Source organism: Desulfovibrio sp., assembly GCF_019422935.1.
Taxonomy (GTDB): domain Bacteria; phylum Desulfobacterota; class Desulfovibrionia; order Desulfovibrionales; family Desulfovibrionaceae; genus Desulfovibrio.
The window spans coordinates 114,156-171,826 of the sequence record NZ_JAHZCJ010000007.1 but is presented as its reverse complement, the minus strand read 5'-3'; the positions used below and the strand labels follow the sequence as shown (position 1 = coordinate 171,826).

At 59.3% G+C, this 57,671-nt stretch carries 44 protein-coding genes (2 of these 44 cut by a window edge); 23 read left to right on the top strand and 21 right to left on the bottom strand.

Annotated elements, in window-relative coordinates:
• A protein-coding gene (locus QZ383_RS10525) for an FAD-linked oxidase C-terminal domain-containing protein (protein WP_291445283.1) crosses the window boundary here: on the bottom strand, positions 1 to 828 show its 5' portion. The gene continues 564 nt to the left of window position 1, outside the view; the window shows 828 of its 1,392 coding nt (coding positions 1–828); the start codon lies at positions 826 to 828; the stop codon falls past the left edge of the window.
• 354 nt (positions 829 to 1,182) lie between these two features.
• Between QZ383_RS10525 and QZ383_RS10520 the strand changes: the two genes are divergently transcribed.
• The 9 genes from QZ383_RS10520 (at position 1,183) to QZ383_RS10480 (ending at position 9,317) form a co-directional block, all read left to right on the top strand.
• On the top strand, positions 1,183 to 1,347 hold the full coding sequence (locus tag QZ383_RS10520; protein WP_291445281.1) for a hypothetical protein: 165 nt from the start codon (positions 1,183 to 1,185) through the stop codon (positions 1,345 to 1,347).
• A gap of 366 nt (positions 1,348 to 1,713) precedes the next feature.
• Positions 1,714 to 2,625 carry a serine O-acetyltransferase EpsC gene (gene epsC, locus QZ383_RS10515; RefSeq protein WP_291445279.1) on the top strand — a complete coding sequence of 304 codons (912 nt, stop codon included), beginning with the start codon at positions 1,714 to 1,716 and terminating at the stop codon, positions 2,623 to 2,625.
• Complete coding sequence (locus tag QZ383_RS10510) at positions 2,618 to 2,764, top strand: hypothetical protein (RefSeq protein WP_291445278.1); 147 nt, start codon at positions 2,618 to 2,620, stop codon at positions 2,762 to 2,764. Before epsC ends, QZ383_RS10510 begins: the two co-directional genes overlap by 8 nt.
• Before the next feature lie 477 nt (positions 2,765 to 3,241).
• Positions 3,242 to 3,841: a MarC family protein gene (locus tag QZ383_RS10505; RefSeq protein WP_240825209.1), complete on the top strand. Its 600-nt coding sequence runs from the start codon at positions 3,242 to 3,244 to the stop codon at positions 3,839 to 3,841.
• 283 nt (positions 3,842 to 4,124) lie between these two features.
• Positions 4,125 to 5,435, top strand: a complete 1,311-nt coding sequence (locus tag QZ383_RS10500) for an NCS2 family permease (RefSeq protein WP_291445276.1) — start codon at positions 4,125 to 4,127, stop codon at positions 5,433 to 5,435.
• A gap of 263 nt (positions 5,436 to 5,698) precedes the next feature.
• Positions 5,699 to 6,319, top strand: coding sequence for a signal peptidase I (lepB, locus tag QZ383_RS10495; RefSeq protein WP_291445273.1), 621 nt, complete (start codon positions 5,699 to 5,701; stop codon positions 6,317 to 6,319).
• A 129-nt stretch (positions 6,320 to 6,448) separates the two neighbouring features.
• Positions 6,449 to 7,972 (top strand): YifB family Mg chelatase-like AAA ATPase, encoded by a 1,524-nt coding sequence (locus tag QZ383_RS10490; protein ID WP_291445270.1) that lies wholly within the window; start codon positions 6,449 to 6,451, stop codon positions 7,970 to 7,972.
• Positions 7,973 to 8,138: 166 nt separating this feature from the next.
• Positions 8,139 to 8,564 (top strand): MarR family transcriptional regulator, encoded by a 426-nt coding sequence (locus QZ383_RS10485; protein WP_291445269.1) that lies wholly within the window; start codon positions 8,139 to 8,141, stop codon positions 8,562 to 8,564.
• 3 nt (positions 8,565 to 8,567) lie between these two features.
• On the top strand, positions 8,568 to 9,317 hold the full coding sequence (locus QZ383_RS10480) for an SDR family NAD(P)-dependent oxidoreductase (RefSeq protein ID WP_291445267.1): 750 nt from the start codon (positions 8,568 to 8,570) through the stop codon (positions 9,315 to 9,317).
• Positions 9,318 to 9,412: 95 nt separating this feature from the next.
• On the opposite strand, the gene QZ383_RS10475 is transcribed toward QZ383_RS10480, so the two are convergent.
• Positions 9,413 to 10,555, bottom strand: a complete 1,143-nt coding sequence (locus QZ383_RS10475) for a D-alanyl-D-alanine carboxypeptidase family protein (RefSeq protein ID WP_291445265.1) — start codon at positions 10,553 to 10,555, stop codon at positions 9,413 to 9,415.
• 557 nt (positions 10,556 to 11,112) lie between these two features.
• Between QZ383_RS10475 and QZ383_RS10470 the strand changes: the two genes are divergently transcribed.
• The gene (locus QZ383_RS10470) at positions 11,113 to 11,859 is read left to right on the top strand and encodes a methyltransferase domain-containing protein (protein ID WP_291445326.1); all 747 of its coding nucleotides are present in this window, start codon (positions 11,113 to 11,115) and stop codon (positions 11,857 to 11,859) included.
• Between the two features lie 81 nt (positions 11,860 to 11,940).
• Here the strand turns inward: QZ383_RS10470 and QZ383_RS10465 are convergent, their stop codons facing one another.
• From QZ383_RS10465 to recA, 6 genes are all read right to left on the bottom strand, one after another.
• A complete protein-coding gene (locus QZ383_RS10465) occupies positions 11,941 to 12,447 on the bottom strand; it encodes an AsnC family transcriptional regulator (RefSeq protein WP_291445263.1) in 507 nt (168 codons plus the stop codon).
• A gap of 17 nt (positions 12,448 to 12,464) precedes the next feature.
• Positions 12,465 to 13,670 (bottom strand): heme b synthase, encoded by a 1,206-nt coding sequence (ahbD, locus tag QZ383_RS10460; protein WP_291445261.1) that lies wholly within the window; start codon positions 13,668 to 13,670, stop codon positions 12,465 to 12,467.
• The gene (hemB, locus tag QZ383_RS10455) at positions 13,670 to 14,656 is read right to left on the bottom strand and encodes a porphobilinogen synthase (RefSeq protein WP_291445259.1); all 987 of its coding nucleotides are present in this window, start codon (positions 14,654 to 14,656) and stop codon (positions 13,670 to 13,672) included. The genes ahbD and hemB overlap by 1 nt, the downstream gene beginning before the upstream one ends.
• A gap of 275 nt (positions 14,657 to 14,931) precedes the next feature.
• Complete coding sequence (gene ahbC, locus QZ383_RS10450; RefSeq protein ID WP_215648306.1) at positions 14,932 to 16,116, bottom strand: 12,18-didecarboxysiroheme deacetylase; 1,185 nt, start codon at positions 16,114 to 16,116, stop codon at positions 14,932 to 14,934.
• Positions 16,117 to 16,126: 10 nt separating this feature from the next.
• A complete protein-coding gene (gene alaS / locus QZ383_RS10445) occupies positions 16,127 to 18,802 on the bottom strand; it encodes an alanine--tRNA ligase (RefSeq protein WP_291445257.1) in 2,676 nt (891 codons plus the stop codon).
• Positions 18,803 to 18,881: 79 nt separating this feature from the next.
• Positions 18,882 to 19,964 (bottom strand): recombinase RecA, encoded by a 1,083-nt coding sequence (gene recA, locus QZ383_RS10440; RefSeq protein WP_291445255.1) that lies wholly within the window; start codon positions 19,962 to 19,964, stop codon positions 18,882 to 18,884.
• A gap of 210 nt (positions 19,965 to 20,174) precedes the next feature.
• Here recA and QZ383_RS10435 point away from each other — a divergent pair, with 210 nt between their 5' ends.
• The 5 genes from QZ383_RS10435 (at position 20,175) to QZ383_RS10415 (ending at position 26,665) form a co-directional block, all read left to right on the top strand.
• On the top strand, positions 20,175 to 21,326 hold the full coding sequence (locus tag QZ383_RS10435) for a tRNA(5-methylaminomethyl-2-thiouridylate) methyltransferase (protein WP_291445253.1): 1,152 nt from the start codon (positions 20,175 to 20,177) through the stop codon (positions 21,324 to 21,326).
• Positions 21,327 to 21,659: 333 nt separating this feature from the next.
• Positions 21,660 to 22,022, top strand: coding sequence for an RNA polymerase-binding protein DksA (gene dksA / locus QZ383_RS10430; RefSeq protein ID WP_022659715.1), 363 nt, complete (start codon positions 21,660 to 21,662; stop codon positions 22,020 to 22,022).
• A gap of 426 nt (positions 22,023 to 22,448) precedes the next feature.
• Entirely contained in the window at positions 22,449 to 24,131 is a 1,683-nt protein-coding gene (locus QZ383_RS10425) for an NFACT RNA binding domain-containing protein (protein ID WP_291445252.1), read from the top strand.
• Between the two features lie 42 nt (positions 24,132 to 24,173).
• A complete protein-coding gene (locus QZ383_RS10420) occupies positions 24,174 to 24,878 on the top strand; it encodes a hypothetical protein (protein ID WP_291445250.1) in 705 nt (234 codons plus the stop codon).
• A 410-nt stretch (positions 24,879 to 25,288) separates the two neighbouring features.
• Positions 25,289 to 26,665, top strand: a complete 1,377-nt coding sequence (locus QZ383_RS10415) for a hypothetical protein (RefSeq protein ID WP_291445248.1) — start codon at positions 25,289 to 25,291, stop codon at positions 26,663 to 26,665.
• 178 nt (positions 26,666 to 26,843) lie between these two features.
• Here the strand turns inward: QZ383_RS10415 and QZ383_RS10410 are convergent, their stop codons facing one another.
• The 10 genes from QZ383_RS10410 to QZ383_RS10365 form a co-directional block, all read right to left on the bottom strand.
• Positions 26,844 to 28,055 carry an acetate kinase gene (locus QZ383_RS10410; RefSeq protein ID WP_192112697.1) on the bottom strand — a complete coding sequence of 404 codons (1,212 nt, stop codon included), beginning with the start codon at positions 28,053 to 28,055 and terminating at the stop codon, positions 26,844 to 26,846.
• A gap of 163 nt (positions 28,056 to 28,218) precedes the next feature.
• Complete coding sequence (gene pta / locus QZ383_RS10405) at positions 28,219 to 30,327, bottom strand: phosphate acetyltransferase (protein WP_291445246.1); 2,109 nt, start codon at positions 30,325 to 30,327, stop codon at positions 28,219 to 28,221.
• A 188-nt stretch (positions 30,328 to 30,515) separates the two neighbouring features.
• Complete coding sequence (nifJ, locus tag QZ383_RS10400) at positions 30,516 to 34,049, bottom strand: pyruvate:ferredoxin (flavodoxin) oxidoreductase (RefSeq protein ID WP_291445244.1); 3,534 nt, start codon at positions 34,047 to 34,049, stop codon at positions 30,516 to 30,518.
• Positions 34,050 to 34,759: 710 nt separating this feature from the next.
• Positions 34,760 to 36,469 (bottom strand): FAD-dependent oxidoreductase, encoded by a 1,710-nt coding sequence (locus QZ383_RS10395; RefSeq protein WP_291445242.1) that lies wholly within the window; start codon positions 36,467 to 36,469, stop codon positions 34,760 to 34,762.
• A 101-nt stretch (positions 36,470 to 36,570) separates the two neighbouring features.
• Positions 36,571 to 38,544, bottom strand: coding sequence for a selenocysteine-specific translation elongation factor (selB, locus tag QZ383_RS10390; RefSeq protein WP_291445240.1), 1,974 nt, complete (start codon positions 38,542 to 38,544; stop codon positions 36,571 to 36,573).
• A gap of 135 nt (positions 38,545 to 38,679) precedes the next feature.
• Positions 38,680 to 39,684, bottom strand: coding sequence for a chemotaxis protein (locus QZ383_RS10385; RefSeq protein WP_192112702.1), 1,005 nt, complete (start codon positions 39,682 to 39,684; stop codon positions 38,680 to 38,682).
• A gap of 39 nt (positions 39,685 to 39,723) precedes the next feature.
• On the bottom strand, positions 39,724 to 40,581 hold the full coding sequence (gene ispH / locus QZ383_RS10380; RefSeq protein ID WP_192112703.1) for a 4-hydroxy-3-methylbut-2-enyl diphosphate reductase: 858 nt from the start codon (positions 40,579 to 40,581) through the stop codon (positions 39,724 to 39,726).
• Positions 40,582 to 40,735: 154 nt separating this feature from the next.
• On the bottom strand, positions 40,736 to 41,737 hold the full coding sequence (locus tag QZ383_RS10375; RefSeq protein ID WP_291445238.1) for a tRNA-dihydrouridine synthase family protein: 1,002 nt from the start codon (positions 41,735 to 41,737) through the stop codon (positions 40,736 to 40,738).
• Entirely contained in the window at positions 41,734 to 43,641 is a 1,908-nt protein-coding gene (locus QZ383_RS10370; RefSeq protein WP_291445237.1) for a SulP family inorganic anion transporter, read from the bottom strand. Before QZ383_RS10370 ends, QZ383_RS10375 begins: the two co-directional genes overlap by 4 nt.
• Positions 43,642 to 43,643: 2 nt before the next feature.
• The gene (locus QZ383_RS10365; RefSeq protein WP_240825402.1) at positions 43,644 to 44,765 is read right to left on the bottom strand and encodes a hypothetical protein; all 1,122 of its coding nucleotides are present in this window, start codon (positions 44,763 to 44,765) and stop codon (positions 43,644 to 43,646) included.
• Positions 44,766 to 45,151: 386 nt separating this feature from the next.
• On the opposite strand from QZ383_RS10365, the gene QZ383_RS10360 reads away from it, so the two are divergent.
• From QZ383_RS10360 to QZ383_RS10350, 3 genes are all read left to right on the top strand, one after another.
• Positions 45,152 to 46,438, top strand: a complete 1,287-nt coding sequence (locus QZ383_RS10360) for a transglycosylase SLT domain-containing protein (protein ID WP_291445234.1) — start codon at positions 45,152 to 45,154, stop codon at positions 46,436 to 46,438.
• A gap of 154 nt (positions 46,439 to 46,592) precedes the next feature.
• Positions 46,593 to 47,159: an OmpH family outer membrane protein gene (locus tag QZ383_RS10355; protein ID WP_291445233.1), complete on the top strand. Its 567-nt coding sequence runs from the start codon at positions 46,593 to 46,595 to the stop codon at positions 47,157 to 47,159.
• 324 nt (positions 47,160 to 47,483) lie between these two features.
• The gene (locus QZ383_RS10350; RefSeq protein WP_291445232.1) at positions 47,484 to 48,467 is read left to right on the top strand and encodes an AEC family transporter; all 984 of its coding nucleotides are present in this window, start codon (positions 47,484 to 47,486) and stop codon (positions 48,465 to 48,467) included.
• A 127-nt stretch (positions 48,468 to 48,594) separates the two neighbouring features.
• Here the strand turns inward: QZ383_RS10350 and lipA are convergent, their stop codons facing one another.
• The 3 genes from lipA to QZ383_RS10335 form a co-directional block, all read right to left on the bottom strand.
• The gene (gene lipA / locus QZ383_RS10345; RefSeq protein ID WP_291445231.1) at positions 48,595 to 49,476 is read right to left on the bottom strand and encodes a lipoyl synthase; all 882 of its coding nucleotides are present in this window, start codon (positions 49,474 to 49,476) and stop codon (positions 48,595 to 48,597) included.
• Between the two features lie 95 nt (positions 49,477 to 49,571).
• Positions 49,572 to 50,255 carry a lipoyl(octanoyl) transferase LipB gene (gene lipB, locus QZ383_RS10340; RefSeq protein ID WP_291445218.1) on the bottom strand — a complete coding sequence of 228 codons (684 nt, stop codon included), beginning with the start codon at positions 50,253 to 50,255 and terminating at the stop codon, positions 49,572 to 49,574.
• Between the two features lie 122 nt (positions 50,256 to 50,377).
• Positions 50,378 to 51,832: a BPL-N domain-containing protein gene (locus tag QZ383_RS10335; protein WP_365861714.1), complete on the bottom strand. Its 1,455-nt coding sequence runs from the start codon at positions 51,830 to 51,832 to the stop codon at positions 50,378 to 50,380.
• Positions 51,833 to 51,860: 28 nt separating this feature from the next.
• Between QZ383_RS10335 and QZ383_RS10330 the strand changes: the two genes are divergently transcribed.
• From QZ383_RS10330 to fusA, 5 genes are all read left to right on the top strand, one after another.
• On the top strand, positions 51,861 to 54,524 hold the full coding sequence (locus tag QZ383_RS10330) for a valine--tRNA ligase (RefSeq protein WP_291445215.1): 2,664 nt from the start codon (positions 51,861 to 51,863) through the stop codon (positions 54,522 to 54,524).
• Positions 54,525 to 54,645: 121 nt separating this feature from the next.
• The gene (locus tag QZ383_RS10325) at positions 54,646 to 54,990 is read left to right on the top strand and encodes an SMR family transporter (protein ID WP_291445203.1); all 345 of its coding nucleotides are present in this window, start codon (positions 54,646 to 54,648) and stop codon (positions 54,988 to 54,990) included.
• A gap of 184 nt (positions 54,991 to 55,174) precedes the next feature.
• On the top strand, positions 55,175 to 55,546 hold the full coding sequence (rpsL, locus tag QZ383_RS10320) for a 30S ribosomal protein S12 (RefSeq protein WP_008683436.1): 372 nt from the start codon (positions 55,175 to 55,177) through the stop codon (positions 55,544 to 55,546).
• Positions 55,547 to 55,656: 110 nt separating this feature from the next.
• On the top strand, positions 55,657 to 56,127 hold the full coding sequence (gene rpsG / locus QZ383_RS10315; RefSeq protein ID WP_192112713.1) for a 30S ribosomal protein S7: 471 nt from the start codon (positions 55,657 to 55,659) through the stop codon (positions 56,125 to 56,127).
• A gap of 102 nt (positions 56,128 to 56,229) precedes the next feature.
• Positions 56,230 to 57,671 carry the 5' portion of an elongation factor G gene (gene fusA, locus QZ383_RS10310; RefSeq protein ID WP_291445199.1) on the top strand. It continues 637 nt past the right edge of the window, so the window shows 1,442 of its 2,079 coding nt (coding positions 1–1,442); the start codon lies at positions 56,230 to 56,232; its stop codon lies beyond the right edge, outside the window.

The window sequence follows — 57,671 nt, the reverse complement described above, 5'->3', positions numbered from 1 at the left end:
CGCATCCACGGGCAGGCCCGCATGGGTGTAGTCTTCAACAGCGCGGATCAGGGTCTGTTCCTGAAATTCCATGATGGAGGGCACAACGCCGCTGGTCATGATTGCAGAAACAGCCTTGGCGGCGTTTTCAATGTTGTTGAAGGCAACGCGCATGGCGCGTTTTGCCTGCGGCAGGGGAATGAGCTTGAGGGTGATTTCTGTTATGACGCCAAGAGTGCCCTCGGAACCCGTGAACAGCTGGGTGAGGTTGTAGCCGGTCACGTCCTTGATGCATTTGCCGCCAGCGCGGATAATCTCGCCCGAAGCCAGCACTACCTGCATGCCCGTAACGTAGCTCTTGGTGGTGCCGTACTTGACGCACTGCAGGCCGCCTGCATCGGTCGCCACGTTGCCGCCGATGGAAGAAAAAGTGAAGCTGGCGGGATCCGGCGGATACATGAGGCTGTGCGCGGCGGCGGCTTTTTTGATGTCAGCGGTGATTGCGCCGGGGCCAACAACAGCCATCAGGATTTCCGGCTCCACAGTGATGGAATTCATGCGTTGCAGCGAAATGATGATGGAATAGTCGCTTTCTGTAATGGCGTTGACGCTGAGGCCGCTTCCCTGCGAACGGGTGACCACGCTGATTTTGTGTTCATTGCAGAAGCCGACGATCTTGGAAACTTCTTCGGCGGTGATGGGCAGTGCAACCAGAATGGGCAGAAAGGCCGATGGGGCCGCCCCGCCCGCGTTGTAGGTGTAGCAAACGAGGTCTTCCTGCTTGGTGAGCATGTTTTTTTCACCGATAAATGCAGCGATATGTGTGCGAATATCCTCTTTTGTCAGCATTTTTTCTCCTCGCTAACCGCATTGGCGCGGTGTGCAAAATTTTTTGTCCTTCCAAACGCCTGCCGATGGTATGTGCGTCCAGCAAGACAGCGACAACATATTCAATAAAATCGCGGACACTCCGCGCGAAATTTATCCTTTTTGACGTAACCTGAGCCGTCATTTGCCTGGAGCTTGGGGCACTTGTTACGAATTGTTCATAATTAAGCAGCAATCATGCCACATAATATATGGTTATGTTTTTTAGATAGTTATGTATATTTTTCTAAAATACGGAGGCTTGAAATCCCCACTAGCTGTTTATATTGCGTACGTGATGGTTGCAAAAATTAACAGCGGGAATGGAAACGAGTAATGGCTCGAGGCGTTGCGCATGGCTTTGTTTGCCAGTATGGCGGTCTGTGGCGGGATTGTTCCTGTGCGTGGCAGTTGGCACCCAATCTGGGGGATGGCGGCGGCACGTCTGCCAGCCGTTCGCCTGCCATCTGCCAACTTGCCGGATTCGGGCAGGCAAAATAGCCGGAATAAACGCTGAAAACTGTTTTATGGATTTAAGCTGCGGCTGCGCCCTTGCTTATGCCAGGAGCGTGCTTACTGAATAACAACGGGGCAGTATGTTTTTCTGACCGTGCGGTGTGCGGGATATCCTCTGAATGCAGCGCTTTTGGGAAAGAATTTAAGGTCGTTTCAGGTGTGGCGCGCCTGCTTGCGTTAAAAGTTTTAACGAAGGGCGTGATTTATTGTGTATTTTCTGTAGCGGCGCTGGCTGCCCATTGCGGCAGCGGGCAACTCCATGTAGGCTGATAAGAATTACCGGGACGCCCGCAGCCGGCCTGAGCCGCCCACGGGTTCAAGCGTAACCGAATATTTCCGCAGGATTTTGCCATGAACAAAAAGCAGGACATCACCACGATCGGCATGCCCCTCATAGACAGCGTTGTTGAACGCCTTTGCCGGGAAGATTCGCTCAGCACCGTGTGGCACCGCTCGGGGCAGGGCGCGCCCATGCCATCTTTGCCGGTGCTTTCCGAAATACTGGAGCGTCTACGCGCCGCTATCTTTCCAGGCTATTTTGGCGCGGCCACTGTGCGGCGCGAATCCATGCGCTATCACCTTGCCGCCAACCTGGACAGCATACACCGCCTGTTGGGCGAGCAGATCGTGCGCGGCTTCTGCTTCAGTTGCGAGGGGCTGGGCATCCCCTGCACCTCGTGCGAAACAGAGGGCCAGCAGGCCGCTCTGGCATTTATGGACAGCTTGCCGGAAATACGCCGTCTGCTCGCTGGCGATGCCAAGGCCGCCTATGAGGGCGACCCTGCGGCCACCAGCCCAGGCGAAACCATTTTCTGCTATCCTTCGCTGCGGGCCATGTTTCACCACCGCATTGCCCACGAGCTCTACAAGCTCAAGGTGCCGGTCATTCCGCGCATCATCTCTGAAATGGCCCACGGCACAACGGGTATCGACATCCACCCCGGCGCGGCCATTGGCGAGGAATTTTTCATCGACCACGGCACAGGCGTGGTTATTGGTGAAACCTGCATCATCGGGCGTAATTGCCGCCTGTATCAGGGCGTGACCCTGGGCGCGCTTTCCTTTCCCAAAAATGCGGATGGAACCCTCACCAAGGGCAACCCCCGGCATCCCATACTGTGCGACAACGTCACTGTTTACGCCGGGGCCACGATTCTTGGCCGCGTGACAGTGGGCAAGGGGGCCGTTATCGGCGGCAATGTGTGGATTACACAGGATGTGCAGGCTGGCGCACGCATCACGCAGGAGAAACCCCGTGACTAAAGGCCGCAGGTTGTTGCGCCCCACGGTGCTGCTCCTGCTAAGCGTGGCCTTGTGCGCCGCCTTGGTAAGCCTTGGAGGCTGCGGCCTCAATGTGCAACCCAAGGGTCAGGTGGTGACAGACGTCAGCGTGGGGCACTAACGCGGCTTGTGGCCCTGCCTCAAATTGACAAGCCCTGTCGTTCTTGCGCGCCCAGAGGTGTGCAGGAACGGCAGGGTCTGTTGTTTGCATTTGAAACCGTGGTCAATGTTGCTGGCATACAGGCAGCGATTGCCGTTTTTGCGGGCACCATGCCGTGCAGGGCGCGCCAGTGCAGGAATTTTCAGGTTCAGGTGGGCTGACGCTATGGACATGACGCCCCTTGCATGACATACTCCCGCCTTCATAAATTCTGGCCTTTCGCGGCGTATGTTCCTTGGCGTGTTTTTCTTTTGAGATGTTTGCCTGTCAGCAAGGCCTCCAAGCTGTCTTCAGGGGCTACTCCCTGTAGGACAACGATTGGGGCAACAGGCAGACATCGTGCTTTGCAGGCATTTCATGGCGCGGATTTTTGCAACAATTCGTGCAGGGCAGGCAGTTGCTCAAACGCCAGGCTTCCGCCCAGGAAGGGGAGTTCGCATGGAATTTTTTACTGAAGTTGTGGGCACGAGCATCAAAATTTATGCGCTCATGACGCCCCCCGCCGTGCTGAGCGCTTTTATCAGCGGCACCAAGGGCTTTGATAAAAAACAGAAATCCATGGTGGCCGCCAAAACCTCTGCGGCCATCTTTCTTATCGGCGTAACGCTGTTCCTGTTTGGCCCACACCTGTTTTCGCTTTTCGGCTTCACGCTTGATGCCTTCCGTATCGGCGCGGGCGTGTTGCTTTTTCTTACGGCAGTCTCCCTCATGAACGATGATGGCAAGGATGCGCTTTCCGGCAAGGAGGGCGACATCAGCGTTGTGCCGCTGGCCATACCGCTTGGCATGGGGCCTGCCTCCATCGGCGCGGTGATGGTCATGGGCGCGTCCGCCACAGAGATGCATCAGGTGCTGGTGGGCGTGTTTTCACTGCTTGCCGCTGCCTTTGGCATGTTTGTGCTGCTGCGTATGGCCGATGGCGTGGTACGCGCCCTGCACCGCACGGGCATTGCCGTGCTGTCCAAGCTGACAGGGCTTTTGCTGGCAGCCATAGCGGCGCAGGTGATTTTTACCGGTATACGGGCCTTTCTGGGGTAGAGTATTTGTCCCGCTGCACGGCTGGCGGGCCAACAATACGAACAGACGGCGAAAATTACGGATTTCGCCGTATTTTCTATAAGATGAACAGAATTTGGCGGTAGAGGGGTAGGACGCCCCGGCTGTGGTTCAGGTTCGATCTTGGCACAGGCAAGGGGCGAGGCCCGGAAGCGGCGGCGCTGCAAAGGGCAAACCAAAGAGATTAACGGCATGGGGGCTGCTGCCCCGGCGCAAAACAACTTGATATATTGGGCGCGCGGTGCGGCAACAAGAGGAGGATGTCATGGGCATACTGGAAAAAATGTTTAATCCTGCGGCCAGAGGCAGCACGGTTCGGCGCGAGTTACGGGCTGGCCTTACCAGCTTTATGGCCATGTGCTACCTCATTTTTGTGGTTCCCAGCATGCTTGCTGACGCCGGTATGCCCAAGGATTCCGCCGTGGCGGCCACCATCTGGATTACCGTCATCGCAACGCTGCTCATGGGCCTGTGGGCCAAGTTCCCCGTGGGCGTAGCGCCCGGCCTCGGCATCACGGCCTTTTTTGCCTACTACGTTTGCGGCCCTGCGGGCTATACATGGCAGACCGGCCTTGGCGCGGTGTTCATTTCTGGTGTGGTCTTTCTGCTGCTCACCGTCACCAAGGTGCGCCAGCTTATCATCAACGCCGTTCCCATGGATCTCAAGTACGCCATCGTGGTGGGTATTGGCGCGTTCATCGCCTTTATCGGCATGAAGAGCTGCGGCCTCGTGGTGGCCAGCCCGGCCACCTTTGTGACCCTCGGTAACCTGGGCGACCCCAAGACCCTGCTTTCGGTGGTGGGCATTTTTCTCATCAGCGCGTTGCTTGCACTGCGCGTGCCGGGAGCCATGATCATCGGCATCGTGGCCATTGCGGCGGCGGACATGGTGCTGAACGGGCCGCATATGCCGCAGGGCAGCATCATCAACACATCCCTGCTCCTGCCCACAGAGACCTTTATGGCGATGGACCTCAAGGGCGCGCTGCACCACGGCCTGATCTCCATCATTTTTACCCTGACCATGGTTGATCTGTTCGACAACATGGGCGTGCTCATCGGCCTTTCGCAGAAAGCCGGGTTCATTCGTGAAGACGGGCACATTGAAAATCTGGACAAGGCCCTGATTTCCGACTCAATCGCCACCATGGCCAGCGCCGTCATGGGCGCGACCACATCCACCAGCTATCTTGAAAGCGCGGCGGGCGTGGTCGAGGGCGGGCGCACTGGGCTGACCGCCGTGACCATTGCGGTGCTCTTTTTCCTCACCCTGTTTTTTGCGCCTGTGATTGGTATGGCTCCGGCCTATGCCACGGCCCCGGTGCTGATCATTGTGGGCGCCATGATGATGCAGGAAGTGGGGCGCATCAAGTTCAAGGACTTTACCGTTGCCTTGCCCGCCTTTTTGACCATCATCAGCATGCCGCTTACCTTCAACATCGCCACGGGTTTTGGCTTTGGCTTTGTGAGCTGGGTCGGCATCAAGGTTCTTTCTGGCCGTATCAAGGATCTTAATGTGGTGATGGTGGTCATTGCCCTGTGCTTTGTAGTCAACTTTGCCCTGCGCCTCCACTAGAGTATTTTAAGGCGCGGATTTTTCAAAATCTGCGCGGAGCAGCCGAATCTTGCAAGGTAGCCTGCTCCAGGCCCCATAGCGGCAACGCACTGTGATTGCTGAACAGGCCCCTGTTCCGGTTGATGCCGGGCGGGGGTTTGTTTTTTGCTGAACCGCAGGGAGAAGAAGCACAGCTCCTTGCCTTTACTTTCGCATCAGGGCATACTTTGCGACCGAAAATGTAACGCTCACCAGCCCCAAAGGCACATGAGGAATATTCGCACATGGCAATGCTTCTGCAATCACAGCGCCCCCCAAAACCCCTGTGGCGGGAATATGGCGAAGCTCTGTTCGTCGCGCTTATTTTGGCTCTGGTCATCCGCACCTTTGTGGTGCAGGCATTCAAGATTCCTTCGGAATCCATGGTTAAAACCCTGCTTGTGGGCGATCATTTGCTGGCAAGCAAGTTTTCCTATGGCATCAAGGTTCCCTTTACCCACTCCTACATTTACAAGGGGAGCGACCCGGTCAAGGGTGACATTATCATTTTTGAATACCCCAATGATCCCAGCGTGGACTACATCAAGCGCATCATCGGTACGCCCGGCGATACCATTGAGGTGCGCAACAAGCAGCTGTTCCGCAACGGCGAGCCGGTAAAGGAATCCTACATCCGCTTTACCGAGCCTGACCGCATCCAGCCGGTGCGCGACAATTTCGGCCCGATCACCGTGCCTGAGGGCAAGTATTTTGTCATGGGCGACAATCGCGACAACTCAATGGATTCGCGCTTCTGGGGCCTTGTGGACCGCAGCGCCATACGCGCCAAAGCCTGGCGCATCTATTGGTCGTGGGGCGGTCTGGGCGATATCCGCTGGGATCGCATCGGCAAGGCCGTGCAATAGCATCTGGCGGTACATTCTGCTTGCAGGCGCGAATGGGATTTGCCCGGTGCGTCTGACGGCAAGATTTTTGCGGCGTGGGTAGATGCAATAATCCGCGCCGCTTATCATTTGCAGGCTCAAGGAGAACGCATGGTTGTCCGTTTGAACAGCGGCGGGGTTGAAGGTGTGGATGCCTACCCCGTGGAACTGGAAGTGGACTTCGTGCGGCAGGGCCTGCCCGGCTTCACCATGGTGGGGCTGGCGGAAACAGCGGTGCGCGAGGCCAAGGACAGGGTCTTTGCCGCCTTGCGCGCCTGCGGCTTCAAGCTGCCTCCGGCGCGGATTACGGTAAATCTTGCCCCGGCGTGGCGGCGCAAGAGCGGCGCAAGCTATGACCTGCCGCTGGCCGTTGGGCTGCTGGCCGCTGCGGGCATTATACCTGCGGAGCCTTTGCAGGGCATGTATCTGGCGGGCGAGCTTTCGCTCAATGGCGCGCTGCGCCCGGTGAGCGGCGTGCTGCCCTTGGCCCTGCTGGCGCGCCAGCAGGGGGCTGCAGGCTTGGTGATTCCCCCCGGCAACGGCGCGGAAGCTGCGGTGGTGCGCGGGCTCAAGGTGTTCGCGCCCGAGGGCCTTGGCCGCTGCGCTGCCTTTCTGGCTGGCGCAGAACCGCTGGAGCCGCTGTGCGAACCCGTGGCCGATATGCTTGAGGCACCGGCCTACAGGCAGGATTATGCCGAGGTCAAAGGGCAGGAGGCCGCCAAACGCGCTCTGGAAGTGGCTGCGGCAGGCGGCCATAACGTGCTGCTCATCGGCCCGCCCGGCAGCGGCAAAACCATGCTGGCCCAGCGCCTGCTCACTATTCTGCCCCCTCTGGACTTTGAAGAATCCCTGGAAGTCACCAAAATTTACAGCGTGTCGGGCAAGCTGCCGCCGGAGGCCGGGCTTATGCGTGTGCGGCCCTTTCGCGCGCCGCACCACACCATATCCGACGTGGCGCTGGTGGGTGGCGGGGGGTATCCACGCCCCGGCGAGGTGAGTCTTGCCCACCGAGGGGTATTGTTTCTGGACGAACTGCCGGAATTTCGCAAAACGGCCCTTGAGGCGTTGCGTCAGCCCCTGGAAGGCGGCGTGGCGGCCATTGCGCGTGCCGCGCACAGCGTGAACTTTCCCGCTGCCTGCATGCTGGTGGCGGCCATGAATCCCTGCCCCTGCGGCTATTACGGCGACCCCACGCACCAGTGCACCTGCCGTGAGGAACAACGGGTACGCTATCAGTCGCGGCTTTCCGGCCCCATGCTTGACCGCATTGACGTGCATGTGGAAGTCCCGGCCGTGGCCTATTCGGATTTTCGCGGCACAGGCCGCGGCGCTTCGTCCGCACAGATGCGCGAGCGCGTGCTCAAGGCCCGGGCAACCCAAAGGGCGCGTTACGGCAGCGATGGCCCGCGCTGCAACGCGGAACTTTCCGGCGCGCTGCTCGATCAGCATTGCGCGCTGGATGCCGAAGGCCATGCCTTGATGGAGGCTGCGGTCAACCGTCTTTCCCTCTCCGCGCGGGCATGCGCCAGAGTGCTGCGCATGGCCCGTACCATTGCCGACCTGGACGATGCCGCCAACATCGCAACGCGGCACCTTGCCGAAGCCGTGTCGCTCCGTGTGCTGGACAGGGGCTGATTCTCTTTTCAGCACAGCAACATCCCACAAATTTTAAGAATGTTACCTCCCTAGGCAGCCTTAATTGAGGCGACACCTGGGGCGCGAAGTGCTCTTGACTAAATACATGATACAGTCATATATCAACCAAGGAATATATTTCCTCGGTTCTGTATATGGAGTATTTATGGAAAACGACATTCTGGAAAAATCGTATATTCCTTTTCAATGCTTGGTAATCAGCACTCTTAACCGCCTCAATGTTGAAGGCATCACCACCGCGCAATACGAAATCCTTGATGCCCTTGCGCAGAACGGCAGCAAAACCACCACGGAGCTGGCCGCCCTGCGTGGGATTTCCCAATCTGGCACGTCCAAGCTTACCAAAAGGCTTTTGGATAAAAATTACATTGTTCAAAACAAAAGCCGAACCGACAGGCGCAGTTACGACATATCAATCACTTCCGACGGAAGGGATTTTCTTAATAGAGCGGAAAAATTTAGAAGAGAACTGTTGGGCACCATCGAAACCGCCTTGTCGGAACAGGAACGCGAAGTCTTTGCGGCACTTTGCCGTAAAATCGTAGCTTCGTCCGGCAAGGGAAAGGCATAAGCAATGAAATTCAGCGGCAATATTGCCATAGTTACAGGCGCCTCCACCGGAGTTGGCGAAGCCATCGCTCAGGAGCTTTATAACTGCGGGCTTACAGTGGTCATAACTGCCAGGGACAGTGCAGCTATTGAGGCCACGGCGCGGAACATGGATCCGTCTGGACAACGCGTTTTCCCCATGACTACAGATGTCAAAGACCACGTTTCCGTCAAAAACTTGATTGATTCCGTCATAGAACAGTTTGGAAAAATTGACTATCTTGTGAACAATGCGGGCATAACCGGGCCGCATGGCGTCTCCATATGCGATTATGACGTGGCGGATTGGCAGGAGGTTATTCAGACGGATCTGAGCGGCGTTTTTTACGGCATGAAGTATGCCATTCCCGCCATGCTCAAAACCGGAGGTGGTGCGGTGGTCAACCTTTCCGCCGTCAACGGCATGGTGGGGATTCCGGGGATTGCCCCGTACACTTGCGCCAAGCATGGCGTTGTGGGGCTGACGCAATCTGTTGCGCTGGAATTTGCAGAAAAAGGTGTACGCGTAAACGCCCTGGCCCCAGGTTATGTTGATACAGACCGCATGAAAGGGTTGCCGGAAAGCATTCGGCAGATGATGGCGGAATCTCACCCCATGAAGCGTATGGCTAAACCGGAAGAGGTGGGCAAACTGGCGGCTTTTTTGCTTTCGGATGATGCATCGTTCATTACAGGCAGTTGTTACACTGTAGACGGCGGCTACACCGCGCAATAGTGTGGGACGTCTTTCCTTTCTGCGGTTTTATAAGAAAGGCCCGTGAACCTTTGTAGTTCACGGGCCTTCAAAATTTCCAGCTGAGCGCCTTTCTTTTAGCTGGCGTTGTTGGCAACGCGGCGGGCTGCCTGCCCGTCATTGTCGTTACCGCGCTGACGGGCGACTTTTTCCACGTTCTTCTTTTTGCTCTTGGCCGTCTTGGTCGCCTTGGCCTGCTTGCTGTGGTTGGTTGCCTTGGCGCGGTGTACGGTCTGGGCACCTTCGCCCCGGTCGTTTCCGGCAAACTGGTGGTATGCTTCGCGGGCATTTTTGCGGATGTCGGGGTGATATTTTTCGCGCGGCAGGGTGTCCAGAGCGGCCACAACTGTGGGAGCCTCGCTGCTGCATACCTCAAAACCGGCATCCAGCAGGCGGAAGGCCTCAATGCTGCGAATTTGCGAATCGGGCGCGCCCATAATAACGGCCAGCAGGCGTTTGTCCCCCTTGAGTGCCGTGAAAACCAGGTTGTAGCCCGAGGCGTTGATCCAGCCGGTTTTAAGGCCGTCCGCGCCAGGGTACTGCCCAAGCAAGGGATTCTTGTTCCAGGTGACACGGCCCCGGTAGTTCAGAACATGGGTGTTATGGAAGCGTAGCGCATCGGGGTAGGCATGCAGATAGGCGCGGGCAAGGGTCAGCATGTCGCGAGCGGTAGTGTACTGCCCCTTGGCCGGGAGGCCATGCGGATTGACAAAGTAACTGTCGCGCATGCCCAGATCGCGGGCCTTGGCGTTCATCATGTTGATGAACGCGGGTACGGAGCCGCCCACATATTCGGCCATTGCCGTGCTGGCGTCGTTGCCGGAAGAAACAGCCATGCCCGTGAGGAGCTGCTCAAGCGTAACCTGCTCGTTTTCGTTGAGGCCCATGCGTGAGCCGCCGGTGCGGGCCGCGTTACGGCTGATCATGGTGGTATTGTCAATGCGAGCCAGGCCTGAGTTGATCTGATCCATGGCAAGAAACATGGACATGATCTTGGTCAGCGAGGCAGGGGGAATGCGCTGGTCGGCATTTTGCTCAAAAAGTATGGCGTCGCGGTCAAGGTCGTATAAAATGGCGGAGCAAACGCCAAGGGAACTTTGCGGCGGAACGGCTGGGGCCGAAACAGCAGCGCCTGGGTGTGACAGAAGAGCTGCACAAAGCAGGGCGGCGATAGCAAAGAGCGTGCGGAGCGGCAGGCAAAAACGACGGGTGCTGGTCATGCACAGTCCTTATGCGTTGGCTGGACGTCAAGCCTCAAGTGCGCTGCGCTACGCGGCTGCAACGGCTGGGCCGTGGGGTCGCGGGCGTATGTGTTGAGGAAAGCCACGAGAAAAAGTTTAGAGATTTACTAAATGGAACAACGCAATGCTTGTGTACTAAAGATGGGCAGTTATGGCAAGCGGGCAGTGCCTCCCCGCTTTGCGCGATTTTTGCTTGATATTGCGTTGGCCCGTTAGGTCGGCTCTTACTCCCTCTCCATTGCCGGACATGCTTGGGTAACATGCAATTCATTGTCTAGCCTGGTAGTTCTTGCCTGATTTATGTATAATCGATGGTTTGCGATTATTCATTTCTGAAATGACAAGTAGAATGCTCTTGTCATCGGTATTGCATAATATGCTTGTGCATGGTGGGCGCGCAATGAATGGCTACACGCATGTCTTGACCATGAAAATGGAATGAAATGCCTTTGATTTTTTGCAATATGCAAATTAACTATTGGCGTATAGCACTCCATATCCAGAGCGACATGAAATACAACAAGGAGCTTACAGTGCTGGACATCCCCCGTATTTTCACCATTACGGAAAGCGAACACCGCATCCATAATCCGTATACTTCAGAAAAGCTTGCGACCCTTGGGGCTGCGTTGCGTCTCAAACCGGGAACCCGTGTGCTCGACCTTGGCAGCGGCTCGGGCGAAATGCTCTGCACATGGGCGCGAGATTACGGCATTACAGGCATTGGCATAGACATGAGCCCGCTGTTTTGCGGGCAGGCACGGCTCCGCGCGCAAGAGTTGGGCGTTGCTGGTCAGGTGGAATTTATCCACGCTGACGCCGCAGGCTACGTTGCGGCTGAAAAGGTTGATCTGGCCGCCTGCGTTGGGGCCACATGGATAGGCGGCGGCGTTGCGGGCACCATTGGGCTTTTGAGGCAAAGCCTGTGCCCCGGCGGGGTAATCCTCATTGGCGAGCCATATTGGCTGCACCTGCCGGCCACGGAAGACGCTGCCCAGGGCTGTGGCGCAACTGCCATTGCCGACTTTCTCATGCTGCCAGAGCTCATCGAATCCTTTGGCGATCTTGGCTATGATGTTGTGGAAATGGTTCTGGCAAATCAGGATGGCTGGGACAGATACGAAGCTGCCAAGTGGCTGACCATGCGGCGCTGGCTTGAGGCGAATCCGGATGACGATTTTGCCCAAGAAATTCGCAGCCAATTGACCAACGAGCCAAAGCGCTATGCCAAGTATGCGAGGGAATATCTTGGTTGGGGCGTGTTTGCGCTCATGGCGCGGTAATCAGCAACTCCATCCATAAAAAAGCCGGTGCTTTCGGAACAATCGAAAGCACCGGCTCTGTTTTTAGCGGGCAGCATTCTTTCAGGCGTCTGCATCCATGCGAAAATCCACACGGATTTTATACAGTTTGGTGGCAGGCAAATTAAGAATGGCAATGCCGGTGGCCTCGGTGAGGGCATCAAGCGTGGCTTGGCTTTCTTCTCTCGAGGGGCTGATAAGTGTGAACCAGATGTTGTAGACATGCTCGCGCAGATAGTTGTGCGTCACTCCGGGGCAGGCGTTTACCCGCGCCACAAACTCGTCCATCTTGTCGTCCGGCACCTTGGCGGCGCACAGGGTGGACACAAAGCCCAGCTTGGCCGACTGGAAGTTGGCCCCCAGACGGCGGATGATCTTGCGGGCCTTGAGACCGCGCACACGCTCGAGCGCTTCTTCCTCACCGATGCCGAGCATCTGGCCCAAATCTGCATAAGGGCGCGGGGTGAGGGGAAAGCCTGTCTGGATGATATCCAGCAGCTGGCGGTCAACGCTGTCCATCAGCGTTTCTGTGGTGGCAGGGGTGGCCGCGTGGGCCGTGGGCTGCGTCATGGCGTTCCTCGTGTGGCTCAGGGGTTTTCCTTGCGGCGCAGTTTGGCCGGAATATAGGTGCACAGAGGTTCTTCACCCATGTGGTCACCGTCCATGCTGTGGGCGCGGGCGCGGCAGCCGCCGCAGACCTTGTGGTATTCGCACACGCCGCACTTGCCCGTGTAACAGGACTGGTCGCGGAACTGCAAAAAGTATTTGCTCTCGCGCCATATTTGTGGAAAGGGCGTTTCGCGCACGTTGCCGCAGTTCAGTTCAAGGTAGCCGCAAGGCTGCACCTGCCCCACGTGGCTGATAAAGCAGAAGCCCGTGCCGCCAAGGCAGCCGCGCGTGAGCGCGTCCATGCCGAAGGTTTCGGGTGTAACGCTGATGCCCTCCTCCTTGGCGCGCTGGCGCATGATGCGGTAGTAGTGCGGCGCGCAGGTTGCCTTGAGGTGCATGTTGGTGCTCTTGCGGAAATCATACAGCCAGTGCAGCACGTCTTCATATTCCTGCGCGGTGATGACCTGATCGGCCAGGCCGGAGGCGCGGCCCATGGGCACCAGCAAAAAGATGTGCCATGCGGCTGCGCCGATGCGCTCGCACAGTTCGAATATTTTTTTGAAGCTGCTCAGATTGTTGCGCGTTACCGTGGTGTTGATCTGAAAGGGCACGCCCACGGATTTGAGGTATTCGATGCCGCGCAGCGAAGCTTCAAACGCGCCGGGTACGCCCCGGAAGCTGTCATGACTGGCGGCGTCCGGCCCGTCAATGGAAATGGAGCAGCGGTTGACCCCAGCATCCTTGATTTTTTGCGCGTTTTCGGGGGTTATGAGGGTGCCGTTGGGCGAAAAGGCGCAGGGCAGGCCCTTGCTGTGGGCATAGGCCACCAGCTCGTACACGTCGGCCCGCATCATGGGGTCGCCGCCGGTAAAGATGATGATGGGCTTGCCCACCTGCGGGAATGTATCGATGAGGGCCTTGGCTTCTTCCGTAGAAAGCTCGCCGGGGTACGGCTCCGTGTGGGCTTCGGCACGGCAGTGCTTGCAGGCCAGGTTGCAGGAGCGGGTAACTTCCCAGGCGATGAGGCGACAGGCGGGGCTACCGTCCTCAAGAGTGCGCAGAGGGGCTGATATGCCGTCGGGATGCCCGGAGGAAGGATTGCCCGCAGCGCCTGCGGGGTGTCCGCCCGGATGCCCGCCCGGATGGCCGCCGGGGTGCCCCATGTTGTGAGGATGATTGCTCATTATCGTGCCAGTCCTTCGCGCAGGATGGTTTCTGTAAAGTAGGTGATGATCATATCCGCCCCGGCGCGTTTCAGGCCCGTGAGGGATTCCAGCATGACGGCGCGCTCGTCAATCCAGCCGTTGAGGCCAGCCGCGCGGATCATGGAGTACTCGCCGCTCACCTGATAGGCGCACAGGGGCACGCTTGTATTGTCGCGCACGGTGCGGATGATGTCGCTGTAAGGCCCGGCGGGCTTCACAATCAGGGCGTCCGCGCCTTCTTCAAGGTCGGCAAAGGCCTCAAGCAGGGCTTCGCGGGCGTTGGCCGGGTCCATCTGATAGGATTTACGGTCGCCGCTGGCCGGGGTATTTTCCGCCGCTTCGCGGAAGGGGCCGTAGTAGGCTGAGGCATATTTGACGGCATAGGACATGATGGGCGTTGCCGTAAGGTCGCCTTCGTCCAGCGCCTCGCGGATGGCGGCCACCCGGCCATCCATCATGTCGGAGGGGGCCACCATGTCCGCGCCTGCAGCCGCATGGCTTACCGCAGTTTTTGCAAGCAGGGGCAGGGTAGCGTCGTTGAGCACTTCGCCGTCAGGCATGAGTATGCCGCAATGCCCGTGGCTCATGTATTCGCACAGGCAGACGTCAGTAATAACGAACAGCTTTGGCCAGCGGTGCTTGAGCAGGCGTACGGCTTCCTGCACGATGCCGTCTTCAGCGTAGGCACCAGAAGCTTTTTCGTCCTTGTGCGCGGGGATGGCGAAAAGAATGACGGATTTCAGGCCCGTATCCACGGCCTTTTCCACCTGTTTTTCCAGCTCGGCAAGGCTGAGCTGGAACTGGCCGGGCATGGAGCTTATTTCTTTACGAAAGCCCTTGTCGTCTGTTTCAACGACAAAGTAGGGCTGAATAAGATCTTCAACAAGCACAGGAGGGGTTTCACGCATGATGGTGCGGATTTCGGGAGTGGCGCGAAGGCGGCGGCCTCTATGAAATGTGGTCATGGCTGTTGTCCTTTATTCTGCGTGTTGCAGGTCGGTGTTTGGCCAGCCTGTGCGGCAATGCTGCCGGTGATGCAGTTGATGTTATGTATGGCAAAGACGCGGCATCCGTCACTGTCGCTGTTTGCACAGCGGCTGCAGGGCGCTTTGCGCAGTGTCAGTATGCCCTTGTGTCCGGATAAAAAACAAGCGGCGCGCCTGGGCGGAACGTAGCGGGCTACGACCGGGGCGCGCCGCCATGCTTGCACATTCAGCGGAAAAAGGGCCGCGCCGGAGCGCTACTTGATGCCGATTTCCTCATCCGTCAGATAGCAGGCAGGATCCTGAGCCCATTCGTCGCCGTAATAGGCTTCGGCGCGGGCGCGGAAGTTGCCGCCGCAGATGTTCAGGAACTGGCACTTGGCGCAACGGCCCTTGACGTGGGTCTTTTTGTCCTTGAGCTTGTGCAGCAGTTCGATCTGCGGGTCGTCCCAAATCTGCGAGAAGGGGCGTTCCAGCACGTTGCCAAAGGTGTGGTCGCGCCAGAACTGGTCGGCGTGAACCTTGCCGTCCCACGAAATACAGCCGATACCGCGACCAGAGCTGTTGCCCTCGTTATACTGCAAGAGTTCAAACACTTCTTCGGCACGCTTGGGATCTTCGCGCTTCATGCGCATCCACACATAGGGGCCGTCGGCGTGGTTGTCGACAGTGAGGATTTCCTTGGGCTTGCCGGCGTCAAAAAGGGCGCGGGTTTCGTCCATGATAAGATCGAGCACGTGGCGGGTTTCGGCGTGATCCAGATCTTCCTTGATCAGTTCGGAACCACGGCCAGAGTACACCAGATGGTAGAAGCAGGCGCGGGGCACTTCCAGATCCTTGAGCAGGCGGAAGATACCGGGAATTTCAGACACGTTGCGCTTGTTGATGGTAAAGCGCAGGCCCACCTTGAGGCCTTCGGCCTGACAGTTGGCAATGCCTTCGAGCGCTTTTTTGAAAGCACCGGGCACGCCGCGAAACTTGTCGTGCACTGCTTCCATGCCGTCCAGCGAAATGCCAACGTAGGAAAGTCCCACTTCCTTGAGTTCGCGGGCCTTTTCCTTGGTAATGAGCGTGCCGTTGGTGGAAATAACCGCGCGCATGCCCTTGGAGGTGGCGTGGCTGGCAAGTTCCACAAGATCCTTGCGCACCAGCGGTTCGCCGCCAGAGAACAGCATGACCGGCGCGCCGTAGGCCGCCAGATCATCGATCATGGTCTTGGCCTGCTCGGTATTGATATCGTCCGAGCCGTCAACCTCAATGGCGTGGGCGTAGCAATGCACGCATTTAAGGTTGCAGCGCTGGGTCATGTTCCAGACCACAACGGGCTTCTTATCTTTGGAGAACTGCAACAGGTGCGAGGGCAGCTTGCCAGATTCGCGTCCGTAACGCAGGGCGTCGGAAGGCTCGACCTGTCCGCAATACAGCTTGGAAATGCCTATCATGGCCTTGTCCTTATTGTTCGATGCGTTGTTTCAGCACGGCAAAGGCCTCGTCAATGCCATCGGCCTTTGTGCCGCCCGCCTGGGCCAGGTCGGGTCTGCCGCCGCCGGAGCCGCCGCAGGGAGCGGCAACGTCCTTGATAAGCGCAGGAGCAGTGAATTTTCCGTGCAGGTCTTTGGAAACGTAAAGCAAAAGCCCAACCTTGCCGTCTTCGGCCGTTGCCAGGCAGACAACGGCATTGTCGGTAAGGCGCGAGCGCACATCGTCCATGACTTCGCGCAGGGCTTTCACAGGAACATTATCAAGTTTGGCGGCCAGCATGCGCACTCCGTTGACGTCCTGCGCGCGGGCGGCCAGATCGGCCCCGGTGGCAGGAGCGGCGGCGGCCTTTTCCGAGGCCTTGCGCAGCTTTTTCACATCGCCTTGCAGGGCGGTCACGCGTTCGGCCAACTGGCCGGGGCGCGCCTTGAGTATGCCCGAAAGCGCGGCAAGTTCCGCGCGCTGCTCAACAGCCTGGGCATAGGCGTTCCAGCCGGTTACGGCCTCAATGCGCCGCGTGCCGGCGGCCACGCCGCTCTCGGAAACGATCATGAAGGCCCCGGCCTCGCCTGTGCGTTCAAGGTGTGTGCCGCCGCACAGTTCCACGGATTCAGGTTCGCCTTTTTCCGCGCCGGAAACTGTGAGCACGCGCACAATATCGCCATATTTTTCGCCAAACAGGGCCATTGCTCCGGTTGCCATGGCTTCGGCCACGGGCATTTCCCTTGCGGCCACAGGCTGGTCGGCCATGATGGCGCGGTTCACGTCGCGCTCCACCGCCGCCAGTTCTTCGGGCGTGAGGGCCGCAATGTGCGAAAAGTCAAAACGCAGGCGGTGCGGGTCAACCAGAGAACCGGCCTGCTTCACATGGGTGCCCAGCGCGCGGCGCAGGGCGGCGTGCAGCAGGTGGGTGCAGGTGTGGTTGCGGGCCGTGGATTTGCGCTGGTCGGCGTCCACTTTGAGGGTGGCCTCGCCGCCCTTGTGCAGTTCGCCCTTGGTCACTTCAATCTCATGTACCAGCAGGGTGGGGGCAGGTTTGTGGGTGGTCAGCACTCGCGCCTCGCCGGAGGTGCTCGCCAGCGTGCCCATATCGCCAGCCTGGCCGCCGCCCTCGCCGTAAAAAGGCGTGGCAGCGGTAATGGCGTAGCCGGTATCGCCCTCGCCGAGGTCGGCCACTTCTTCGCCAGCGGCATTGAGCAGCAGGGTCAGGGGGCTGGTTTCAGTCAGGCGCTCATAACCCACAAAGGTGCTGGTTACGCCAGCGTCCAGCAGGGGTTTGAACACGTTTACGCCGTCAGCCTGACCCAGCAGGCCGCCTTTTTTCTGATGCTCACGGGCGCGCTTGCGCTGTTCGCCCATGTGCTTTTCAAAGCCCTTGGCGTCAGCGGTGAAGCCGCGCTTTTCGGCAACGTCGGTCACGATGTCGAGCGGGAAGCCGTAAGTGTCGTACAGCTTGAAGCAGAATTCACCGGGAATCTGCGTCTGCCCGGCGGCCTTGAGGGTCGCCAGTTCTTCGTCCAGCAGTTCCAGACCCTTTTGCAGGGTGAGGGAGAAGCGCTGTTCTTCCTCATGCACGGCGCGGGCGATAAAGTCGGCATGCTCGGTCAGCTCGGGATAGGCGTCGCCCATCACTTCCGTAACCTTGCGGGCCACCTTGTACATGAAGGGTTCGTTCACGCCAATGAGCGTGGCAAAGCGCAGGGCGCGGCGGATCAAGCGGCGCAGCACATAGCCCCGGCCCTCGTTGGAGGGCAGCACGCCGCCAGCCACAAGGAAGGCCGCCGAGCGGCTGTGGTCGGCAATGACGCGCAGGGCCGTATCCACATCGTTGGTGTCGGGCGCGCTGAAGCTGTAGCTCACATTGGCAAGCGAGGCGGCGTACTGGATGATTTCCTGAAACAGGTCGCAGTCAAAGTTGGAGCGCTTGCCCTGGGCAACGGCGGCCATGCGTTCAAGGCCCATGCCCGTATCAATGTTCGGATTGGCAAGTGCCACGCGAGTACCATCGGCAGACTGGTCAAACTGGGTGAACACGAGGTTCCAGATTTCAAGGAACCGGTCGCAGTCGCACTTGCCGATGCCGCAGTCCGGCCCGCAAGACATATCTTCGCCCTGATCCACGTAGATTTCGGAACAGGGGCCGCAGGGGCCGGTATCGCCCATGGTCCAGAAGTTGTCTTTTTCGCCCATGCGCACAATGCGGTCGGCGGGCAGCCCGGCAACTTCGGCCCAGATGGCCGCAGCTTCGTCATCCTCGCGGAACACCGTGACCCAGAGCTTTTCCTTGGGAAGTTCGAGTTCCTTGCTTACAAACTCCCAGGCCCAGGTAATGGCTTCGCGCTTGAAATAGTCGCCGAAAGAAAAGTTGCCCAGCATTTCAAAAAACGTGTGGTGGCGCGCTGTGCGGCCCACGTTTTCAAGGTCGTTGTGCTTGCCCGAAACGCGCAGACATTTCTGGCAGGTGGTGGCGCGGCTGTATGCGCGCTTTTCCTCGCCAAGAAAGAGCTTTTTGAATTGCACCATGCCAGCATTGGTGAACAGCAGGGTGGGGTCGTTGGGCGGAATGATGGGGCCGGATTCGACAATTTCATGCTGATGGCGTTTGAAAAAATCGAGGTAGCGGCTGCGGATTTCTTTGGCGGTGAGCATTTACTGGCTCCGTAATGGGGTCTGCGCGAACAACGACCGCGCACCACCAAGGCGCGCGGTCGCAGGTAAAAAATGGCCTTTATTCGTAAGTGGGCGCGGGGGCTTCCCCTTCGTCCAGGTCTTCTTCTGTGGGTACAAATTCCTTGGGGTTCAGGCCCAGAAATTCCACAACCTTGGCTTCAATCTGGTTGCGCAGATCAAGGTTTTCATCCAGCAGCGCACGTACTTTTTCGCGGCCCTGGCCGAGCTTTTCGTTTCCAAATGCAAACCACGAGCCGCTCTGGTCGATGATCTTGGCTTCAATGCCGAGGTCAAGCAGTTCGCCGGAGCGCGAAATGCCCTGACCGTACAGAATGTCAAAAATGGCGCTTCGGAAGGGCGGGGCAACCTTGTTTTTGACCACCTTGACCCTGGTGCGCGAGCCGAAGGATTCTTCCTTGTCCTTGAGGGTCTGGATGCGCCGGATATCAAGGCGCACGGAAGAATAGAACTTGAGCGCGTTGCCGCCAGTGGTGGTTTCTGGGCTGCCGTAGCCGGTCACGCCGATCTTCATGCGGATCTGGTTGATAAAGATCACAGACGTGCGCGATTTGTGAATGGTGCCGGTGAGGCGGCGCATGGCGTGCGACATAAGGCGGGCATGGCCGCCCACCTGTGTTTCGCCCATGTCGCCGTCAAGTTCGGCCTGCGGAATAAGCGCGGCCACAGAGTCCACTACCACAAGGTCAACCGCACCGGACCGCACGAGCATGTCGGCAATATCCAGCGCCTGTTCGCCGTAATCGGGCTGCGAAATGAGCAGTTCGTCGGTGACGACGCCGAGACGTTTGGCGTAAGCAATGTCAAGAGCGTGTTCTGCATCCACAAAGGCGCAGGTGCCGCCCATTTTCTGGCATTCTGCAATAATGTGGAGGGTCAGCGTGGTTTTGCCCGAAGATTCCGGGCCAAAAATTTCGCTGATGCGCCCGCGCGGAATGCCCCCCACGCCAAGGGCCAGATCAAGGCCGATGGAACCTGTGGGGATCACGGGAATATTGACGTGGGCATCGTCGGAAAGCTTCATCACAGCGCCCTTGCCGTACTTGCGTTCGATGGTGGCAAGTGCGGTGCCCAAGGCTTCGGCGCGCGCGTTTTCCTGACTCATGGCCGGTTTCTTCGCCATAGCTCATTGCTCCGGGTAAAAATATCTTCAAGCGCATTAGTGTAGCAGACCAAGACGAGCAAGGCAAATGCCAGATCGGCGGCGGGCCTGCGCTTGTGCTGTTAATAATTGAGTATAATTCCTGATAATGATAATTGCAAGCAGGCAAAAGCTGCGCAAGGCAGCATGCTCCCCTTGCGCACGGGCGCATGCTGTCGTACAAGCGCGGGCATGAGCGATTCTCCCCAAATAATAGTATTGTTTTCCGGCGGGCTCGACAGCCTGCTTACAGCCAAACTGCTTGAGCGCCAGGGTCTTGCCGTGCGTTGCCTGCATTTTTATTCGCCCTTTTTTGGCGGCGAAGCTGTGGCGGCACGTTGGCGCAAGATTTACGACCTCGATATTGTTACTCAGGATGTCGGCCCCCAGTTCGCCGCCATGCTGCGCCAAAGGCCGGAACACGGTTTTGGCAAGGTGCTCAACCCCTGCGTTGACTGCAAAATACTGCTGCTGCGTGAGGCCCGCAAATATATGGAAAGCGTGGGGGCCAAGGCCCTGGCTTCGGGCGAGGTTCTGGGTCAGCGCCCCATGTCGCAACGGCGCGACACGCTGAATGTCATCATGCGCGATGCCGCCGTGGCAGATATCCTGCTGCGGCCACTGTGCGCCAAGCATTTGCCGCCGACCCCTGTGGAAGAAAGCGGGCTTGTGGACCGCTCGCGCCTGCTGAGCATCTGGGGCAGGGGCCGCACCGAGCAACTGAACCTTGCCAAGGAATACGGCATCAAGGAAATCCCCACTCCGGGGGGCGGCTGCCGTCTGACCGAGCGCGAGAACGCCCGCCGCTACTGGCTGGTGCTTACCCGTTTGCCGGAGCCGAGCGCCAGTGATTTTACCCTTGCCAATCTTGGCCGTCAGTTCTGGCACAGCGAGGGGCAGAACCACTACTGGCTGTGCGTTGGGCGCAATAGTGCGGACAACGACCTGCTGGGCGCGGCCGCAGGCCCGGACGACCTTGTCCTGCGCATGCGCGACATGCCGGGGCCGTTGGCTCTGGCCCGCAACGGGGCCTTATGGCCCGAGGACGTGCTGCGCACCGCCTGCCAGATGACAGCCTCCTATGCGCCCAAGGCCGTTGCCACTGGCGGGGATGTGTTTGTGCGCGCCCGCCGAGGCGAGGAATTCACAGACATATCCGTTCCCACGCAGCGTTGCGAGGATTTGTGGAACGAGCCTGCCTGGGACGAGATCAAGGGCGTTATCCGCGCTGAAGCGCGCGAACGGCAGGCCGCACAGGATGCCGCCAAGGCAGCAGCCCGCGAAGCCCGCTACGAGGCTGAGCGACTTGAAGCCGGACGGGAAGACGATCCAACTGGAGCCTGATTGCCGCGCAACGGTCATCATAGCTTCTTATTGCTGTGCTTTTATCGCATCTTAAGCCCCGGTTTAACCGGGGTTTCTGTTTGCGCCAGTCGCCAAAGTGCATGCTTTGCGTAATCTTGAGGGCACAGCTTTACAAAGATTGCGCATGTAGCTATATGAGTCCATTGCATCAAAAGAGCATTTTCATTGAGAGGTGCTCTGAGCGGGCCATGCCGCCGCATGGCTGGCCAACGCAGGATATGCGGTGCGAATTGCTTGCTCCATGCATGTTCCTGCAAGGCCTATTAGTAGACCGTTCATGCGCCCCCCAGCGGCGTCCGCCGGAGGATTTAAATGGATCACAAGGATTTGGAATACTTTCGCAAGCTTCTTTCCGACATGCTTGAAGAAGCGAAGCAGAAGGGTGACAGCACCCTGGAAGAACTGACGGATAGCAACGAAGTGTTTGCCGACCCGGCTGACCGCGCCACTGCAGAATCCGACAGGGCCTTTACCCTGCGCATCCGTGACCGTGAGCGCCGCCTGATCCGCAAGATCCAGGCAGCCCTTACCCGCATTGACGATGGCACCTACGGGATTTGCGAAGACTGCGGCGACGACATCAGCGTTCCCCGTCTCAAGGCCCGGCCTGTGACGCGTTTGTGCATTAACTGCAAAGCCAAACAGGAAGAAGACGAACACCTTCGCGGCGATTAACGTCATTTCTTTGCCTTAAAGGCACTGTTTTTGTTGCTTTCGGCCAGGCGGGCGCTGCGCTCGCGCACTCCCGCTTGCGCCTGACGGCATGCATACTTCGGGCAGGCTCCCGGTGGTTCCGCCGCGCGGCGGGGGTCTGGCGAACTGGGTCTGCGAGACTTCTGGCCTGTTCGCAACGGTCGTACCATGCCAATGGAAAGAGCTGGCGAGGCTGTTACCCAAACCGTCTGCGCAATTATGCCAGCCTGCGGTCTGCCATCGGTTGCGCCTGGAACTGCGTTTGCCGCTCGTACGCGCACACTCTGGGGATGTTGTGCGGCCTTGTCTTTGGCAGGCTAAGACCTTCCCTCCCGATCGGGCCGTCTGCCCCGCCTTGCCCCTGTTTACTCCCCAGCCATTCACTTTGCCCCTAAGCCGGTTTTTTCTATGGATGCCCATCTTTTCCGCCGTTTTTGTGAAGACCTCACCCCCCTGCTCACTGGCGCAAGGGTGGAAAAAATTCAGGAACCTGCTGATGGCCTGCTGGCTCTCATGGTTTACAGCGGTGGGCGCAAGAGGCAGCTTTGCCTGCGCTTTGGGCGCAAGGAACCGTTCTGTTTTATTACCTCACAGCGCATCAGCGTGGGCCGTGCGCCTTCAGCGCCCATCATGCGGCTGCGCAAATATGCCGCTGGTCGGCGTATTGTTGCCTGCGTGGCCCGCTGGAGCGAGCGCTGTTTGTGGCTGCTGCTTGGCGGCGGCGCAGAGGCTCCCCAACTGCCGCCATTGCCGCAACAGGGGCAGGGTGAGTCAGACACGGAGCAATCCCCGCGCCTGACCTGGCTGTTGCTTGATCTGCGCGAAGGGCCTTCGCTCCGCTTCCTGCCCGAGGATGAATCGCCGGAAGATGAGCAGGCCGTCTGGCCTGAGCCTGTGCAACTGGCGGATGCCCTGAACAACTGGCGGCAGTGGCCTGTGCTTACCCCCGCCCTGCGCCGAACGCTTGCCTGCCTCGAAGAGCCGGAACAGTGGGCCTTGCTGGAAGACCTGCGGGCTGGCGGCGGTGACGTGTTCTGCTACGGCCCCAGCGCGCCTGGCTTCGACAATGCCTCTGCACCGGCCATGCCGCGTCCAGTGCTCGCCATAAGCGCCTGGCCTCTGCCCCCGGAACAGCAAAGGGCCTTGCAGGGCAAGGATGCGGAGGCATCATCCATTGCTGAATTTTGCGGGCCGGATGCCTTGAATCTGACCGAACTGGCAGGGCAGGATATGGTGCTTGCCCGTCTGGCTCTGGATCAGGCGCGGGAGGCGGCCCAGCCTCTGGACAGGCGCGCGCGCAAGCTCACGAAGCTGCTGGAAAAACTGCGCGAGGAAGAAAACCGCCTTGGCAAGATGATGGCCTGTCAGGCAGACGCTCTGGCGCTTCAGGCCGAATTGTGGCGCTGGCCTGGGGATTTTCGCGCGGCTTCCATCACTGTGGAGGAAGGCCCGCACGGCCCGGCGCGGGAAATACCGCTGGATCTGCGGTATTCTGTGCGCGAGCAAATGGCCCGCCTTTTTCACTCGGCCCGGCGCGGTCAACGCGGCATGGAGCATCTGGCTGTGCGGCGCGCGGCGCTGGAAGACGAACTGGCCTCCTTGCGTCAGGCCCGGCCCGGCAGCCTGCTGGGCGCCACTGCGGGCGCTGCCGATGAGGCGGCTTCCCCCGGGCGCGCGGCTGGTTCTGGCATGGCCGCCACCCTGCCTAAGAATGTGCAGATGTTCATAAGTTCAGATGGGTTTGTGCTGCTGCGCGGGCGCGATTCCAAGGGCAATCTGGCCGCGCGCAAGCTTGCTGCCCCGCACGATATCTGGCTGCATGCGGAAAACGGCCCCGGTTCGCACGTGATTATCCGCCGAGCCCACGGCGGGCAGGAAGTTCCGCCTCGCACTCTTGACGAGGCGGGGGCGCTGGCCGCCTGCAAAAGCTGGCAACGCGACGCCGCCCGTGCGCGCATACAGTATGCCGAGGTGCGTCACGTCAAACCTATGCGCAACGCCCCTGCGGGCACGGTGCGCATAGACAAGTCGCTGCCCTCGCGTGAGGTTCCCGTAGATCTTGCCCTTGAGGAAACGCTGCTGCCCCGGTAAAGAGGGGCAAGCCCCACGGGCGCATTATGGAGAGAGGTTTTCATGGATTTTACAGTTGAAGGCAGAGTCTTTCGGGCATGTGCCGTTGAGGCCCATGTGCTGGCAGTTGCCCCCTGGCAGGCTTCTGCGCAGGAGCAGAACATCGCTTTGGGCAGTGGTGCAAAACTGTGCATGCCTCGGGGCCGCAAGCAATGGCAGTGCGCTGTAGTTCGGCTTGAAAACGGCGCGGAGGCGCAGTTGCCCCTTCCCGATTTCTGCCCTGTCGCGGTAGGGGACTGCCTGAAGCTCGGTTGCCTTGGCCCGGCCAGCACCACAGAGGGCGGCGATGGTGCTGCTCTGGAAGTCTATGCTGCAAGCAACCAAACATCAGGCTGGAAGCATGATTTTGTGGACGCCGCATCCTTGATGAAACGCTGCGGCGTGAGCCGCGTTACCGAGTATGACCTGGAATCCTACCCTTTGAAAAAGGTCTGCAAGGTCAGCGTCATAGTCTTTCTGGTTGGGCTGGTCTGTTTCAGCTTTCTCATGCATCTGTTTACAGAAAGCATGGATGAACTTGCGCGCCGTTTGCCCGAGGCCCTGTATATGAGCGCCAAGTTCGGCGGTATTGCCGCGCTGGTGGTAGCCGCTGGCGGGGGCCTGTATATGAAGAGCTCCAACGACTACAACCGGAAAAAGAAGCTGGACAGCTATACTCTGCAGTTTGAGCAAGCCATGCACGAGGCGATGCCGCAGCCTTCCGCATAATGTGCTGCTTTTAAATTTGTCGGGAAGCATCTGCGCCGTCATGATGGGTCGTCCGCAGGGCGGCCTTTTTAGTATGAAAAGCATATAATTCCACAAATACATAAAATTACAATTTTGTCTTACTTGCATGTCTTTTTTACGGAATTGTATCAAGACTACGTCATTTTATGATGCCTTGGCATATTTTAGTAATTAAAACAAATTGTTGAAAATTTATTAATGGCACGCAAACTGCAACATTTTTGTCACTTACAAGTTTACTCAAGCTGTGAAAATTCAAATGTTGAGCTGCGGCTTGGGGCTATTCTCTTGGCATGGCAGTGCTGGGAACAAAAATGATTGCAGGAGTGTACGATATGCAAAAATGCAGATTATGGGTGTGCTGTGTGTTGGTTACTGTGGCGATGTTCATGGCTTCCGCCGCTGGCGCAGCGGATACTGTCATGTTGCAGCGCGAGGGGTGGGATCCCACCGTCAGGCAGAGCCTCAATGAAATGTTTGTGCTCTATGGCAAGGGCAGCCCCAACTATAATCCTTCCATCCGGCCTTACGCTGTTTTTGATTTTGACAACACTGTTTCCATTCTGGATGTGGAAGAGCAGCTTGCAATCTATCAGCTGGAGCACATGCGCTTTGCCGTCAAGCCCGAGCAAATGTACGCCGTGCTGACCACCGGCGTGCCGGATATCAACATGGATCTGGGCAAGGAATATAACAATCTCACGGTTGCCACGGTTGCTGCCGATGCCGCTGCCGCATACAAGCGGCTGTACGCGCAGGGTTATGTTTCCCCCGCCGGAGTTTACGGCGAAAGAATGCAGAAGATGCAGGCCAGCGACGACTGGAAGGAATTTGCCACCAAGGCGCGCTGGCTTTATGACGCCATTGGCGACACCATGGATGTTTCTGTTTCCTACCCCTGGATCACCTACTGGTTTACGGGTATGACGCCCCAGCAGGTTTACGGCATGGCGCACGAGGCCTTTGTGCACTACCGCAAGGGCAGCGCTGACCCTGCCTTCTGGCAAAAGCGCAAGTGGCAGAGCCCTGCGGCCTACAAGGGCAGCAAGGCCGGGCAGATCACGGTATCATACAAGCAGGGCATAACGGTATCGCCTGAAATTCAAGAGCTGTTCCACGCGCTTGAAGTCAACGGCTTTGACGCCTGGGTGTGTTCTGCCTCGTTTATTGATGTCATCTCCGCTGCGGTCAGCCCCGAAGTTTTTGGCATTGAAGGCGTGGACGGCGTACTTGCCATGACCAACAAGGAACAGAACGGCAAGTACATCAATGCCTATGATGATGATTTTCACGCGCAGACCCAGGGCAAGGGCAAAACATTGAGTATTTCAAAGCTCATTGCCCCCCTGTACCGTGGGCGTGGCCCCGTTTTTGTGGCTTTTGACTCTCAGGGCGATTTCAACTTTGTGAGCGAATACGCCGACACCGCCGTTGGCCTTGCGCTCAACCGCGCCCGCAAGGACGATGCCGGTATTCTGGCAGCCGTGGCCCTGTACCAGAACCAGAAAAAGCTCACTGTGGCCAAGGCCGTGCAGCAGGGCAATACCCGTTACCTCCTGCAAGGACGTAACGAAAACGGCGGATTTTTGTGGCCCCGGCCCGAAGTGCAGCAACTGGGCAAGGACAAGCCCGAACTGCTCAGCAGCAAGGCCGAAGCCTGGCTGAAAAAGCTCGAAAACGGCACCCCTGTGCCCGTGCTGATCAATGACGCTCCCAAACTCACAGGCAAGCTCAAAACCTACGATGGATACAAATCCATACGTTAGCGGCTGGAAGGTTGGATTTTTTGCAATGAGGCTTTATATCCCGACACAGTGATTTAAGGGTAAGCTCGCGGTGAAGCCACGCGCGGTGCGCACTCACGCGAGCAACGCACGACAAAACAAAAGGCCGCCTCCTTTCGGGGGCGGCCTTTGACATGCAATAAGGCAAAAGTAAGGGATCTTACTTTTTCAGCACTTCCACCGTGGCAAGGGCGATCTGGAGCTCTTCGTTGGTGGGGATGATGATCACGGGGATCTTGCTGTCCGGCGTGGTGATGATACGCGCGCCGGGCTTGCGGGTGCTGTTTTCTTCCTTGTTCAGCTTGATGCCGAAGGCTTCAAGGCCTTCGCAGACCATGGCGCGGACGATGTCATCGTTTTCGCCGATGCCGGCGGTGAACACCAGGGCGTCCACGTTGCCTTCAAGCAGGAAGAAGTAGGAACCAAGGGTCTTTTTGATGCTGCGCACGAGCAGCTTGAGGGCCAGTTCGGCGCGCTCGTTGCCCTTGTCCACCTGAGCATGCACATCGCGCATGTCGGTGTAGCCGCACAGGCCAAGCAGGCCGGACTTCTTGTTCATCAGGGTGTCGGCTTCGGAGGGGCTGAGCCCCTTCTTTTCCATGACAAAGGGCACGATGGCCGGGTCAATGGTGCCGCAGCGGGTGCCCATCACAAGGCCTTCCAGCGGGGTGAGGCCCATGCTGGTGTCAAAGCACTTGCCGTTTTTCACGCAGCTCATGGAAGAGCCGTTGCCGAGGTGCATGGTTATGGAGCGCAGCTCGGAAAGGGGCTTGCCAAGGAACTCGGCAGTGGCGTTGGCAATGTACTTGTGCGAGGTGCCGTGGAAGCCGTAGCGGCGGATGCGCAGTTCTTCGTACAGCTCATAGGGCAGAGCGTACATGAAGGCTTCCTTGGGCATGCCCATGCCGAATTCGGTATCGAACACAGCCACGTTGGGAACGCCGGGGAAGAGCTTTTCAGCCACTTCAATGCCCATGAGGTTGGCGGGGTTGTGCAAGGGGCCAAGCACGGCGCATTCTTCCACAATCTGCTTCACACGTTCGTTCACCAGCACGGGATCGCTCACGGCTTCGCCGCCGTGCAGCACGCGGTGGCCGATGGCGTAGATCTCGCTCTTGTCCTTGATAACGCCCTTGTCGGCGTCGGTCAGTAGAGCGATGACCAGTTCCATGGCTTCCACATGGGTGGGGAAGAAGGCCTCGCGAACAAGCTTTTCTTCCTTGTCCGTATCGGGGGCGATTTTGTGGGTGAGGCGTCCGCCTTCCTGACCGATGCGCTCGGCAAGACCGGAGCAGAGCACGCTGCGCGTGTCCATTTCCAGCAACTGATATTTGCAGGACGAGGAACCCGCGTTAATCACCAGAATTTTCATAACTCTTCCTTTCCTTGAACTTGTTTATTCTGATCGCGGGCCGGCAGTTTGTGGCGCATGCCTTGCGTCAGTAATGTTTTTGCGGCGGCAGGCTTTATGCGGCGGTTTGCCCTGTCAGGCAAACCGCCGAAAGCTCATGTCAGCCGGGGCTGAATATCTGCAATTATTTCTGCGCGGCCTTTTCGGCAGCGGCCTGCACCGCAGTGATAGCCACGGTATTGACGATGTCGGGCACGGTGCAGCCGCGCGAGAGATCGTTGACAGGCTTGTTCAGGCCCTGGAGCACGGGCCCGATGGCCACCGCGCCAGCAGCGCGCTGCACGGCCTTGTAGGTATTGTTGCCGGTGTTGAGGTCGGGGAAGATGAACACCGTGGCCTTACCGGCAACCTTGCTGTCGGGCATCTTGGTTTTGGCAACCGAGGGGTCGATGGCCGCGTCGTACTGCAAGGGGCCTTCCAGTGCGAGATCGGGGGCCATTTCCTGCGCGATCTTGGTGGCTTCCACCACAACGTCCACGTCCGCACCCTTGCCGGAAGTACCGGTGGAGTAGGAAAGCATGGCAACGCGGGGCTCAATGCCAAACACCTTGGCCGTGTGGGCCGAGGCAATGGCGATTTCGGCCAGTTGCTGCGCGGAGGGATTGGGGTTCACGGCGCAGTCGCCAAAAGCCAGCACGCGATCCTTGAGGCACATGAGGAAGACCGAGGAAACCACGGTGAATCCGGGCTTGGTCTTCACAAATTCAAAGGCCGGGCGGATGGTGTGCGCCGTGGTGTTGACCGAACCGGAAACCATGCCGTCGGCATCGTCCTTCTTGACCATCATGGTGGCAAAGTAGGTGGCGTCGGTCATGGTGTCGCGCGCCTGTTCAGGGGTAATGCCCTTCTTCTTGCGCAGTTCGTAGTAGGTGTTGGCGTAGTCGTCAAACAGCTCGGATTTCACCGGGTCGATGAGGCGGGCCTTGGCAATGTCCAGGCCAAAGGCGCTGGCCTTGGAGCGGATTTCTTCCACATCGCCAAGCAGGATGATCTCGGCAACATCGCGGCGCAGAAGGATATCCGTGGCGCGCAGGATGCGCTCCTCGGTGCCTTCGGCCAGCACGATGCGCATCTTGTTGGCCTTGGCGCGCTGGATCAGCTCGAATTCAAACATCATGGGCGTGATGCGGCTGCTGCGCTCGCCGCCGATGCGGTTTTCGATTTCCTTGCCGTTGACGTACTGTTCAAACAGGCCCAGCACGCTGTTGATCTTGCGCAGATCGCCCGGTTCAATGGGGGCGATGATGCTTTGCAGGGCCATAAAGGCCTTGTAGGTGTGGTGCGGCGTCAGCAGGATGGGCAGGGGCGAGCCTGTCCAGCCTTCAATGAACTTGCAGACGTTTTCGGAGGGACGGATGCCCCCGGTCAGCAGTACGCCCGCAATATCGGGAGTAGAAGACGACAGGCGCGAGGCAATGGCGGCCAGTAGCACGTCGGCGCGGTCGCCAGGGGTGACGATGAGCTGGTCTTTGGCAATGTAGTTGAGCACATTGTCCACATGCATGGCGGCGATAAGGTAGTCGCCCACCAGCGCGTCCAGGCGTTTTTCGCCAAACAGCACTTCCGCGTCCAGGCCCTTTTTCACGTCAGCCATGGTGGGCTGGCCGATGGTGGGGTCGTTGGGAACGGAGAAAATCAGGGCTGGGCTGTCCTGCGTGCTGAAATGGGCGCGCAATTCGTCCAGTTCTGTCTGCGTGAGGTTGCGGCGGTTCACAATGGTGGCAACCACGTCCAGTGCATAGGGTTCAAGGCTGTCCATGGTGATCTGGAGCGAATCACGAATGTCTTCGGCGCTCACATTGTAGCCGCTGGTGACCAAGAGAACCGGGCAGCCAAGGTTGGCGGCAATTTCGGCATTGAGTTCAAACTCGAAAACCGGGTCTTTGGCAAGAAAGTCGGTGCCCACGCACACAACGAAATCATAGGTTTCCAGCAGCTTTTTGTACTTCTGGATGATGTTTTCGATGAGCAGATTGCGCGAACCCTGATTGATGATCTGGCGGGCTTCGCGCTGGGTGTAGGCGAAGGTGTCGGCGTAGTCCATCTTGAGCTTGAAGTATTCAAGCATCAGATGGATGTCGGGGTCGCGGTCGTCCCACAAAGGTTCGTTGATGATGGGACGGAAAAAAGCCACCTTGCGCATGCTGCGGGTGAGCAGCTGCATGGCCCCGAGGGCAATGGCGCTCTTGCCCGTCATGGGCCCGGTGGCGGTGATGTATAGACCGTTGTGCATAGTGCCTCCCCTGCTGTGCCGGCAGGCTGGCGGTATTAACGCGAAAAGGGCGCGAGGGCTTTCCTCGCGCCCAGGCCTTTAACCTTTGATCCCAAGCGTGTGACGTAGCCCGCGCCCGCAGCAACGGGCTGCCCCCCGGAGAGGAGCCAGGTGCTGGCGGGCGCGGGTAGTCATAACGTCAGGCCTCTCTACTCGGCGCTGGTGCCGGGGTAGGGCAGGTCAGCCAGCTGCTTGAGCATGGCGTAACGTTCCGTATAGGCTTCGGCCAGTTCGGCGCGCAGCTTCTTGGAGACTTCGGGAGCCATCTTTTCCAGAGAGGCAAACCGGGTTTCGCCGCCCAGGAATTCCTGAATGTCAGCAGAAGGAGCCTTGCTGTCGAGCTGGAAGGGATTCTTCTTTTCCTTGGACAGTTCGGGATTGTAGCGATACAGGGGCCAGTAGCCGGAAAGCACGGCCATCTTGGCTTCTTCCTGGCTCTTGCCCATGCCCTTGCGCAGGCCCTGGTTGATGCAGGGAGCGTAAGCGATGATGAGCGAGGGGCCCTTGTAGGCTTCGGCTTCGCGGAAGGCCTTGAGCACCTGCTGCTTGTCCGCGCCCATGGACACGGAGGCAACGTACACGTAGCCGTAGGTCATGGCCATGCGGCCAAGGTCTTTCTTGCCGGTGCGCTTGCCTGCGGCGGCAAACTGGGCCACAGCGCCAAGCGGGGTGGCCTTGGAGGACTGGCCGCCGGTGTTGGAGTACACTTCGGTATCCATCAGCAGCACGTTGATGTCGTCGCCGCTGGCGAGAACGTGGTCAAGGCCGCCGTAACCGATGTCGTAGCCCCAGCCGTCGCCGCCGAAGATCCACACGCTCTTCTTGGTGAAGAGGTCGTCCATGTGCCACAGTTCATGGGCCAGGGGGCTGTCAAAGCCTTCCAGGTTGGCCATGATCATTTCGCCGTACTTGCGGGAGCCTTCGGCATCGTCCTTGTTGTCCAGCCAACCCTGGAGGGCGGCCTTCAGTTCGGGAGAAGCGGATTCTTCTTTCAGGGCTTCCTGAACCTTCATGGCAAGCAGACCACGGCGCTGTTCGTAGGCAATGCCCATGCCGCAGCCGTATTCGGCGGCGTCTTCAAACAGGGAGTTGCCCCAGGCCGGGCCAAAGCCGTCCTTGTTGGTGCAGTAAGGCGTGGTGGGCGAAGAAGCACCCCAGATGGACGAGCAGCCCGTGGCGTTGGCCACGATCATGCGTTCGCCGAACATCTGGGTGAGCACCTTGACGTAAGGCGTTTCGCCGCAACCGGCGCAGGCGCCGGAGAACTCGTGCAGGGGCTGCTGGAGCTGCGAACCCTTGACGGTGTCGCGAGCCATGAGCTCGTCCTTGAGCGTGATGTTGGCTTCGGCGAAGGCCAGGTTTTCCTTCTGGGTGGGCATCTGGGTGTCAAGGGGCTTCATGACGAGGGCCTTGACCTTGGCGGGGCACACTTCGGCGCAGGAGCCGCAGCCCAGGCAGTCTTCGGTGTACACCTGGATGCGGAACTTCATGCCCTTCAGTTCTTTGCCAATGGCGTCCTTGGTCACAAAGGACGCGGGCGCGCCGGCCAGTTCTTCCTCGGTGGCGAGCACCGGGCGGATGGCGGCGTGGGGGCACACAAAGGAGCACTGGCAGCACTGGATGCAGTTTTCAACCTGCCATTCGGGCACGTCGATGGCGCAGCCGCGCTTTTCGCAAGCGGCGGTGCCGAGGGGCATGAAACCAGCCGGATCCATGGCGGACACGGGCAGCTTGTCGCCCTGCTGGGCCAGAATGGGACGCACAACGGCGCTGATGTATTCGTCGTCATCGCAGTGGCAGGCAGCGGCGCCTTCGGTGGCAGTGGCCCAGGAAGCGGGGTATTTCACTTCTTCCAGAGCGTCCATGCCCTTGTCCACGGCGGCGATGTTCATGTTGACGATCTTGTCGCCCTTGCTGCCGTAGGTTTTCTTGATGGATTCCTTGAGCAGGCCCACGGCCTTTTCAAAGTCAAGCACGTTGGCAAGCTTGAAGAAGGCAGTCTGCATGATCATGTTGATGCGGCCGCCGAGGCCCACTTCCTGGGCAACCTTGACAGCGTCCACGTTGTAGAACTTCAGCTTCTTGCGGGCGATGACGCGCTTCATGGAGGCGGGCAGGTGCTTTTCCATGTCAGCAAGCGACCAGTTGGAGTTCAGCACAAAGGTGCCGCCTTCCTTGATGCCTTCAAGAATGTCGTACTGGGTCACGTAGGCGGCCTTGTGACAGGCAACGTAGTCGGCCTTGGTGATCAGGTAGGAAGAGGTGATCTGTTCCTTGCCGAAGCGCAGGTGCGACACGGTGAAGCCGCCGGACTTCTTGGAGTCGTAAGCAAAGTAGGCCTGGGCGTAGAGATCGGTGTTGTCGCCGATGATCTTGATGGCCTGCTTGTTGGCGCCCACGGTGCCGTCAGCGCCGAGGCCGAAGAACTTGCACTGCACGGTGCCAGCGGGCACGGTGTCGATTTCTTCTTCCACGTCAAGCGACGTGTAGGTGACGTCGTCGTTGATGCCCACGGTGAAGTGGTTCTTGGGCTGAAGGGCCAGCATGTTGTCGTACACGGCCTTGGCCATGCCGGGGGTGAAGTCCTTGGAGCCCAGGCCGTAGCGGCCGCCCACCAGGGTGGGAGCTTCGCCCTTTTCGAGGAAGGCGGTGCAGACGTCCTGATACAGGGGATCGCCAAGAGCGCCGCTTTCCTTGGTGCGGTCAAGCACAGTGATGCAGGTCACGCTGGAAGGCAGGGCGCGCAGCAGATGCTCGGTGGAGAAGGGGCGGAACAGGTGCACCTTCACGAGGCCCACGCGCTGGCCCTGTGCGTTGAGGTACTTCACGGTTTCTTCGATGACTTCACAGGAAGAACCCATGGAAACGATCACGCGGTCGGCTTCGGGGTGGCCCACGTAGTCAAAGAGGCGGTACTTGCGGCCAGTGATGGACTCGACCTTCTTCATGTTCTCAAGCACGATGCCGGGCACGGCATCGTAGTAGAGATTGGAAGCTTCGCGGTTCTGGAAGTAGATGTCGGGGTTCTGGGCGGTGCCGCGAATGTGCGGATGCTCGGGGTTCATGGCGGTGGCGCGGAATTCGGCCACCTTTTCCCAGTTCACCAGGGGGCGGATGTCTTCGTAATCAATGGTTTCGATCTTCTGCACTTCGTGGGAGGTGCGGAAGCCGTCAAAGAAGTGGCAGAAGGGCAGGCTGGAATCGATGGCGGAAAGGTGCGCAACGAGGGCCAGGTCCATGCATTCCTGCACGGAGGAGGAAGCCAGGAAGCAGAAGCCAGTCTGACGGGCGGCCATCACGTCCTGGTGGTCGCCAAAGATGGACAGGGCATGGGAAGCCAGGGCGCGAGCCGAAACATGGAAAACGCCGGGAAGCAGTTCGCCGGCGATTTTGTACATGTTGGGGATCATGAGCAGCAGGCCCTGGGAAGCCGTGTAGGTGGAGGTGAGGGCGCCGGCGGAAAGCATGCCGTGCACAGCGCCAGCGGCGCCGGCTTCGGACTGCATTTCACGCACATTCACGATCTGGCCGAGCAGGTTTTTGGTGCCCTTGGCCGCCAACTGATCCATGACTTCGCCCATGACGGACGAGGGGGTGATGGGGTAAATGGCTGCCGTTTCCGACAGAGCGTAGGCAATGTGCGCGGTGGCGTTGTTGCCGTCCATAGTTTTCATATGAGCCATCTGTTCCTCCTTGGCGCCCACAGGCGCGCAATGTTTTTACAAAATCAGCGTGGGTCGGATCGGCCCCTGAGATAAGGCCCCGCACTTGGCAGGGACGGGCAACGGCTATTGCCGTGAAGTGAACACAAAATGGAGGCTGGGAGTGGAATCGTGGTAGAAAAACCCTACCCAATCCGCCTTTTCGCGTCCACCAAAAAAGCTTGGTATCACTTGTTTTGGAGCCTTGCTGCACACCCTCGTCTGCCCCGACGGAATGCGCGTTTTTGCGCTTACCATAAAATTGTTTGTTTGAACAGTTTAATCGAGGGCGCAACAAAAAAAATTGTGACAGACGCAACGTGCGGAAAATAGTGATGAATTGTCAAATCTGACAAGGTGGTTTGGCCCATGCCCGATGGGAAAACCTATGATGCCAGCACGTTGGAATGTGCAGGGCAAATGAAAAAAATGTTACAAATGTTCCAGGGCAGAAAATCTGCGGCTTGCCCTTGTGTCAATGTTACGGATTTTGGGCGTTTGCGGGCTGAACCCTTGCTGCGCCTCCAGCGTTAACCCGCCAGCAAAAATCCGTCCTGCGGGCAGTGCCCAAGCAGATTGTGGCAGAATACGCCGGCTGGAGAATGCCTGTACCGATTAAAGCGGGGGAGGAAACCTCTTGCAAAAGTTCCTCCCCCGAAAGCGTTCAGAAGCGTTCTCTTCTGGCAGGCAAGTTACAGCGAGAGGCCCATCTTGATGACCGCCTGCATGCCGCCTGTGGAGTTGACCACGTTGGTCACGCCATTGCGGGCCAGCACCAGCAGGCTGTCATAGGCGCGCAGACCCGTATTGCAGATAATGGCAACAGGGCGGTCCTTGGGCACTTCGCTGATTCTGGCGGCAATTTCTTCCAGCGGCATGGCGTGCCAGTCGGGATGCTTTTCCTGCACGGCCTTGCCTGCCGCCGCAGGGCGGGAATCAATAAAGAATACGTGGTTTTCGTTGCGTTTCTTCCACAGATCCATGAACTGGTCGGCGGTCACGGGGGTGAAGCGCCCGGAGAGGGCGTTGTCGGCAACATTGGCAACCACGTTGACCACGTCCATGGCCGAGGCAAAGGGCGGGGCGTAAGCGATTTCAAGGTTGGAGATATCTTCCACCGTGGGCTTGGAATACTGCAGGGCCGCAGCCACCGCATCAATGCGGGCCTTGAGCGAATCCGGATCGGCGCAGGCGCCCTGAATGCCCAGCACCCGGCTGGTGGCCTTGTCCACCACCAGCTCAAGGCTCATCATGGATTTTTCGGGGTAGAAGTGGGCGTGGTCGAGCTGCTCCACGCTGACGCTCATGGCGTCAAAGCCTTCTTTGCGGGCGCGTTCAACCGTGAGGCCCACGCCGCAGAAGGAAAGGCCAAAGAGTTTTACGGCCCAGGAGCCCACAAACCCAGGGAATCTGGCGTTGCCGCCAGCAAGGTTGGTGCCGATGATGCGCCCCTGGCGGTTTGCCATACTGCCCAGGGGCAGATAACCGATCTTGCCGGTGATGATGTTCTTGATGGCCACGCAGTCGCCGCCCGCATAGATGGAGGGGTCGGTGGTGCGCATATGCTCGTCCACCACCACCGCGCCAAAGGGGGCCACTTCCAGCCCGGCATCCTTGGCAAGCTGGCCGTTGGGGATAAAGCCTGCTGCAAAGATCACCAACTGGGCGGGGATTTCACGCTTGTCCGTGACCACCTTGGTGACAGTGCCGTTTTCGCCTTCAAGGCGCAGCACTTTTTCAGAGGTGAACACGTCAACCTTGTGGGTCAGGCAGTCGTTGGCGGCCATGAGCGAAAGAGGCTGGGAAAGCACGCCGGGCAGAATCTGATCCATCATTTCCACTACGCTGACTTTCACTCCCCACATGTCGGCCAGGGCCACGGCAGCCTCAAGGCCGATGAAGCCGCCGCCCACAATGACCGCCTCGCTCACCTTGCCCTCCTGGCAGGCGGCGCGGATGGCTCCGGCAGCTTCAAGGCGGGTCAGGGAAAGCACGTTTTTCAGATTCTTGCCTTCAATGGGGGGCACGCGCGGGCTTGCGCCGGTAGCCAGCACCAGCTTGTCGTAAGGCAGTTTTTCTTCCTTGCCGGAAACAACATCCTTGACGAGCAGAGTTTTGGCAGCCCGGTCAATGGCCAGGGCGCGCGTCTGGGTGCGCACGGTGATACCCTTCATATCGCGGAAAAATTCGGTGTCGCGTACGGTATGATAAGGCGTGGAGCGCAGGTCGTCGAGATTCTGTATTTCACCGGACACGTAGTAGGGGATGCCGCAACCGCCGTAGGAAATGAAGACGTTTTCGTCCACAAGCATCACTTCCGCATCGGGCATGAGGCGCTTGCAGCGGCAAGCCGCCTTGGGCCCCAGGGCAACACCACCAACTACCAGAATTTTTTCAGACATATCCGGGCTCCTTAGTGAAGAGTTATGAGCAAATGAGCATTACTGAGATATATGAGCATTCAAGGCAAGAATGCAAGGACAATTCCTGTTTACGGAAAAACCTAACGCCCGCGAAAACGGCGCTGGTCGCCCACGCGCACGGTTATGCGCTCATTATCCATATATTCCAGCAAGGCGATCAGGTATTTGCGCGAAAGCCCCAGGAGTTCTTTCAGACCGCCCACATCAAGATTGTCGTGGGTGGTGAACCAGCCGCGCACACGTTCAAGAATATCGGCCAGGGCCGGGCCGTGGTAATACAGGCCGTCCTTGATCTTGACCAGTTCGCCAGCTTCGCAGAGCAGGCGCAGCACCGGGGCGGCCTCCTTGGGGGAAACGCCGAGTTCCTCTAGCACGTCCTTGGCGTTGGGCGGGGTCAGCCCCGCGCTGGCATGCGCGTCCAGCAGCTTTTGGCGCAAGCCAGCCTGATCGGCAGCCAGGCTCACGGTATGCGATTGCAGGCGCAGCCCCTCGCCTTCAGTGACCAGATCGCCCTGCTTGAGGGCCTGATCCAGCACTTTTTGCACCAGCTTGGGGGGCAGGTTGCGGCTCCAGCCCGTGCACAGGGCTCCCCGGGTGAATCCGGGTTTGAGAGGCTCGCGGCGGTGCAGGTCGGCCCCGCGCTCAAGACTGGCGGCCAGCAGCTTTTCAAAGGGAATTTTGCCAATCCAGCAGCGGTTTTCCTTGTCCCAGCAGATGGCCTCGCCACGGGTGGAAAGCAGTTGCAGCGCCGCCTCCACAGCGGATCGGGCAAGGCCCGTCAGGGCGCGCAGACGCGCTTCGTCAGCGCCCTCAATACCGCGCAGGGTCAGTGCGCCGCGTACCAGCGCAGCCCTGGCTTCATCGCGCGCCTTGGCTTCGGCCTTGCCGCCGCCGATGGCTTCTGCCGCATCGCGAAGTTCTGGCAGCTCCTGCAACAGCCGGAGCTTATCGGCCAGTTCAGGGTCTTTGGCCCGTAGTTCGGGCGGCAGAGGGCTGACCAGCAGCCCGCCAGCAACTGTGCGCAGGGGGGAGTAGGCCCGCAACACGCAGTGGTCGCCAAATACGCCCACCATGGGTTCCTTGAAACGCAGTTCCGCCAGCGCGGTTTCACCGGGGGCGAGCTTGTCCCTGTCGCGAAAGACCACCCGCGCCGCGCATTCGCGCGTACCGTGGTGGAAATGGATTTCCACCCTTTGGCGCATGGCTCTTGGGGCGGAGGAAAGGCAGGTGAGCCTGACCAGCCAGCGGTTGGAGGGGAACAGTTCACCGGGGCGGGCCAGCACAAAACCGCGTTCGATTTCCTCCACATCCAGCCCCTGCACGTTGACGGCGCAGCGCTGGCCCGGCTGCACCGAATCGGCGGCCTTGCCATGACGTTGCAGCCCGCGCGCGCGGGTGGGCAGATCGGGCGGCATGAAGCGCAGTTCATCGCCAAGGTTGCACACGCCGGAAATGACCGTGCCTGTCACAACAGTGCCGTGTCCCTTCATGCTGAAAACGCGGTCCACCGGCAGGCGAAAAATATCGCTGCGCCGCTGAGCGGGCAGCTCGGCAGCCATGCGCGCAAGATGGTCGCGCAGCGTGTCCACTCCTTCGCCTGTGGTTGCGGAAACGGGGAAGATGGGTGCATTTTCAAGAAAGGAGCCTTGCAGGAATCCGCGTACTTCTTCCTGCACCATTTCGAGCCAGTCGGCGTCCACCATGTCTGTCTTGGTGAGGGCCACAAGGCCGGTGCGTATGCCCAGCAGGGAGCAGATTTCGAGATGTTCGCGGGTCTGGGGCATGATGCCTTCGTCTGCTGCAATGACCAGCATGACAAAGTCCACTCCTGCCGCGCCTGCCACCATGTTTTTGACAAAGCGCTCATGGCCCGGCACATCCACGATGCCCATCCGCTCGCCGCCGGGTAGATCAACCCAGGCGAAGCCTAGTTCAATGGTGATTCCCCGGCGTTTTTCTTCTTGCAGTCGGTCGCAGTCAATGCCTGTAAGCGCCCGTACCAGCGAAGTTTTGCCGTGATCTATATGCCCTGCCGTGCCTAGCACTACTGCCATAAAAGCTCCTTGGTGGTCTTGGGCCGAGTTTACACTCTGGCAAGCGCCTTTGCAAACAGCGCCCGCCCAGAAACGTAAAGGGGACCCCTTGCGTAAAGGAGTCCCCTTGAAAACGGCAAAAGAGGATTTAGGCGGTTAGGCTTCGCCCTGCTCCCTGGCCTTGATGAGGGCCATGGCCCTGTGAGCCAGCTGGGTAACTTCCGGCTTGGAAATCTGGTCGTCCGCACCCACGCTCACGCCCTTGTGGCGCAGCTTTTCGGTAATGAGTGAAGAAAAGAGCAGTACCGGCAGCTTTTTGAGCATGGAGTCTTCCTTGATGCGCAAGGTGAGATTGAGGCCGTCCATGACCGGCATTTCGATGTCTGAAACCACCACATGCACGAAGTCGGTGATGGGGCGGTTGCCTTCTTCGGCGCTCTTTTTGAAGTCCAGCAGACGATCCCAGGCAGCGCGTCCGTTGGAAACAACCTCAACGGTAAAGCCCGCCTTTTCCAGCAGGTCGCGCTGCATTTCGCGGATAAGGGCGGAATCGTCGGCTACAAGGGCCCGGTACCCCTCATTTGTCCAGTCGTCGCCCAGATCGTCAAGCCGCAGGCCCAGCTTGGGATTGAGGTTGGCGACCACTTTTTCAAGGTCGAGGAGAAAGATGATGCGGTCTTCAAGCTTGACCACGCCGATGACCGTATTGTTGGACACGGCAGCAACGTACTTGTTCGGCGGTTCAACCTTCTCCCAGCTGATGCGGTGGATTCGGTTGACGCCGGAAACCATGAAGGCCGTGGTGACGTTATTGAACTCCGTCACAATGGTTTTGGGCTGTTCTTCTTTTGCTGGGTGGGTTTTGCCCAGCCACATGGCCAGATCCACCAGCGGAATAATGCGCGAGCGCAGGTTGAAAGCACCCAGCACGCTCGGGTGCTGCACTTCGGGCAGTGCCGTCACCTTGGGCATGCGGATAATTTCAAGCACCTTGGCCACGTTGACGCCGTAGTAGCCGCGATAGGGCTTGGCGGGAACGGGTTCGCCATTTTCGTCCAACTGCGGCGCATCGGCAGAAGGAGGGGTGAATTCTTCAAGATAGAATTCCACCACTTCCAGCTCGTTGGTGCCGGCTTCCAGCAGAATATTGGTCTGGGCCATGCTGCCTCCAGAAAAGTACCGCTTCAGGAGCAAACGGGATTAAAGCGACTGCAGCCACAAATGAGCCGCGTCAATAAGACTTTTCGGCGTAGATGCGCCAGCCGTTAGACCTGCACGATTTTTTTGCGAAAAATTTTCTGCGGCTAGCTCTTCGACACGCTCCACAAGGTAGGTGTCGATACCGTTCAAAGAGGCCACATCAGCCAGTCTGCGGGTGTTTCCGCTCTGCCTTCCGCCTATGATTACCATGACATCCACACAGGAGGCAATGTTACGGGCTTCCTCCTGCCGCTCGCGGGTGGCGTCGCAAATGGTGGAAAGCACCACAAGGTCAGCTATGCGCGTGCGCAGATCTTCCACAATTTCCTGAAATATCTGTCGATCCTGAGTTGTCTGCGAGGCCAGCACATAGGCCTTGTTTTCGGCAAGGTGCAAGGACTCAAGCTCTGCCGCCGTGCCGAACACATGGGCCGGGCCGCAGGCGTAAGAAACCAGCCCGCGCACCTCCGGGTGATCCGCCTCGCCAAAAAGCAGCAGGGTTGCGCCATCAGCGGTGGCCCGCCCGATGGAAAGCTGGGCTTTTTTTACCTTGGGGCAGGTGGCGTCCACAATGTCGGCCCCGCTTTGTTTGACCTGCTCCTCAACCTGCCGCGTGATGCCGTGCGCGCGGATAACCGCCACATCGCCGGGGTGCAGTTGCGCGGCTTCCTTGACGCAGACCACGCCGCGCGACTCATACTCCGCCAGAACCTGCGGATTGTGGATGATGGGGCCAAGGGTACAGATGCGGGTCGTCTCGGGGGCGCCCCCTTTGCGCTCCAGCGCAGTGTTAAGTTTTTGCAGGGCCAGGCTCACGCCCATGCAAAAGCCCGCTGTCTTGGCGCGGTAAACATCCATCATGGCTCTCCTTCAAGGGCGGCGCTTTCAGGCGTGGAGCCGTGGCTGCACTGCCCCTCGCCTGACCCCAATCATCAACCTTAAAATTTTATCTGTATGCGATACTGTAGTACAGGGGCGTAGCAGGGGTAACTGCATGCGCCTTTGTTCCCTGCTAGCCGGGGCTTCCAAGAAAAATATCCAGTAACCGGTCAAGCTCTTCCCAATCATTACAGCGGCACAGCTCCTGACGCAAGGCCCTTGCGCCGGGCAGGGTACGCACGTAGCGCGGCACCACGGAGCGCATTTTCCACAGGGCGGCCTTGCCGGGGCAGTGGGCGCGGGCAAGCTCCAGATGCCGGGAAATCATGGCCCGCAAACGGGGGGCATCGGCCTGAACCGGAGAGTTCCCGGCCAGAAGGGCCGCGTGGTCCGCAAAGATGGCTGGATTGTGCATGGCCCCACGGGCATACATGACGCCGCTGGCCCCGGTGCTTTTAAGGCAGTTCACGCCGTCTTCCGCGCTAAAGAGATCACCGCTGGCGAGCAGGGGAATGGTCAGGCGTTGGGCCAGCATGGCAATAGCCTCCCACTGCGCTGCGCCGCCAAAACCCTGACGGGCCGTGCGGGGGTGCAGGGTCAGCCAGCCAGCGCCCGCATCCTCAAGGCGCAAGGCCAGATCGGGCAGCACCGGGCGGGCGTCGTCCAGGCCCAGACGCAGTTTGAAGCCCACACGGCCACGGCCTGCGGCCTCAATCATGGCGCGGGCCACGGCAAGCACGTTTTCCGTATCGCCCAGCATGGCCGCGCCCGCACTTTGGCGCAAAACCTTGGAAACAGAACAGCCCATGTTCAGGTCAAACCAGCCAAAGCCGGACTGACGCAACAGCTCCACCGCGCGGGCCAGAAAGAATGCCTCCGCGCCGAAAAGCTGCACCACCAGCGGCTGGTCTTCGGGCAGGGTCATGAGCAGCTCGTTGGTGCCGGGGCTTTCATAAACAAGGCCCTTGGCGCTGACCATTTCGGTAACGCACACGGCTGCGCCGTATTCGCGGCAGAGCAGACGAAAGGGCAGATCGCTGTATCCGGCCAGCGGGGCCAGCCAGGGATGCTCGGGGCCAAAGGGCAGGGAATCTGGGTTTGCGGGGCAGGTTGGCAGTTGAAAAACCTTGGTCACGGGCGCTCCTTGGTCACGCGCGGCGGTTCGGCGGAATTTTCCGCAGGGGCGGTTTGTTCGGCGGGCAGCACGTTGCCTTGGGGATCCAGCGCCACGCGGGCAGACTGCGCCATATAATCCGGGCCGGGGCTGGCGGGGGCAGGCGGGGTTGCCTGCACAGGTTGCGCGGGCTGCGCATCAGTTACATCTGCGCCCACTGTCGCGCACTGGGCATCGCTGCATGCAAAGCGGTTCAGCATGGCTGCGGCCAGCCGCAGGCCTTCGCCCGTGGTGTCGGCCACAAAGCCGTTGCTGAGATAATCCAGAAGGCCTGTGCGCCGCAAGATGGTACGCACCGAGGGGCTGCCCACCACAAGAATAACCGGCAGGCTGCGGGCATAACAGCGCTCGATAAATTGCGACAGCGCATGCGCCCCTGACGCATCAATCCAGAACACGCGCGAAAGATGCAGCACCACAAGCCGGGTTGGCTCGCTGTCCTCGGCATACAGCAGACGTTCAAGTTCGTGGATGGCCCCGAAAAACAGGGTGCCTTCAATCATGTACACGGTGATGCCCTGCGGCAGTTCGGCGGGGCCTTCGCGCAGCAGCGGATCGCCCTTGTGGAGCCTGTTCACACGCGGGTGGGCAGTCTTGTAGATAAACAGCGTGAGGGAAAGCATCACGCCGATGAAGATGGCTTTTTCAAGATCAAACAGCAGTGTGGACAAAAAGGTGATGAGCAGCACGGCCCTGTCCACGCTGGTAGCCACAACGCACAGACGGATAGCGTCAATGTCTATCATCTTGAAGGAAATGAGCAGCAGTATGCCGCTCAGGGCGGGCAGCGGCAGCCAGCTTATGAGCGGGGCCAGCACAAACAGCAGGGGCAGAGCCAGAATGCCGGAAAACACCGTGCCCATGCGCGTTCTGCCACCGGATGTGACCACAAGGGCGCTACGGGTAAAGGAGCCGCAGCCGGGAATGCCCGAGGTAAGGCCAGCGGCGATATTGCCGAGGCCCTGGCCGATAAGCTCCTGACTGCCGTCAAACGCATCACCCTTGATGTTGGCCAATTGTTTGCCAATGGCCAGTGATTCCACCGTTCCCAGCAGGGCAATGGCCAGCGCGGGCATGAACAGGTCGCGTACCGCGTCCAGATCAAAGGATGGAGGCAGGGAAAAAGGCGGAACAACGCTTGGGATGGCCCCAACCAGCGGAACGGCCCTTTCGTCCACGCTGAATACGGCGGCAAAAAGCGTAATCACGCCGAGCGCGGCCAGTGATGCGGGAAAGCGCGGCGACAGGCGCTTGAATGCCACGGTCAGCACAATGGTGCCAACGGCAATGCCGAGGCTCCAGTAATTGATAAAGGGCAGGCCGTGCAGCGCGCCGAACATCTGGTTGAAAAAGCCCGAGGGCTTGGGGCCGGTCAGACCCATAGCCATGTAGAGTTGCCCTGCGGCAATGAGCAGCGCCGCTCCGGTGGAAAAGGCCACCATGACCGAGTGCGAGATGAAATTGACCAGATCGCCCAGCCGCGCCAGCCCCATGCCCAGCTGGATAAGACCGCACAGGAGCGCCATGCCGAAAATATAGGCCATGCGCGATTCTTCGGGCATGGTGCTGATCAGTTCACCGCCCACGCTGATGGTAGCGAGGGTGGAGAAAATAATCATGGAGATTGCGTTGGTGGGGCCGGCGGCCATAAAGCGGGAGGATCCCCACAGGGCGGCCAGCACCACGGGCAGCATGCAGGCATAGATGCCATACTGCGGGTGAACCCCGGCAATAATGGCATAGGCCATGGCCTGGGGCACAGCCATGGGCGTCACGGTAAGGGCCGCCGTCATGTCCGCCTTGAAATCCTGGGCGGAATAATTCCTGATGGTCTCAAGAAAGGGAAAAAGCCGGGCGGCTCGCATGACTAATCCTCGCGTGTTACATCGTCCTCAAGGCGCAGCACATCGTGCCCAAGGGCGTAGTGCATCAGGCGCGGCCGGTCTGCGGATTTTTTGAGCGAATTGATAATGCGCGTCATGCGCCGCGTACCTTCAAGCACGCCGCCCAGATGCCCGGCAAGTTCGGTGAGGTCGTTGCGGGCGAGCGCGCGTTCCAGCTCCATGCCCAGCATGCGCCCGCGCGAATTTTCAGGAAATTCGGCCAGCAGCTCGCGTGCAAGGCGCAGGCTGCGCGCCTGGTTGGCGTCCAGGTCTTCCACCAGTTCGCCGCAATATTCCGCCTGATTGCGCATGACGTTCAGGGCGTTGTTGCCGTAATGGGCCATGGCTCCGGCGGCTTTTTCCAGCGTGTCGCGGGCAACGGCCACACGTCGGCCCACGGTGAGCGAAACAATGCTGGCACATTTTGAAAGAAAACGTTCGTCAAAGCTTTCAAAGCCATACTCACGTTTGGTATACAACATTACCAGGCCGAAGGGAGGCTTGTTGCTGCGCTCGCGCAGCACAAAGGCCAGACGCGAACGGTAGCCTTCCTTGTAGATGATGCAGTCGAACGATTCGCCGCCCATGGCCAGGGCCTGAAGGTTGTTTGACACCACATAGCGGGCGTGACCTTCAAGAATGGCGCGCATCACGGGGTGTTCGCGCAGGCCTTCCTCCAGCATGGGAGCCACGATGGGAATGCTGCCGCCGTCCACCTGATTGGCCGAGCGCGCCACCCATTCGCCATTGGCATTGCGCAGGCGGCACACGTACATATCGGCGTACAGGGCGTGGACAAGAATTTCAGCGCTTTGCCGCAGCACTTCCCCAGGAGGGGCCATGCGGTCGGCAATGGCCAGCAGATCGTTGGAAACGCGCAACAGCATTTCGGTATCGTTCTGCATGGCAGATATGGAGGTGAGCAACATGAGCAGGCAGCGCCAGCTACGCATGGGCACCCCCCGCAGGCAGGGGTGATAGCCGGTGTTGAGAGAGCGCTTTGCGGCGGGCAGCAGGGCAATGGCTGCGGCGCGCATCTCGGGCGGCGCATATTTGAGGAGTCGCTTGATTTCTTCGCGAATGTATTCTGGCGAATGCTGGGACACGGTTTGCTCCATTTCCCCGGGGTGCCTGTGTTGGCTGACAGCATGGGGAACCGGCGCGGCTATGCGCGTATTAAGACGTTGTTGCCCGGGCTGAACCGCCTGATTCCCAGAGAAATGACCGCCTTAAGCGCTCTTTTGAGGCCCGGGCGGCGGCTCTCGCGCGCATGGCGTGCAAGCCTTTTTTCACAGAAAAAGTATAGGTGGGAAAAAAGGTCTGGTCAACGGTAGCTCATAAAAGGGGCCGTCTGTTCTGAATTAAAGTACACATTTTGTAAAGTGGTTTGTCTGGGACGTGTGGAGAATTGGCAAAGGAATTGCAAGAAGTGTTGCGGAAGATTCTCGGCTGTCGGATTTCCGACGCTATGTCCTGCCTGCGGGCAGGGTGCATGAGATCAGCCCTACAACCGTCAGACGGCGGCAGGCTCAAGGCCGTGCCGACGCCCACGGGGATGCCCATGAAACAACGTAACACATTATTGCTCATATCGCTCGGCCTCGCCGCCGCCTTGCTGGTGCTCGGCCTGCTGGCCGGTTTTGTGCCGCAGAGCGAGGGGCCGGAACTGCGCCGCCGCGCCAGCGGCATGGTGGCCCGCCTGCGTCCCGAAGACATGCCCGTTCCCATTCAGGCGCAGGGCGACGGCATACGCCAGTGGGCCGTGCGCGGGGCGGTGGAGCCGCATTCTGAACAGACATCCGGGGGCAGTCCGCAGACGCGTCTGGCTGTCGATGCCAGCACATCTGTCCGGGCATCCGGTGCCGACAAAACGAAGGGGGCATCCTCAGCGACGGGCTCCGCTACAGGTCAGGCGTTGGGCCGGCGTATTGTCTCCTTTGGGCCGGGTGGCGTCATCCTTGATACGGGCGAACCGTCACTGGCCTTTTCCGGCGACGCGCAGGGCGATTTTGCCCCGCTGCTGGCTCTGGACGGTGTTTCCATTCCGCTTCTGGTCAGCAACCAGCCCCGCGATTACGGCGACGCCCTTGATGCCGCGGGCCGTCCGCTGCGCTGGGTGACGCCCACGGCCATGATGGAGGGCTATTCGCCCCGCGTGGTGCGCAGGGCCGCCATTGAAGTGCTGCGCCACGGCGCTGTCTTTGATAATTTTGTGGGCGATATTGACGATAACGACATGGAAAAACTACAGGCCAGAGCCCGACGTTATCAGAGCCTGGTGGAGAATTTTTCGCGCCGCTACAATTTGAGCACCGAACTTGTGTACGCCATCATTCACAGCGAAAGCGACTTTTCGCCAACCCTGGTCAGCAACAAGTCTGCCATGGGCCTCATGCAGGTAGTGCCCGATACCGCCAACGACGAGGTGCACAAATACCTTTATGGACGCATGGGCGATGTGGGTTTTGAAGACCTGCGCGTGCCCGAAACCAATATCCGCTATGGCACCACTTATCTGCACATTCTGTTTACCCGGTATTTTTCCGGGGTGCACAACCCGCTGGCAAGGGAATATTGCGCAATCGCCGCCTACAATATGGGGCCGAACCGGTTTTTGCGGCTCTACGGCAAGACCATGGAAGAAGCCGTGGACACCATAAATGCCATGACGGTTGACGCTTTTTACAGAGATCTTGCCACGCGACTGCCTGCCCGTGAAACACGTTTCTACGTTGCCCGGGTGCAGAGAATGAAGGCCCAGTACGCCTCGCTGCGCTGATGCGGATTTACCTCGTGCAGGGCGCGCGCAAAGCGCCGCCCAAGAGGGAATTTCAGCGAAAAATGGTTGTGGTGCCTATAAAAACAACGTACATGTTCTTCAACGCCGAGCCCCAACTCTATGCCCGGCATTTATTAGAGGAGTGGTCACAACCATGCGAATCCGTTTTTTTATGCCGCTGGCTCTGCTGCTGAGCTTCATGCTTTTTGCCTGCCAACAGGGCGACAATAATGCCCAGCCCAAGGTGGCGGTGGTGGATATGGCGCGCGTGATGCGCGATAGCGAACCTGGCAAGGCTGGCGTGAAGTTCCTTGAAAGCCTTCAGGGCGACATGCAGACCAAGCTTAACGACATCCAGCAGCGCCTGGAAGCCAACCCCAAGGACGCTGAAGCGCAGAAAGAACTGCAGGCCGTCTACATGTCTGCCCAGCAGCGCATGCAGGTGGAACAGCAGAATGTTGTAAACCTGCTGTATGATGCCATTCAGCGCGTGATCAATACCTATCGCACCGAAAAGGGCTATGCCGTCATCATCAGCACTGAAGCTGTCGCCGCTTTTGATTCCAAGAGCGACGTGACCAATGAAGTGCTGGAACTTGTGAACAAGCAGAAGCTTGATTTCAAGGCTGTGACGCCCGAAGCTGAAAAGGCTCCGGAAGCCGCCCCCGCCCCCAAGGCTGAAACGCCCAAGGACGACAAGGCTGCCAAGGCCAAGAAGTAAGACAGATTCTTTCGGCTGTATTTGACGGCTGAATGTTTGGTAAAGCCCTTCGTCATTGACGGAGGGCTTTTTTATGGCCTGTTTGCGGCTTTGGGTGAGGCTGAGCTGAAAAGCGGGCGAGTTCGAACCTCTGGCAAAAGGTTGGCAATTGTTTGAAGCAGATGATACAATTTTTGTAATATTCTGTAATTATAAATCTTAAAAACTGTTTGAACGAACAAACAGTTTTTGCTGGACAAGGTGGACAAGCCGCGCCATAGTTTCGCCGTCGCCAGCCGGGTATGCCGGTGGGTGAAAAACGCATCCGAATGGAAAAGGTTTGTTATGTTTCAAGCGCTGTTTGCCGTCATGCCCGTATTTCTGATTATTGGCGCGGGCGTTCTTTTGCGCAGTCGCGATGTATTGCCCGAAAACGCTGGCCCTGTTCTTGGCATTTATGTGCTCAAGCTGGCTCTGCCGCTGCTGATTCTGCACCTGCTGGCCGGGGCCAGCCTGAAGGATCTTGGGCACTGGGCTTTCTGGGGGGGCATCCTTGGTTCCCAGCTTGTGGTGTACTGCCTTGGCTATGTGGGCGACAGAATTTTTTGTCGGCGCGGCGTGGGGCCGGGCGTTATTGCCGGGCTTTCCTGTTCCGCCTGCAATGCCGCCTTTGTGGGCCTGCCCATCGTGTCCAACCTGTTCCCCGGCAATGCCACTGCCATGCTCATTGCCGGTCTGTGTACCCTCACGCCCAATGTGGTCATGATCATCGGGCAGTCCCGTCTGGATGCACTGGCCGGGTCGCTGGCCTGGGACGGCGGCAATCCCCTGAAATTTGTGGGCAAGCTCCTGAAGGTTTTCATCCTTGGCAACCCCATTCTGCTTTCGACCCTCGCTGGCATAGCGCTTTCCGCCTCCGGGCTTGGCCTGTGGGCACCCCTTGACCGCGCGGTGAGCCTTGTGGGCTACACTGCGGCCCCCTGCATGCTGTTGGCTCTGGGGCTTGATTTGCGGCAAAAGCTGGTGGTGGCCACGCGGCAGGCTCACGGACACGCCTTTGCGCGGCAAACGTGGTTCATCCTCTGCAAGCTGGTGCTGCACCCGCTGCTGTGCTGGGTCATGCTGGCAGCCTTGGGTGTTTCGGGTCTGTGGCTCGTGATCAGCGTGATTGTCAGCGCTACGGCCACGGCTCTGGTGGTGACGGTCATTGCCGAGGTGTACAGCACCGTGCCGGAAGAAGCGGCCCTTACGGCAGTGGTCGCCAACGGGCTGAGTATTTTTACCCTGACAGGTTTTGTATGGGGTTTTCAGGCCTTGGGTATGGTTTGAGCCGGGCCTTGAAATTTGTGGAATGAAAAGCGGGCTTTGTTCTCCGGCAGTGATCCGGGAAGCAAAGCCCGCTGTTTATGGTTGCGCGGTTGCGGCAGGTAGAGGCTGACCAGCGACTGGCCCGCAATCAGGCAAAGTTGGCTGCGTGGTAGCTGCTGCGCACCAGCGGGCCGGAAAACACGTGGCGCAAGCCCAGCGATTTGCCGTAGGCGGCGTACTCGTCAAACTGTTCCGGCGTCACATAGCGGTCAAGCTTATGGTGCTGGCTTGTGGGCGGCAGATACTGACCGATGGTTACAATGGAGCAGCCCACCGTGCGCAGGTCCTTGATTACTTCAAGCACCTGCGCGTCTGTCTCGCCCAGCCCCACCATGAGGCCGCTTTTGGCCGTCATGCCGCAGTCATTCACGCGGCGCAGCAGTTCCAGGCTTTGTTCGTAATCGGCCTGTGGCCGCACCTGCGCATAGAGCGCTGGGTGTGTTTCCACGTTGTGGTTGATGATATGGGGTTTGGCGTCCATGACCGTGCGCAGGGCATCGGCGTTGCCCTGAAAATCGGGGATAAGCACCTCAACGCTGCTGTCGGGGAGAGCCTGCCGCAGTGCCGTAATTACAGCGGCAAACTGGGCGGAACCACCGTCCGCAAGATCGTCGCGCGTCACGGAAGTGACAACCACATGCCTGAGGCCCAAGGTCACGGCGGCCTGTGCCACGCGCTGCGGTTCCGTTGGGTCGGGGGCGCTGGTCTGGCCGGGGTGGATATTGCAGAAGCGGCAGTTGCGCGTACAGGTTTCTCCCAGAATCAGAAATGTGGCCGTGCCGGAAGAAAAGCATTCCTGCCGGTTGGGGCAGTTGGCCTCCTTGCAGACGGTGGAAAGGCCCTGTTCGTTCAGCAGGGCGGAGGTGGTGAAAAATCGTCTGTCGGAGGCCAGCGGGCGGCGCAGCCATGCGGGCTTGCGCAGAGGGGCGTTGGCAGAACCGGAATTGTCGGAAGAATCGGGTTGGGTCATCTATTTCGTCCTTGATGGAACACCTGCGGCGGCATAGTGCCGCAAATGGTCTGAACTGGTGCTGGGCTTGTGATTTGATTCGTCCTGCATGTTCGTTACGGTTGGCCCGCGAGCAGTGCTTCGCAGGCTTGCGCCGATTGCAGGGGCGGCAGCGGCTGGCTGAAGACCTCGCAAAAGGCCTCAAGAAAACAGGCTTTCACAGCGTCCATGGTGGCCGGGTCGCCGCTTTGTTCCCGCTGCACCGAGGTTGCGGTCACGCCGTCAAGGCCGCAGGGGGTGATGATGTTGAAGAGGGAAAGATCCCTGTCCACATTCATGGCCAGACCGTGCAGGGTCACGTGGCGCTGCACGGCAATGCCCAGTGAGGCAATTTTGCTGCCGTCCACCCATACGCCGGGAAAGCCCGACTTGCGCGCCGCTTCAATGCCAAAGTGCCGTACCGTGCGGATGGCGGTTTCTTCCACATCATTTACATAGGCCCGGACGCCGCCGGAGCGTCGTTTCAGGTTGATGATGGGGTAGGCCACCAACTGACCGGGAAAATGGCAGGTAATATTACCGCCGCGCGTGCTGTGCACAACATCCACCGCCGAACCCCACTGGCTGGCGAGGTTGGGGGGCAGATTTTCCTGACCGGAGTTTTTGCCAAGGGTGACAGTGGGCGGATGCTCCAGAAGCAGCAGAATGTCATCGCCGCCCTGAAGCACATAGGCCTGCGCCTTTTTTTGTATTTCAAAGGCCCGCTGATAGGCGGTACAGCCGAGATCAAATGCGTACATGTGAGCCTTGGGCATTGGAGGTTGATGCAAAAAGCCCTCATAACGGCTTGCGGCTTCGGCGTCCAGCGTTTGCGGCACGCAGAGGCGGGCATGCCGCCGTGCCGGATCAGGGCGCAGCAGAGTCAGGCCAGATCGCAGGGCATGGAGGTCTGGGAAAGGTAGATAAGCTCCTCGGTTATTTCCAGCAGCTCGGCCAGAATGCCCCCGCCGTTCATGGGGTGCCCGAACAGCGATTCGCGCTGGTGGTCAAGGCCGCGCTTGTCAATGGCGTCCGGCATGGTGGGGGAGAGGGTTTCCGCAAGGCGGCAGGCCAGAAAATAATCTTCGGCCCCGGCGGCAAACAGGCCTTCAAGTTTGGCAAAGCGCGGGGACACCTGCTGCCAGTAGGCCAGCGCCGCCGCAGACGGTTCAAGGCTTGCCGCCGTGCACAGGGCCGCGTGCAGGTTGTTGCAGGCCGCGCCGGGCAGGCCCGTGCGCCAGCCCCACAGCCAGTGGGTGCGCCCAAAGAAAAGATGGTGGGCCACAGCCAGATCAAGCAGTTCGCGCATGTGGCGCAGGGCGCTCAGCAGGGGGCCGCCCGAGCCTTCTGGCCATGCGGCGCAGGGGTGGCGCAGCTGCCACAGGGGCACATCCTCGCGTGTTGGCGCAAGGCCTGTCATGCTGCGCAGCAACTGGGCCAGCCATGCGTTGGCATCAGGGCTGTGCGGCGTTTCAAGGTGCGAGTAGCTCAGCACATAGCGCCCCTGCCCGTAAGTTCCGGTCACGGCCATGGGCTGGCCTTCCAGAAAATCTGCCGAGAGGTTCAGACCGTAAAGGTCGCGCCAGTGAGAAAAAACCTTGGAGGGCAGGCTTTGCAGGGGCAGATCTGCCAGCCAGAAATCCGCATCCGGCGAACCGTAGGAGGCCAGCACGGCGACACTGTCGTTCTTTTCAGGCGCAAAGCGCCCCGGCCACCAGACAGGCAGTGAGGGGGAAAATATTTCAGACGCTGCTCCGCTCTGGGCCTGTCGCGCGGCAGCGCGGCGAACACCGGGGCACAGGGGGGCAGTCGCGCCTGTATCATTGTGCCCGTTCACGGGCTCGCTGGCTGGCACGGCAGGCCTGCGGGGCGAAAATTCATGCCCGCTGGCAACGTGGGCGCGCACATGCCCGGAAATAAGATGGTACAGGCGCTCAGGATAAGCGGCCCGCGCCCAGGGGCAGATATTCAGGCCGTGGTCTGGGTTTGGGTGGGTCAGGGCAAGGCCGGAACCGCCGCAAAAGCCCAGATAGTTGCCGCCGTGTTCCACCCACTGGCGCACGGCTTCGCGTCCGTTCTTGCCGAGGGCCGCAGCCTTGAGCCGTGCGTTGCCGCCGGGAACCAGCAGCAGGCGTACTCCTGCACGGCCTTGATGCAGGCCGCCATTGGGGCTGACGCCCCCCGGCTTGCCTAAATACGCGCCTTCGGCTATTTCTTGTCCCTTAACCAGGCGGCAGGGCAGTCCCAGCGCGCGAACAGCGCGCCAGGCCATGAGGCCCCAGATGTGGGACGCGTCCCATAAAATGCAGATTGGCTGTGCGGCAAACATATACCGCATTATCGCCGCCTTTCATGGAGAAAGCAAGATGGCGGATACGCTACCCAAGGGCTATGAGCCCCATGACGTTGAAGCCCGGTGGCGCAAGCACTGGGAAGATGACAAAACCTTTACGCCCGATCCGGACGCTCCCGGCGAGCCGTATTCCATTGTCATTCCGCCGCCCAACGTCACGGGCGCGCTGCACATAGGGCATGCGCTCAACCATACACTTATTGACGTGCTCTGCCGTCACGCCCGCCAGAAGGGCAAGAACGTGCTCTGGGTGCCCGGCACCGACCACGCGGGCATTGCCACGCAGAACGTGGTGGAACGCGCCCTGGCCAAGGAAGGCAAGAGCCGCAAGGATCTGGGCCGCGAAGCCTTTATCGACCGGGTGTGGGAATGGCGCGATGAATACGGCCACCGCATTCTTGATCAGGCGCGCGCCCTTGGCGATTCTGTGGACTGGACGCGCCTGCGCTTTACTATGGACGAAGGCCTTTCCGCCGCCGTGCGCAAGGTTTTTGTGCAGCTCTATAATGAAGGGCTGATCTACAAGGGCGACTACATCATCAACTGGTGCTCGCGCTGCCACACGGCTCTTGCCGATGACGAAGTGGAGCACGAGCAGAGCCGGGGCAAGTTGTGGAAGGTGCGCTATCTGCTGGCCGACGGCAGCGGGCACATCACCATTGCCACCACCCGGCCCGAGACCATCCCCGGCGATACCGCCATTTGCGTGCATCCCGAAGATGAGCGCTACGCCGCCCTCATAGGCAAAAAGGCCGTGGTTCCCGTGCTTGGGCGCGAGATCCCCATTATCGCCGATGCCTATGTTGACCGCGAATTCGGCACCGGCGCGCTCAAGGTGACGCCCTGCCATGACCATAACGACTGGATGCTGGGCAAGAAGCACGACCTCGTTTTTCTCAAGGCCATTGACGAAAACGGCGTCATGACAGCCGAGGCCGGGGCCTATGCGGGCCTTGCCAAGGAAGAATGCCGCACCCGCATCGTGGCTGATATCGAAGCCGCCGGACAGCTTGAGGGCATTGAGGAAATCGACCACGCCGTGGGCCATTGCTACCGCTGCCATACGGTGGTCGAACCGCACGTTTCCACGCAGTGGTTTGTGGCCGCCACCAAGATGGCCCCTGCCGCGCGCGACGCCGTGCCCGGTATGACCAAGATTTTTCCCGAAACGTGGCTCAAGACCTACTATCACTGGCTTGATAACATCCGCGACTGGTGCATCAGCCGTCAGATATGGTGGGGACACCGCATTCCGGCATGGAACTGCGAATCGTGCGGCGAACTGGTGGTGGCCGAAGAAGCCCCCGCAGTCTGCCCCAAGTGCGGCGGCGTGCTGAAGCAGGAAGAAGACGTGCTGGACACATGGTTCTCCTCCGCGCTGTGGCCCTTCTCCACCATGGGCTGGCCTGAAGACACCAAGGATCTGCGCCGCTGGTACCCCACCTCGGTGCTGGTGACGGGCTTTGACATCCTGTTCTTCTGGGTGGCCCGCATGATGATGATGGGCATCCATTTTATGGGCGAAGTGCCGTTCAAGGACGTGTACCTGCATGCCCTGGTGCGCGATGCCTCGGGCCGCAAGATGTCCAAATCCACGGGCAACGTCATTGACCCGCTGGCAATGATCGACAAATACGGCTGCGATGCCCTGCGCTTTACCCTGACGGCCTTTGCCGCCATGGGGCGCGACATCCGTCTTTCCGAGGAGCGCATCGAGGGCTACCGCCACTTTGTGAACAAGCTCTGGAACGCGGCCCGCTTCGCCCTCATGAACCTGCCGGAAGAAGCCCCGGCTCCGGTGGCTCCCGAGACGGTTCCCGGCCTGCACCACCAGTGGCTGCTGCATCGCCTTGAAGTGGTCAAGCAGGATATGGACAAGGCCCTGGCCGACTACCGCTTCAACGATGCGGCGCAGTTGGGCTACAAGTTCCTGTGGAATGAATTCTGCGACTGGTATCTTGAGCTTATCAAGCCCGACATGCAGTCTGAAGACCCCAAACGCAAAGCCGAGGCCCAGTATGTGCTGTGGCTGGCCCTGCGCGAGCTGCTGGTGCTGCTGCACCCCATCGTACCCTTTGTGACCGCTGAAATATGGGCCGCGCTGCCCGTGGCGGCTGGCGAAAAGGCCACAGATATCGCCCGCGAGCTGTATCCCGCAGCGCGCCCTGCCTGCCAGCGCCCGGTGGAAGCTGGTCGCATGGAGCTGATTCAGGGCATCATCGTGGCCGTGCGTACCATCAAGGCCGAGCTTGGCATCAGCCCCAGCCACAAGGTCAGCCTCATGCTGCACCCTGTGGACGCGGCTCAGGCCGAACTGCTCGAGGCCAGCAGTCAGTGCATGACCACCCTGGCGCGGCTTGAAACCCTCACCATCGGTGCGGACGTGCACGCACCCAAGGCTTCGGCCTCTGCGGTGGTGGAAGGCTGCCAGGTTATCGTGCCCCTCAAGGGCGCGGTTGATCTGAACGGCGAGCTTGCCCGTCTGGACAAGGAAATCGCCAAGCTTGAAAAAGACGTGGTGGGCGTGAACATGAAGCTGAGCAACGAGAGCTTTGTGAGCCGCGCCCCTGCGGACGTGGTGGCCCGCGAGCGTGAACGCGCCGAAAAACTGCTGGACGCCAAGGAAAAAATGCAGGCCCTGCGCGCCCGCTTTGCCGAGGCCCTGAACGAAGAATAACCGGCTGTAGCCCCAGGGGGTTTCCGGTCTGAATATGCGGCGCGGACGGCGGGCGGTTGCCTGTTGTCCGCGCCGCCGTTCCTGCGGCGGCTTTGCCGCCCCGGTATACAAAGAGGTTTGTATGACTCCTGCCGCAATGGCATATGTTCAGCTTGGAGCGGCCATTCTGGTCGAGGTGGGGGCCACGGCCTGCCTCAAGCATTCAGAGGGCATGAGCCGCCTTTTGCCCACCCTTGCTTCGCTGCTCGGCTACGGCATTTCATTCTACCTGCTTTCCAAGGTGCTCAATGTGGTGCCCATGGGCATATCATACGGCATCTGGAGCGGCATCGGCATTGTGCTGGTTTCGCTTCTGGGACTGCTGGTTTTTGGGCAGAAGCTTGACCTTGCCGCCTGCTTCGGCCTCGGGCTGATTGTGCTTGGCGTGCTTGTCATACATTTTTTTTCAGGCTCCATGCCGCATTAAAATGGACTTACTGATGCCGCACGCTGGCTAACAGCTTGTTTTTTTGTCAGCCTTTGGTATAAAAATAATTTTTTTGTGCGCGTGTCCGCCGAGGCTTGCCTATTGACAGGCCTCGGCGGACACGCTATGTCCTGTCGTTCAAAAAGCTCATTTTTGAGCGCAATATCCCATATGGAGGGAAATAATGCCCACGATTAACCAGCTTATCCGCATCGAGCGGAAGGCCGTGGTGAAGCGCAAGAAGACCCCCGCCCTGCAGGCTTGCCCGCAGCGCCGTGGCGTTTGCACCCGCGTTTACACCACCACCCCGAAAAAGCCTAACTCGGCTCTGCGTAAGGTCGCCCGTGTGCGCCTGACCAACGGCATTGAAGTTACGGCCTACATCCCCGGCGAAGGCCACAACCTTCAGGAACACTCCGTGGTCATCATCCGCGGCGGTCGTGTAAAAGACTTGCCCGGTGTCCGTTACCACATCGTGCGCGGTACCCTTGATACGTCCGGCGTGGCCGATCGTCGCAAGAGCCGTTCCAAGTACGGCGCCAAGCGTCCCAAGTAGTTTTATTCTTTCGGCGCGTGCCATGCGGCCCGCCTGGCTGCTTCCCGAGGGGAGCGCCGGTCGCCGCGGGGTTTGGTGCCGCCGCAAAACAAGCATGAAGGAGAAACCCCATGCCCCGTAAAGGTCCTATCCCCAAGAGGGAAGTGCTGCCCGATCCGTTGTACTCCAGCCGCCTTGTCACCAAGTTTGTGAACAGGCTTATGTTCGACGGCAAGAAGGGTGCAGCCGAAAAGATTTTCTACAGCTCCCTTGAGACCCTGGCTGAAAAGACGGGCGAAGAACCCATGCGCGCCTTTGAAAAGGCCCTGGACAACGTGAAGCCCCACATGGAAGTCAAGGCCCGCCGCGTTGGCGGCGCCACCTACCAGGTGCCCATGGAAGTGCGCCCGGAACGTCAGGTTTCCCTGTCGATCCGCTGGCTTATCAACTATGCCCGTTCGCGCGGTGAAAAAGGCATGACTGCCAAACTTTCCGCCGAACTGCTGGATGCTTTCAACGGTCGCGGCGGCGCGGTGAAAAAGCGTGAAGACACGCACCGCATGGCCGACGCGAACAAGGCTTTCGCTCACTACCGCTGGTAAGAGGGCCTTCCGTTTTTTATCTGAATTCAGCCCGACGCCGCGTCCGCAAGGAAGCGGCGTCGGCTTTGCACCACACCGCATCCGCAGTATGGAGGAAACACCGTGTCCCGCACCGTTGCTGTAAACAAACAGCGCAATATCGGCATTATGGCCCATATTGACGCAGGCAAGACTACCACCACCGAACGCATTCTTTTCTATACCGGCGTTAACCACAAGATCGGCGAAACGCACGACGGCGCCTCCACCATGGACTGGATGGAGCAGGAACAGGAACGCGGCATTACCATTACTTCTGCCGCCACCACCTGCTTCTGGAAAGACTGCCGCGTTAACATCATCGACACCCCCGGCCACGTTGACTTCACCATTGAAGTGGAACGTTCGCTGCGCGTGCTCGACGGTGCCGTGTGCGTGTTCGACGCCGTTGCCGGCGTGGAACCCCAGTCTGAAACCGTGTGGCGTCAGGCTGACCGCTACAATGTTCCCCGCATCTGCTTTGTGAACAAGATGGACCGTATCGGTGCCAACTTCTTCCGCTGCGTGGACATGATTCACGACCGCCTTGGCGCCAAGGCCGTGCCGTTGCAGTTGCCCATCGGCAGCGAAGACAAGTTTGAAGGCGTGGTGGATCTGGTGCGCGGGCATGCCATCCGTTTTGACAAGAGCTCCAAGGGCGCGGAATTCAGCGTTGAAGACGTGCCTGCCGACATGAAGGATCTTTACGAAGAAAAGCATCACGAGATGCTGGAAGCGGTGGCCGAGGAAGACGAAGCCCTGCTCGAAAAGTACCTCGGCGGCGAGACCCTTTCCGAAGAAGAAATTATTTCCTGCATCCGCAAGGCCACCATTGCCCGCAACATCGTGCCGGTGCTGCTGGGTTCCGCCTTCCGCAACATGGGTGTGCAGCCCCTGCTGGACGCCGTGGTGGACTACCTGCCTTCTCCGGTGGACATCCCGGCCATGCCCGGCCACATTGCCGGCAAGCCCGAAGAGATTGTGGAATGCCATTGCGACGACAAGGAACCCCTTGCTGGCCTGGTGTTCAAGCTCTTCTCCGACCCCTTCATCGGTCACTTGTCCTTCTTCCGTATTTATTCCGGCTTCCTTGAATCCGGCATGACCGTGTACAACGCCAACACCGGCAAGCGCGAGCGCATTGGCCGCATCCTGAAGATGCACGCCAACAAGCGTGAAGACGTGAAATGGGCTGGCGCTGGCGACATCGTGGCTCTGGTGGGTCTGAAAAACGCCTCCACCGGCGACACCTTGTGCGACGAAAAGCGCGAAGTCATTCTGGAATCGCTGAACATTCCTGATCCGGTTATTGAAGTTGCCATCGAGCCCAAGACCAAGGCCGACCGCGACGCTCTTTCCGCCGCTCTGAACAAGCTGGCCAAGGAAGATCCCTCGTTCCGCGTGAAGGGCGATGATGAAACCAACCAGACCCTGATCGCCGGTATGGGCGAACTGCACCTGGAAATCATCGTTGACCGCCTCACCCGCGAATTCGGCGTGAACGCCAACGTGGGCAAGCCCCAAGT

Coding starts and splice junctions, on each gene's coding strand:
- QZ383_RS10520 (WP_291445281.1), top strand. CDS start 1,183: ATGGCTCGAGGCGTTGCGCATGGCTTTGTTTGCCAGTATGGCGGTCTG.
- epsC (WP_291445279.1), top strand. CDS start 1,714: ATGAACAAAAAGCAGGACATCACCACGATCGGCATGCCCCTCATAGAC.
- QZ383_RS10505 (WP_240825209.1), top strand. CDS start 3,242: ATGGAATTTTTTACTGAAGTTGTGGGCACGAGCATCAAAATTTATGCG.
- QZ383_RS10500 (WP_291445276.1), top strand. CDS start 4,125: ATGGGCATACTGGAAAAAATGTTTAATCCTGCGGCCAGAGGCAGCACG.
- lepB (WP_291445273.1), top strand. CDS start 5,699: ATGGCAATGCTTCTGCAATCACAGCGCCCCCCAAAACCCCTGTGGCGG.
- QZ383_RS10490 (WP_291445270.1), top strand. CDS start 6,449: ATGGTTGTCCGTTTGAACAGCGGCGGGGTTGAAGGTGTGGATGCCTAC.
- QZ383_RS10485 (WP_291445269.1), top strand. CDS start 8,139: ATGGAAAACGACATTCTGGAAAAATCGTATATTCCTTTTCAATGCTTG.
- QZ383_RS10480 (WP_291445267.1), top strand. CDS start 8,568: ATGAAATTCAGCGGCAATATTGCCATAGTTACAGGCGCCTCCACCGGA.
- QZ383_RS10475 (WP_291445265.1), bottom strand. CDS start 10,555: ATGACCAGCACCCGTCGTTTTTGCCTGCCGCTCCGCACGCTCTTTGCT.
- QZ383_RS10465 (WP_291445263.1), bottom strand. CDS start 12,447: ATGACGCAGCCCACGGCCCACGCGGCCACCCCTGCCACCACAGAAACG.
- ahbD (WP_291445261.1), bottom strand. CDS start 13,670: ATGAGCAATCATCCTCACAACATGGGGCACCCCGGCGGCCATCCGGGC.
- hemB (WP_291445259.1), bottom strand. CDS start 14,656: ATGACCACATTTCATAGAGGCCGCCGCCTTCGCGCCACTCCCGAAATC.
- ahbC (WP_215648306.1), bottom strand. CDS start 16,116: ATGATAGGCATTTCCAAGCTGTATTGCGGACAGGTCGAGCCTTCCGAC.
- alaS (WP_291445257.1), bottom strand. CDS start 18,802: ATGCTCACCGCCAAAGAAATCCGCAGCCGCTACCTCGATTTTTTCAAA.
- recA (WP_291445255.1), bottom strand. CDS start 19,964: ATGGCGAAGAAACCGGCCATGAGTCAGGAAAACGCGCGCGCCGAAGCC.
- QZ383_RS10435 (WP_291445253.1), top strand. CDS start 20,175: ATGAGCGATTCTCCCCAAATAATAGTATTGTTTTCCGGCGGGCTCGAC.
- dksA (WP_022659715.1), top strand. CDS start 21,660: ATGGATCACAAGGATTTGGAATACTTTCGCAAGCTTCTTTCCGACATG.
- QZ383_RS10425 (WP_291445252.1), top strand. CDS start 22,449: ATGGATGCCCATCTTTTCCGCCGTTTTTGTGAAGACCTCACCCCCCTG.
- QZ383_RS10420 (WP_291445250.1), top strand. CDS start 24,174: ATGGATTTTACAGTTGAAGGCAGAGTCTTTCGGGCATGTGCCGTTGAG.
- QZ383_RS10415 (WP_291445248.1), top strand. CDS start 25,289: ATGGCTTCCGCCGCTGGCGCAGCGGATACTGTCATGTTGCAGCGCGAG.
- QZ383_RS10410 (WP_192112697.1), bottom strand. CDS start 28,055: ATGAAAATTCTGGTGATTAACGCGGGTTCCTCGTCCTGCAAATATCAG.
- pta (WP_291445246.1), bottom strand. CDS start 30,327: ATGCACAACGGTCTATACATCACCGCCACCGGGCCCATGACGGGCAAG.
- nifJ (WP_291445244.1), bottom strand. CDS start 34,049: ATGGCTCATATGAAAACTATGGACGGCAACAACGCCACCGCGCACATT.
- QZ383_RS10395 (WP_291445242.1), bottom strand. CDS start 36,469: ATGTCTGAAAAAATTCTGGTAGTTGGTGGTGTTGCCCTGGGGCCCAAG.
- selB (WP_291445240.1), bottom strand. CDS start 38,544: ATGGCAGTAGTGCTAGGCACGGCAGGGCATATAGATCACGGCAAAACT.
- QZ383_RS10385 (WP_192112702.1), bottom strand. CDS start 39,684: ATGGCCCAGACCAATATTCTGCTGGAAGCCGGCACCAACGAGCTGGAA.
- ispH (WP_192112703.1), bottom strand. CDS start 40,581: ATGGATGTTTACCGCGCCAAGACAGCGGGCTTTTGCATGGGCGTGAGC.
- QZ383_RS10370 (WP_291445237.1), bottom strand. CDS start 43,641: ATGCGAGCCGCCCGGCTTTTTCCCTTTCTTGAGACCATCAGGAATTAT.
- QZ383_RS10360 (WP_291445234.1), top strand. CDS start 45,152: ATGAGATCAGCCCTACAACCGTCAGACGGCGGCAGGCTCAAGGCCGTG.
- QZ383_RS10355 (WP_291445233.1), top strand. CDS start 46,593: ATGCGAATCCGTTTTTTTATGCCGCTGGCTCTGCTGCTGAGCTTCATG.
- QZ383_RS10350 (WP_291445232.1), top strand. CDS start 47,484: ATGTTTCAAGCGCTGTTTGCCGTCATGCCCGTATTTCTGATTATTGGC.
- lipA (WP_291445231.1), bottom strand. CDS start 49,476: ATGACCCAACCCGATTCTTCCGACAATTCCGGTTCTGCCAACGCCCCT.
- lipB (WP_291445218.1), bottom strand. CDS start 50,255: ATGTACGCATTTGATCTCGGCTGTACCGCCTATCAGCGGGCCTTTGAA.
- QZ383_RS10335 (WP_365861714.1), bottom strand. CDS start 51,832: ATGCGGTATATGTTTGCCGCACAGCCAATCTGCATTTTATGGGACGCG.
- QZ383_RS10330 (WP_291445215.1), top strand. CDS start 51,861: ATGGCGGATACGCTACCCAAGGGCTATGAGCCCCATGACGTTGAAGCC.
- QZ383_RS10325 (WP_291445203.1), top strand. CDS start 54,646: ATGACTCCTGCCGCAATGGCATATGTTCAGCTTGGAGCGGCCATTCTG.
- rpsL (WP_008683436.1), top strand. CDS start 55,175: ATGCCCACGATTAACCAGCTTATCCGCATCGAGCGGAAGGCCGTGGTG.
- rpsG (WP_192112713.1), top strand. CDS start 55,657: ATGCCCCGTAAAGGTCCTATCCCCAAGAGGGAAGTGCTGCCCGATCCG.